Origin of the sequence: Corallococcus silvisoli, assembly GCF_009909145.1 — a bacterium.
In the GTDB taxonomy this organism is placed as follows: Bacteria; Myxococcota; Myxococcia; order Myxococcales; family Myxococcaceae; genus Corallococcus; species Corallococcus silvisoli.
Map to the genome: position 1 here is coordinate 337,501 of NZ_JAAAPJ010000006.1, position 56,595 is coordinate 394,095.

At 68.1% G+C, this 56,595-nt stretch carries 52 protein-coding genes and 1 pseudogene (2 of these 53 cut by a window edge); 22 read left to right on the forward strand and 31 right to left on the reverse strand.

The features are described from left to right. The 6 genes from agmC to GTY96_RS13080 form a co-directional block, all read left to right on the forward strand. Nucleotides 1–614, forward strand: partial view of an adventurous gliding motility protein AgmC gene (agmC, locus tag GTY96_RS13055; protein ID WP_161664890.1) — the 3' portion only. Its footprint begins 1,741 nt before the window's first position; the window shows 614 of its 2,355 coding nt (coding positions 1,742–2,355); its start codon lies beyond the left edge, outside the window; its stop codon occupies nt 612–614. Between the two features lie 306 nt (nt 615–920). Further along, a complete protein-coding gene (locus GTY96_RS13060) occupies nt 921–2,048 on the forward strand; it encodes a metallophosphoesterase (RefSeq protein ID WP_143906598.1) in 1,128 nt (375 codons plus the stop codon). 130 nt (nt 2,049–2,178) lie between these two features. Beyond that, nucleotides 2,179–2,598 carry a hypothetical protein gene (locus GTY96_RS13065; protein ID WP_255442733.1) on the forward strand — a complete coding sequence of 140 codons (420 nt, stop codon included), beginning with the start codon at nt 2,179–2,181 and terminating at the stop codon, nt 2,596–2,598. Then, a complete protein-coding gene (locus tag GTY96_RS13070) occupies nt 2,558–3,379 on the forward strand; it encodes a hypothetical protein (RefSeq protein ID WP_235685566.1) in 822 nt (273 codons plus the stop codon). Before GTY96_RS13065 ends, GTY96_RS13070 begins: the two co-directional genes overlap by 41 nt. Nucleotides 3,380–3,436: 57 nt before the next feature. After that, nucleotides 3,437–4,045 carry a putative glycolipid-binding domain-containing protein gene (locus tag GTY96_RS13075; protein ID WP_143906109.1) on the forward strand — a complete coding sequence of 203 codons (609 nt, stop codon included), beginning with the start codon at nt 3,437–3,439 and terminating at the stop codon, nt 4,043–4,045. A gap of 341 nt (nt 4,046–4,386) precedes the next feature. After that, nucleotides 4,387–4,761, forward strand: coding sequence for a helix-turn-helix transcriptional regulator (locus GTY96_RS13080; protein WP_167497754.1), 375 nt, complete (start codon nt 4,387–4,389; stop codon nt 4,759–4,761). 22 nt (nt 4,762–4,783) lie between these two features. Here GTY96_RS13080 and GTY96_RS13085 read toward each other — a convergent pair whose 3' ends face one another. Next, on the reverse strand, nt 4,784–5,200 hold the full coding sequence (locus GTY96_RS13085) for a hypothetical protein (RefSeq protein ID WP_143906104.1): 417 nt from the start codon (nt 5,198–5,200) through the stop codon (nt 4,784–4,786). 355 nt (nt 5,201–5,555) lie between these two features. On the opposite strand from GTY96_RS13085, the gene GTY96_RS13090 reads away from it, so the two are divergent. The 3 genes from GTY96_RS13090 to GTY96_RS13100 all read left to right on the forward strand — a co-directional run bounded on the left by GTY96_RS13090 (nt 5,556) and on the right by GTY96_RS13100 (nt 11,499). Then, nucleotides 5,556–8,588, forward strand: a complete 3,033-nt coding sequence (locus GTY96_RS13090) for a TonB family protein (RefSeq protein WP_235685567.1) — start codon at nt 5,556–5,558, stop codon at nt 8,586–8,588. A gap of 206 nt (nt 8,589–8,794) precedes the next feature. Next, nucleotides 8,795–10,363 carry an ATP-binding protein gene (locus tag GTY96_RS13095; protein WP_235685568.1) on the forward strand — a complete coding sequence of 523 codons (1,569 nt, stop codon included), beginning with the start codon at nt 8,795–8,797 and terminating at the stop codon, nt 10,361–10,363. A gap of 194 nt (nt 10,364–10,557) precedes the next feature. Then, nucleotides 10,558–11,499, forward strand: coding sequence for a hypothetical protein (locus GTY96_RS13100; RefSeq protein WP_161664891.1), 942 nt, complete (start codon nt 10,558–10,560; stop codon nt 11,497–11,499). Between the two features lie 108 nt (nt 11,500–11,607). Here GTY96_RS13100 and GTY96_RS13105 read toward each other — a convergent pair whose 3' ends face one another. The 17 genes from GTY96_RS13105 to GTY96_RS13185 all read right to left on the reverse strand — a co-directional run bounded on the left by GTY96_RS13105 (nt 11,608) and on the right by GTY96_RS13185 (nt 27,062). Further along, complete coding sequence (locus GTY96_RS13105; protein ID WP_235685569.1) at nt 11,608–12,936, reverse strand: hypothetical protein; 1,329 nt, start codon at nt 12,934–12,936, stop codon at nt 11,608–11,610. Nucleotides 12,937–12,940: 4 nt separating this feature from the next. After that, nucleotides 12,941–13,681 (reverse strand): outer membrane lipoprotein-sorting protein, encoded by a 741-nt coding sequence (locus tag GTY96_RS13110; RefSeq protein WP_161664892.1) that lies wholly within the window; start codon nt 13,679–13,681, stop codon nt 12,941–12,943. A 19-nt stretch (nt 13,682–13,700) separates the two neighbouring features. Then, the gene (locus GTY96_RS13115; protein ID WP_143906098.1) at nt 13,701–14,927 is read right to left on the reverse strand and encodes an ABC transporter permease; all 1,227 of its coding nucleotides are present in this window, start codon (nt 14,925–14,927) and stop codon (nt 13,701–13,703) included. After that, nucleotides 14,924–15,670: an ABC transporter ATP-binding protein gene (locus GTY96_RS13120; RefSeq protein ID WP_235685570.1), complete on the reverse strand. Its 747-nt coding sequence runs from the start codon at nt 15,668–15,670 to the stop codon at nt 14,924–14,926. Before GTY96_RS13120 ends, GTY96_RS13115 begins: the two co-directional genes overlap by 4 nt. Then, entirely contained in the window at nt 15,667–16,932 is a 1,266-nt protein-coding gene (locus GTY96_RS13125) for a beta-ketoacyl-[acyl-carrier-protein] synthase family protein (RefSeq protein WP_235685571.1), read from the reverse strand. The genes GTY96_RS13120 and GTY96_RS13125 overlap by 4 nt, the downstream gene beginning before the upstream one ends. 40 nt (nt 16,933–16,972) lie before the next feature. Beyond that, nucleotides 16,973–18,208: a beta-ketoacyl-[acyl-carrier-protein] synthase family protein gene (locus GTY96_RS13130; RefSeq protein WP_143906095.1), complete on the reverse strand. Its 1,236-nt coding sequence runs from the start codon at nt 18,206–18,208 to the stop codon at nt 16,973–16,975. Nucleotides 18,209–18,275: 67 nt separating this feature from the next. After that, nucleotides 18,276–19,052, reverse strand: a complete 777-nt coding sequence (locus GTY96_RS13135) for an SDR family NAD(P)-dependent oxidoreductase (RefSeq protein ID WP_161664893.1) — start codon at nt 19,050–19,052, stop codon at nt 18,276–18,278. Next, a complete protein-coding gene (locus GTY96_RS13140; RefSeq protein WP_161664894.1) occupies nt 19,046–19,795 on the reverse strand; it encodes an SDR family NAD(P)-dependent oxidoreductase in 750 nt (249 codons plus the stop codon). Before GTY96_RS13140 ends, GTY96_RS13135 begins: the two co-directional genes overlap by 7 nt. Further along, nucleotides 19,788–20,231, reverse strand: a complete 444-nt coding sequence (locus tag GTY96_RS13145) for a 3-hydroxyacyl-ACP dehydratase FabZ family protein (RefSeq protein ID WP_161664895.1) — start codon at nt 20,229–20,231, stop codon at nt 19,788–19,790. The genes GTY96_RS13140 and GTY96_RS13145 overlap by 8 nt, the downstream gene beginning before the upstream one ends. After that, nucleotides 20,228–21,400, reverse strand: coding sequence for a beta-ketoacyl synthase N-terminal-like domain-containing protein (locus tag GTY96_RS13150; protein WP_161664896.1), 1,173 nt, complete (start codon nt 21,398–21,400; stop codon nt 20,228–20,230). The genes GTY96_RS13145 and GTY96_RS13150 overlap by 4 nt, the downstream gene beginning before the upstream one ends. Beyond that, complete coding sequence (locus GTY96_RS13155) at nt 21,397–22,602, reverse strand: beta-ketoacyl-[acyl-carrier-protein] synthase family protein (protein WP_161664897.1); 1,206 nt, start codon at nt 22,600–22,602, stop codon at nt 21,397–21,399. Before GTY96_RS13155 ends, GTY96_RS13150 begins: the two co-directional genes overlap by 4 nt. After that, a complete protein-coding gene (locus tag GTY96_RS13160; protein ID WP_161664898.1) occupies nt 22,599–23,342 on the reverse strand; it encodes an MBL fold metallo-hydrolase in 744 nt (247 codons plus the stop codon). The genes GTY96_RS13155 and GTY96_RS13160 overlap by 4 nt, the downstream gene beginning before the upstream one ends. Before the next feature lie 19 nt (nt 23,343–23,361). Then, nucleotides 23,362–23,829: a 3-hydroxyacyl-ACP dehydratase FabZ gene (gene fabZ / locus GTY96_RS13165; protein WP_161664899.1), complete on the reverse strand. Its 468-nt coding sequence runs from the start codon at nt 23,827–23,829 to the stop codon at nt 23,362–23,364. Continuing rightward, nucleotides 23,822–24,433 carry an acyl carrier protein gene (locus GTY96_RS37600; protein WP_235685572.1) on the reverse strand — a complete coding sequence of 204 codons (612 nt, stop codon included), beginning with the start codon at nt 24,431–24,433 and terminating at the stop codon, nt 23,822–23,824. The genes fabZ and GTY96_RS37600 overlap by 8 nt, the downstream gene beginning before the upstream one ends. Nucleotides 24,434–24,674: 241 nt before the next feature. Next, entirely contained in the window at nt 24,675–25,037 is a 363-nt protein-coding gene (locus tag GTY96_RS13175) for an ArsR/SmtB family transcription factor (protein WP_161664900.1), read from the reverse strand. A gap of 9 nt (nt 25,038–25,046) precedes the next feature. Continuing rightward, on the reverse strand, nt 25,047–25,478 hold the full coding sequence (locus GTY96_RS13180; protein ID WP_161664901.1) for a VOC family protein: 432 nt from the start codon (nt 25,476–25,478) through the stop codon (nt 25,047–25,049). A 78-nt stretch (nt 25,479–25,556) separates the two neighbouring features. Then, entirely contained in the window at nt 25,557–27,062 is a 1,506-nt protein-coding gene (locus GTY96_RS13185; RefSeq protein ID WP_186002220.1) for a hypothetical protein, read from the reverse strand. Nucleotides 27,063–27,271: 209 nt separating this feature from the next. Between GTY96_RS13185 and GTY96_RS13190 the strand changes: the two genes are divergently transcribed. The 3 genes from GTY96_RS13190 (at nt 27,272) to GTY96_RS13200 (ending at nt 30,039) form a co-directional block, all read left to right on the forward strand. Beyond that, entirely contained in the window at nt 27,272–27,988 is a 717-nt protein-coding gene (locus tag GTY96_RS13190) for a class I SAM-dependent methyltransferase (RefSeq protein WP_161664902.1), read from the forward strand. Between the two features lie 190 nt (nt 27,989–28,178). Then, nucleotides 28,179–28,763 carry a hypothetical protein gene (locus GTY96_RS13195; protein ID WP_161664903.1) on the forward strand — a complete coding sequence of 195 codons (585 nt, stop codon included), beginning with the start codon at nt 28,179–28,181 and terminating at the stop codon, nt 28,761–28,763. A gap of 22 nt (nt 28,764–28,785) precedes the next feature. Continuing rightward, nucleotides 28,786–30,039, forward strand: coding sequence for a c-type cytochrome (locus GTY96_RS13200; protein ID WP_143909507.1), 1,254 nt, complete (start codon nt 28,786–28,788; stop codon nt 30,037–30,039). 31 nt (nt 30,040–30,070) lie between these two features. Here GTY96_RS13200 and GTY96_RS13205 read toward each other — a convergent pair whose 3' ends face one another. After that, nucleotides 30,071–30,250 (reverse strand): hypothetical protein, encoded by a 180-nt coding sequence (locus tag GTY96_RS13205; RefSeq protein ID WP_161664904.1) that lies wholly within the window; start codon nt 30,248–30,250, stop codon nt 30,071–30,073. A gap of 345 nt (nt 30,251–30,595) precedes the next feature. Beyond that, a complete protein-coding gene (locus GTY96_RS38245) occupies nt 30,596–30,727 on the reverse strand; it encodes a hypothetical protein (RefSeq protein ID WP_268903940.1) in 132 nt (43 codons plus the stop codon). Nucleotides 30,728–31,413: 686 nt separating this feature from the next. On the opposite strand from GTY96_RS38245, the gene GTY96_RS13210 reads away from it, so the two are divergent. The 5 genes from GTY96_RS13210 (at nt 31,414) to GTY96_RS13235 (ending at nt 44,132) form a co-directional block, all read left to right on the forward strand. Beyond that, nucleotides 31,414–40,692, forward strand: a complete 9,279-nt coding sequence (locus GTY96_RS13210; protein ID WP_235685573.1) for an RHS repeat-associated core domain-containing protein — start codon at nt 31,414–31,416, stop codon at nt 40,690–40,692. Between the two features lie 605 nt (nt 40,693–41,297). Next, nucleotides 41,298–41,612, forward strand: a complete 315-nt coding sequence (gene tnpA, locus GTY96_RS13220; RefSeq protein ID WP_161664907.1) for an IS66 family insertion sequence element accessory protein TnpA — start codon at nt 41,298–41,300, stop codon at nt 41,610–41,612. 3 nt (nt 41,613–41,615) lie between these two features. Further along, nucleotides 41,616–41,981: an IS66 family insertion sequence element accessory protein TnpB gene (tnpB, locus tag GTY96_RS13225; protein ID WP_161664908.1), complete on the forward strand. Its 366-nt coding sequence runs from the start codon at nt 41,616–41,618 to the stop codon at nt 41,979–41,981. A 46-nt stretch (nt 41,982–42,027) separates the two neighbouring features. Then, nucleotides 42,028–43,527, forward strand: a complete 1,500-nt coding sequence (tnpC, locus tag GTY96_RS13230; RefSeq protein WP_328700861.1) for an IS66 family transposase — start codon at nt 42,028–42,030, stop codon at nt 43,525–43,527. Nucleotides 43,528–43,634: 107 nt separating this feature from the next. Further along, nucleotides 43,635–44,132 (forward strand): hypothetical protein, encoded by a 498-nt coding sequence (locus GTY96_RS13235; protein ID WP_161664909.1) that lies wholly within the window; start codon nt 43,635–43,637, stop codon nt 44,130–44,132. Nucleotides 44,133–44,951: 819 nt separating this feature from the next. Here GTY96_RS13235 and GTY96_RS37605 read toward each other — a convergent pair. From GTY96_RS37605 to GTY96_RS13245, 3 genes and pseudogenes are all read right to left on the reverse strand, one after another. After that, nucleotides 44,952–45,191, reverse strand: coding sequence for a transposase domain-containing protein (locus GTY96_RS37605; RefSeq protein ID WP_235685608.1), 240 nt, complete (start codon nt 45,189–45,191; stop codon nt 44,952–44,954). After that, nucleotides 45,157–45,713, reverse strand: a pseudogene (locus GTY96_RS37610) (IS66 family transposase). Before GTY96_RS37610 ends, GTY96_RS37605 begins: the two are co-directional and overlap by 35 nt. A gap of 32 nt (nt 45,714–45,745) precedes the next feature. After that, nucleotides 45,746–46,568, reverse strand: a protein-coding gene (locus GTY96_RS13245; protein ID WP_407926975.1) for an IS5 family transposase whose coding sequence is annotated in 2 segments (ribosomal slippage) — nt 45,746–46,219 and nt 46,221–46,568 — 822 coding nt in all. Because the reading frame shifts where the segments join, the coding sequence is not laid out codon by codon here. 871 nt (nt 46,569–47,439) lie between these two features. Between GTY96_RS13245 and GTY96_RS13250 the strand changes: the two genes are divergently transcribed. From GTY96_RS13250 to GTY96_RS13260, 3 genes are all read left to right on the forward strand, one after another. Next, entirely contained in the window at nt 47,440–47,754 is a 315-nt protein-coding gene (locus tag GTY96_RS13250; protein ID WP_161664911.1) for a hypothetical protein, read from the forward strand. A 372-nt stretch (nt 47,755–48,126) separates the two neighbouring features. Then, the gene (locus tag GTY96_RS13255) at nt 48,127–48,741 is read left to right on the forward strand and encodes an Imm5 family immunity protein (protein ID WP_161664912.1); all 615 of its coding nucleotides are present in this window, start codon (nt 48,127–48,129) and stop codon (nt 48,739–48,741) included. A gap of 174 nt (nt 48,742–48,915) precedes the next feature. Beyond that, nucleotides 48,916–49,332 (forward strand): toxin-antitoxin system YwqK family antitoxin, encoded by a 417-nt coding sequence (locus GTY96_RS13260; protein ID WP_161664913.1) that lies wholly within the window; start codon nt 48,916–48,918, stop codon nt 49,330–49,332. Between the two features lie 336 nt (nt 49,333–49,668). Here GTY96_RS13260 and GTY96_RS13265 read toward each other — a convergent pair whose 3' ends face one another. Next, nucleotides 49,669–50,049 carry a hypothetical protein gene (locus tag GTY96_RS13265; protein ID WP_161664914.1) on the reverse strand — a complete coding sequence of 127 codons (381 nt, stop codon included), beginning with the start codon at nt 50,047–50,049 and terminating at the stop codon, nt 49,669–49,671. Nucleotides 50,050–50,913: 864 nt separating this feature from the next. Here GTY96_RS13265 and GTY96_RS13270 point away from each other — a divergent pair. Continuing rightward, complete coding sequence (locus tag GTY96_RS13270) at nt 50,914–51,231, forward strand: hypothetical protein (protein WP_143909180.1); 318 nt, start codon at nt 50,914–50,916, stop codon at nt 51,229–51,231. Nucleotides 51,232–51,310: 79 nt separating this feature from the next. On the opposite strand, the gene GTY96_RS13275 is transcribed toward GTY96_RS13270, so the two are convergent. Next, nucleotides 51,311–51,589 carry a tetratricopeptide repeat protein gene (locus GTY96_RS13275; protein ID WP_161664915.1) on the reverse strand — a complete coding sequence of 93 codons (279 nt, stop codon included), beginning with the start codon at nt 51,587–51,589 and terminating at the stop codon, nt 51,311–51,313. A 62-nt stretch (nt 51,590–51,651) separates the two neighbouring features. Here GTY96_RS13275 and GTY96_RS13280 point away from each other — a divergent pair, with 62 nt between their 5' ends. Continuing rightward, nucleotides 51,652–51,846, forward strand: a complete 195-nt coding sequence (locus GTY96_RS13280; RefSeq protein WP_186002202.1) for a hypothetical protein — start codon at nt 51,652–51,654, stop codon at nt 51,844–51,846. An 89-nt stretch (nt 51,847–51,935) separates the two neighbouring features. Here GTY96_RS13280 and GTY96_RS37185 read toward each other — a convergent pair whose 3' ends face one another. From GTY96_RS37185 to GTY96_RS13310, 6 genes are all read right to left on the reverse strand, one after another. Next, nucleotides 51,936–53,195: a hypothetical protein gene (locus GTY96_RS37185; protein WP_201756030.1), complete on the reverse strand. Its 1,260-nt coding sequence runs from the start codon at nt 53,193–53,195 to the stop codon at nt 51,936–51,938. Between the two features lie 92 nt (nt 53,196–53,287). Beyond that, nucleotides 53,288–53,689: a tetratricopeptide repeat protein gene (locus GTY96_RS13290; protein ID WP_161664917.1), complete on the reverse strand. Its 402-nt coding sequence runs from the start codon at nt 53,687–53,689 to the stop codon at nt 53,288–53,290. Nucleotides 53,690–53,782: 93 nt separating this feature from the next. Beyond that, nucleotides 53,783–54,340, reverse strand: coding sequence for a response regulator transcription factor (locus GTY96_RS13295; RefSeq protein WP_143909176.1), 558 nt, complete (start codon nt 54,338–54,340; stop codon nt 53,783–53,785). Then, nucleotides 54,337–55,641: an ATP-binding protein gene (locus GTY96_RS13300; RefSeq protein WP_143909174.1), complete on the reverse strand. Its 1,305-nt coding sequence runs from the start codon at nt 55,639–55,641 to the stop codon at nt 54,337–54,339. Before GTY96_RS13300 ends, GTY96_RS13295 begins: the two co-directional genes overlap by 4 nt. After that, complete coding sequence (locus tag GTY96_RS13305; protein ID WP_161664918.1) at nt 55,638–56,372, reverse strand: hypothetical protein; 735 nt, start codon at nt 56,370–56,372, stop codon at nt 55,638–55,640. Before GTY96_RS13305 ends, GTY96_RS13300 begins: the two co-directional genes overlap by 4 nt. Further along, nucleotides 56,372–56,595, reverse strand: partial view of a transporter gene (locus GTY96_RS13310; protein WP_328700862.1) — the end only. Its footprint extends 667 nt past the window's final position; the window shows 224 of its 891 coding nt (coding positions 668–891); its start codon lies beyond the right edge, outside the window; the stop codon is at nt 56,372–56,374. The genes GTY96_RS13305 and GTY96_RS13310 overlap by 1 nt, the downstream gene beginning before the upstream one ends.

Genomic DNA, 56,595 nt, shown 5'->3' on the forward strand with positions numbered 1-56,595 from the left:
TCATCGACGATGGGCCGGATCGCGTCGTGCCGGTGGACCTGCTGGGACGCTTCCGCTACCAGGTGCCGGCGTCGGCGCCGCTGGCGGTGGGCGTGCACAAGGTCACCGTGCACGCGCACAACGAGAAGGGTGAGGACGGGCTGTACTCCGACGCCGTGGGCTTCGAGGTGGTGGTGCCCGGCGCGGACGGTGGGACGGAGGGCGGCAGCGACGCGGGCTCGGTGGATCCCGCGGTGCCCCTGATGGTGGTGCCCGCGCAGGACGCGAGCGTGGATCCGACGTTCACGTTCGTGGGCGTGGCGCTGCCCGGCACGTCCGTCCGGGTGGTGCTGGATGGCACCGCGCTGGCCACCGTCACCGCGGACGACGAGGGCGTCTTCCGCCACGAGGTGGGCGCGGACAAGGCGCTCGCGTCCGGCGCGCACCAGGTCGTCGCGCAGGTCGTGACGGCCGAGGGCGAGGCGGGCCTGCGCTCACCGGAGGTGGGCTTCCAGGTGCGCGGTCCCACCAACCTGGACGTGGGGTGCGGCTGTGGCACGGCGCCCGCGGGGATGCTGGCCCTGTGGGCCCTGGTGGGACTCGCGGTCCTGACGCGCCGCCGCGCCCGGGGCTGATCCTCGGAAGGCCCGGCGCCCGGGCCGCTGCCCCCCAGGCCGCCCTGGCGCGTCCTCGGCCCGGGCCTGGGGGGCACGCCGTGGAGCCCGCGAGCCGCGGGGCCTCCGGAGGGGTTGCCGGGCGCGGCCCGAGGGGCCCCGTTATCTTCCCGCGCTCGAAGGCGTCCCGGTTCCCGGGGCGACAGGGTGGTGCGCGTGACGACGGATGTGTCCTCGGGTGAAGCCCCCTCGCGGCGGGCGCGGCGTTCCTCCGGTGCTCCACGCTCGCGGTGGGGGCTGGCCCTGCTCCTGGGGCTGGGCCTGCCCATGGCCCTGCACGTCTACATCGGCCTGCGCCTCTTCACCGCCCCGGCGTGGCCCGCCCCCTGGGCCGCCCTGGGGTGGGGACTCCTGGGCGCCTGCTACCTCGTCCTGCTGGCCGGCTTTCGCGCCTCGCGCCGCGAGGCCACCGGCTTCACCCGCGTCATTCAGTGGGCCGCCTACCTCTGGCTGGGCACCTTCGGCATGCTCCTGACCGCCGTGCTGGCGTCGGACGTCGTGGGCGCGGTGCTGTCCGTCTCCGGCGCCGTCACCGACATGCACGCCCTGGCCCGCGGTCGCGCGGCGGCCGTGCTGGGCACCGTCGCGCCCGCGGTGGCCTTCGCCTTCGTCACCGCGCGCGGCAGGGCCCGCGTGGAGCGCACCACCGTGCCCATCCGGGACCTGGGCCCGGGCCTGGAGGGCCTCCGCGTCGTGCAGCTGTCCGACGTCCACGTGGGCCCCACCCTGGACGGCGTCTGGCTGCGCCGCGTGGTGGAGCAGGTGAACGCGCTGAAGCCAGACGTCGTCGCCATCACCGGCGACCTGGTGGACGGCGCCGTGGAGCAGCTGCGCGACCAGATGACGCCGCTCTCGGAGCTCCGGGCCCCGCTGGGCGTCTACTACGTCACCGGAAACCACGAGTTCTATCACGGCGCCCGCGCCTGGATGGCGGAGGTCGCCCGGCTGGGCATCACCGTCCTCACCAACGAGCACCGCGTGGTGGAGCGCGGCGGCGCGCGGCTCGTCGTCGCGGGCGTCACCGACCACGACGCGGGCCACATCGATCCTCCGCTGGAGAGCCGCCCCGACCTGGCGCTCGCCGGCGCCCCCGCGGACGTGCCCCGCCTGCTGCTGGCCCACCAGCCGCGCACCGCCCTGTCCCTGGAGGGCCTGCGCGTGGACCTCCAGCTGTCCGGCCACACCCACGGCGGGCAGATCTTCCCCTTCATGTTCTTCGTGAAGCTCCAGCAGCCCGTCGTGAAGGGCCTGGCCACCGTCGCGGGCACCCGGGTCTATACGCACCGGGGCACCGGCTACTGGGGCCCCCCGCTGCGCCTGGGGCCCGCCCCGGAGATCGCCGCCCTCACCCTCGTGGCCGCTCCCCGGGCTGGCGGTGATTCAAGCCAAGATTGATATTTCCGTTCTAGCTGCTTATTATGGGCACGTGGCCATTGCACCGTCTTCCCTCCTAGTCCCGGAATTCGCCTTCAGCCGTCCCACGGCGCCCGCGGTGACGGGTGCGCGGCGCGGAGGGGTCACTCCGGTGGCGGCGGTCCGGACCCCCGCTTCGGCGCCGGCGCTGCTGGTGGTCTCCGAGTCGCCCGTGGTGCGGTTGGCGGTGGCTCGGGAGGTGGGGCTGAGGTGCCGGGTGGTGACGGCGCTGGGCGCGACGTCGGCGGACCGGCGGTTGGACCTGGGCGTGGCGGTGGACGGGCTGGTGCTGGACCTCGACGCGGATCGCCGCGTCGTGAGCGACTTCCTCTGCCGTCTGGTGGACCGGGGCTTCCACGGTCCGCGCATCCTCCTGTCCTCCGGTTTCCGTCCCGAAGCGAGCGCCACGTTCCGGACCGCGAGCCACACCCACTTCGCACTTGGCCGGCCCTGGCGCTCCGGTGAGTTGCGATCGCTCCTGGAGAGGGTCCTTGGGGTCTCCCACCTCGCTGAATCCGCAAGCCGTCCGTGACACCCGCCGTGAGGGCCGGCTCGCGCCGCTGACCGAGCGGGTCGCGGACGCCGGCCACGGGCTGTTCACCGGCATCGCCGGGGCGTCCGCGGGCGCCGCGCGCGGTGCGTACCTGGCGCTGATGCTGCTGGCGGGCGGCATGGCCCGCTGCGCGAAGGGGCGTTCCCGCGAAGGGCTGCCGCAGCTCAAGCGCGGCCTGTTCCGCGTGGCGCAGGTGCCGGTGGACCTGGTGCTGATGTTGGGCGGGCGCGTGCTCAGCGCCGTGCAGGTGGTGGCCGGCCTGGAGCCGGTGGGCCGCGTGCTGACGGACGCGGAGGTGGCGCGGCTGCGCCCCATCTTCGGCGACAGCGTGGACTACGGCTGCGTGCGCGTGAAGGAGGGGGCGCTGGGCGTGCTGGGCCTGCCGGGCCGCGCGTTCGCCCACGGCGACATCCTCTACGTGCCCCCCGGCTACGGCGCGGTGGGCTTCCGGCTGCTGGTGCACGAGCTGACGCACGTGTGGCAGCACCAGCACGGCGGCACGGGCTACCTGAGCGGCGCGCTCGCGGCGCAGTACCTGGGCGACGGCTACGACTGGCGCAAGGCCGTGGGCCACCGGCGGTGGGCGGAGCTGAACCCGGAGCAGCAGGCGCAGTTCATCGAGGACGCCGCCGACGCGCAGCTCATCCCCCACGTGGGCCGCCCCACGCCCCAGCAGCGGCTGCGCGGCTGGAGCGACGCCGCCCTGTGCCTGCTGGACGAGGCGCTGGACAGCCTCTACGCCGGACGGGGCGCGCCGTGAGGGAGGCCGCGCGGTGACGGCGGGCCCCCGGAGGCCCCTCCCGCGGGGGTCCCCGCGATGACGGCGCCCGCCTCCCGGTCCGGCGGCACGCCCGAGGGTCGCTGCGTCCAGGTCGTGACCTGGCGGCGCCTGGAGTCCCCCGGCACCGAGCACTGCGAGCTGTGGGAGTCCGCCGAAGGCCCGCTGCTCGCGGGCACGGTGGTGCTGGTGAGCGAGGGCCTGCCGCTGCTCGTGCGCTACACGGTGGCGTGCGACCCGGACTGGAACACGCGCGAGGCGCGCCTGTCCCTGCACCAGGGCGGCACGCGGCGCACGCTGGTGCTCCAGGTGGACGACCACCAGCGCTGGTGGCGCGACGGACGCGAGCTGCCCGAGCTGCGCGGCTGCGTGGACGTGGACCTGAGCGTCACGCCCGCCACCAACACCCTGCCGGTGCGCCGGCTGGGGCTGGAGGTGGGGCAGGCCCGCGACGTGACGGCCGCGTGGGTGCGCCTGCCGGCCCTGTCCCTGGAGCGGCTGGAGCAGCGCTACACCCGGCTGTCCACCACCCGCTACCGCTACGAGAGCGCGGGCGGCGCCTTCGTCGCGGAGGTGGACACCGACGCCCTGGGGTTGGTCACGCACTACCCGGATGGCTGGGAGCGCGTCGCCGCCTCGGAGGGTTGAGCCCGGCGCAACCCCAGGCCTCCGCGCGCGGACAATCCCTCACGGACCCCCGCGGCAATTCATGTCGTTTCATGTAGGACCCGGGGGCCTGGAGAGGAACCCTCCGGTGCCCGGGGCATCGCAAGACAACCTGTCATATAGGGATGGGCCCGAGTGACGTGGCGGGTTATAACGACCCGCGAACCGTTCCGGCGGTGGAGGGGCCGTGGGCCACCCCACCGGACGTCACGTGCAAGGTTGATGTGGTGAAAACCCACCCCCGAGGTCCTCTTGCTCCCGGCCGCGTCCGGAAGAAGCGCCGTGTGGCGCCCGCGTCGGCGGCCGCGCTGTCGCGGCGGCAGTTGGAGCGCAAGCTGGCGGTCAGCGTGGGCGCGGCGGCCCGGGCCGCGCGGCTGCGGGCCGGGTTGACGCAGGCGGACGTTGCGGACCGCGTCGGCATCGCGTCGGAGGTCTACGGCCGGCTGGAGCGCGGCAAGATGATGCCCAGCGTCCCCACGCTGTTCCGGCTGTGCCTGGCGTTGCAGCTGTCCGCGGACGCGTCGCTGGGGCTGGCCGTGGCCGCTGCGGCGGGCGCGGGGCTGTGGGAGGAGGACTCCACGGACAAGGATGACCTGCCGGAGATGCGCCGCCTGCTGCGCGCCGTGCGCCGGCTGCCGCGCCCCCAGCTCAAGCTGATGAGCCTGGTGGCCAGCGCCATCCTGCCCACGCGCCGGTAGGCCGCCCGGGCGCCCCGGCCTTTCAGGGGGGCGCGGAGGCGGGAGTCCGGGGCGTGTCCTGGCGGCGCTCCGTCACCCGCCACACCCAGCCGGAAGGGGTGGGGTCTCGGCGCGCGGTGTTCACGTCCACCGCGTACACGTCCAAGGTGTGCTCGCCGGGGGACAGGTCCTTGAGGCGCCACGGGGACTCGCAGGGGATGAAGAGGCTGCTGTCCAGCGAGCACCAGAACACGGGCTTCAGCGTCGTGGCGGTGAAGACGAAGGTGGCCTCCCGCGACGGCGTGGCGCCCGGCGGCCCCTCGTCGATGAACGTGTCCGGCCCTTCGCTCCCCGCCCGCGCCAGCGAGGGCGGGAACAGCAGCGGCATCAACACCATGCCCAGCAGCAGGGACGCGAACAGGCCATGGGGAAGGTAGCGCAGGGACGGCGGGGGAATCATGAGCGGGCTCGCGGAGCATGGAGGAACCCCGCGCGCACCCGGTCCACGGTGCTGGCGCAGGGCAGCGGCGTGGAGTGGCAGGGGCGTTCCATGGCGTCCGGGAAATGGGAAAGGGCGACTTCCTGGAAGGTGGGGATGGATCTGAAATGGGGCGCCCTGTCCCGGGGACGGGGAGGGGCATCCACGGCCCGACGGCACCGGGGAGGGGAGTGTCCGGCAGCGGAAAAGGCGCGCGGTCCGGGTGGCGTGCGGGCGGCGGTGTCGCCACGACGCCACGGGGGGTGCTTGTCAGGGCGGACATCCCCTGGCCTCATGGATGCTGGCTGGGACCCGCCTTGGACGAACGCCACCGCCCATGACCGTCGCGACGAGGAGCACGACCTGGCGCCGTGCCGCGCTGGCGGTGGGGTGGGGGCTGGGGGTCCTGCTGGGGCCTCCGCTCCCCGCGCGCGCGCAGGCGCCGGAGGCCCGCGCGGCGGCCCCTGTCGGCGAGCTGCCGGGCGACGCGGGCCTGCCCGTCACCCGGGAGGACGTCACTCCGGACTCCGCCCCCAGGGGGACGGACGCGCCGTGGACGCAGGGGGACCCCGCGTGGGACGGGGGCGTGGGCGGCACCGCCACCGAGGCGGACCTCCAGCGCACCGACGCGGGCTGGGCGGTGGAGGCCGGCGCATCCCCGGACGGCGGGCCCGCGACGGCCGCCTTCGCGCCGCCCGCGCTGGTGCGGGACTCGCCCGCGCCGTACCCGCCCCGGCTCGTGGGCGAGGGCGTGGCGGGCACGGTGAAGCTGGAGCTGCTGGTGGACGAGGCGGGCGAGGTGGACACCGCCACGCTGGTGGAGGGCGTGCACCCGCTGCTCGACGAGGCCGCGCTGCACGCGGCGCCCTCGCTGCGCTTCTCCCCGGCGCGGATGGAGGGCCGGCCCGTCGCGGTGCGCCTGTTCTTCGAGTACCGCTTCGAGGCGCCCGTCCCGGTGGCCACCGGCGCGGACGGGGGCACGCCCGCGCCCCAGGGGCCCATCACGCTCCAGGGGCTGGTGCGCGAGAAGGGCAACCGCAAGCCGCTCATCGGCGCCACGCTGGTGTCGGACGCGGCGCCGGACTCGCCGGTGCAGACGGATGAGCAGGGCCGCTTCGTGGCGCGCTTCCCCACGGGCGGCCAGGCGGTGCGGGTGTTCGCCCAGGGCCACAAGCCCGGCCTGTTCCGCGAGGCCTTGAAGGGCACCGAGTCGCTGGAGGTCGTCTACGGCCTGGAGCCGCTCGTGGTGAACCCCTACGAGACGGTGGTGCGGGGCGACCGGGAGCGCACGGAGGTCAGCCGCATCACGCTGCATGACGCGGAGCTGCGGGAGGTGCCCGGCACCATGGGCGACCCCTTCCGCGTGGTGATGCTGCTGCCGGGCGTGGGCAGCATGCTGTCCGGCGTGGCCTACCCGGTGGTGCGCGGCAGCCAGCCCGCGTCCACGGGCTACTTCCTGGACGGCATCCGCATCCCCATCCTCTTCCACCTGTTCCTGGGGCCCGCGGTCATCCACCCGGACTTCCTGGACGCCATCGACTTCTATCCGGGCTCCCCGCCGCCGCAGTACGGCCGGCTGATGGGCGGCGCCATCGACGGGCGCCTCACCCGGCCGCGCGACGACCGCGTGCACGGCAGCGCGTACGCGGACTTCATCAACGCGGGCTTCTTCGTCGAAACGCCTTTCAAGTCCACCGGCACCAACGTCAGCCTCGCGGGCCGCTATTCCTATACACCGTGGCTCATCGCGCTGGCGGCCAACCAGCTCCAGGACCCGGCGCCGCCCGGGCGCACCAATCCAAAGGTGGTGCTCGACTTCTGGGATTACCAGGGCCGCGTGGAGCAGGACGTGGGCCAGGGCAAGCTGCGGTTGTTTGCCTTTGGCTCGTCGGACACCTTCGGCTCCCAGGCGCAGGACGCGCTGGGGGACACCGCGCTCCAGTCCATCCTCTTCCACCGCGTGGACCTGCGCGGCCGGCATCCGCTGGGGAAGGGTGAAGTCGAGGTCGGCGGCACGTGGGGCCTGGACCGCTTCTCCGTGGTGTCGCGCGGGCCGGACAGCGGGAACGAGATCCACATCGACCAGGGCACCTTCTCCGGGCGCGTGGGCTACAGCGTGCCATTGGATGCGCGGCTGCTCCTGCGCGCGGGCGCGGACGTGGACCACAAGCGCGCCATCGTGGACGTGCTCCGGGTGGAGAACGGCCAGGAGGTGCCGGAGGACTCCGTCCGCGTGCCGGTGGCGCTGGCCACCTTCGCCGGCGTGTACGCGGAGGGTGTGTGGACGCCCGATGACCGGTGGACGGTGGTGCCCGGGCTGCGCCTGGACAGCTACCACCTGTCCGGCGGGTTCGACCACAAGGTCATCGAGCCGCGCCTCACCGTGCGCCGCAGGCTCACCGACACCGTGACGCTCAAGGGCGGCGCCGGCATCTTCCACCAGCCACCCACCACCCTCATCAGCCTGCCGGTGGTGGACGTGGGCAGTCTGATGTTGGGCCTCCAGGAGGGCGTGCAGCTGTCCACGGGCGTGGAGTGGAAGGCCTTCGACAAGTGGGAGGTGGGGCTGGATGTCTATGTGAACCCCATGCTGCGCACCATCGAGCTCACGCCCTTCTCCGACGAGGGCCTGGGCGACGACCTGGGCACCGGCGGCGGCCCGGACACGCCGCCGACCCAACCTGGAGAAGCCCCCACCGGCAGCGGCTTCCGCCGGGTGGGCGCGCGGCGGATCAGCGTGGACACCCCGTCCGGCAACCGCGACGGCTGGGACCTGCCGGACTTCCAGAGCCATGGGCTGGCGTATGGGTTGGAATTGCTCATCCGCTACCCGCTGGGGAACAACTGGTTCGGCTGGCTCTCCTACAGCCTCCAGCGCAGCACCCGGCGCACCACCTTCTACCGCCATGACTCCTTGGGGCGGGTCTCCTCCGAGGCCCAGGCCGACCTGCCCTTCGCCTTCGACCAGACACACATCCTGAACCTGGTGGTCAGCCACAAGTTCTCCAACAACGTCACCCTGGGGGGCGTGCTCCACTTCAACACCGGACGCCCCGAATACGGCAGCCTGGGAAGCCAGACGCACCGCGAGGGCACCGACACCGACGGCCGCCCCACCTGGGTGCAGGTGGACAGGGATCGCGTGGACCGCCTGCCCCCCTTCTTCCGCTTCGACGTGCGCGTGTCCAAGGCCTGGGCCTACGAGACCTTCAGCCTGGAGGCGTACCTGGACATGCTCAACGTCACCCTCAACACGGAGACCCTGGGCTTCGAATACCAGGGCGGCGGCTACAGCCGCCAACCCCTCTCCAAGAGCCCCGTGGGGCTGCCCATCGCCCTGCCCATCATTGGCATCAAGGGCAGGTACTGACCCCTCCCCCAGGGACAACCGGAGTGCTCAGCGCTGAGCAGTTTTTCGTGCTCCCTGCCCTGGGGGGCCGATCCACCCGGGGTCAATTGTGTCAGTATTCCTGGAGACGCGGGTTTTTCCAGCCTGCCCGCCACCGAGTTGAAAGGTGGGGGACAGGCCGAAGCGTCGGGGGGAGCACGATGATGGGTTTGTCTTGGGGCCCGGGCATGGCCCCCGCGTGGGAACTGCCCGCCGACAATGAGACTCCCTGCATCCTCCTCGAGCCATTGCACGGGGAGACGGGTGAGGTGCTCGACTTTCGCTGGACGTCCATGAACGTCCCCGCGGAGGGGTGGGTGCGTTCGCTGGAGTTGGGCCGTCACCTGTCCCTGTGGATGCGGGAGGGCACCGCGCTGTTCGACGTGGCGGCGTTCGCGCGGGTGCTGATGCGCGGCGTGCCGCACGTGGGGCTGTTGCCGGGGGACGCGGCGCGGCGGCAGGCGGTGGTGGTGCGCCACGGTGACGGGCTGGTGTTGTGGCTGCTCCCGCGCGACGAAGGCCAGGCGGCGGACGCGCAGCAGGCGGAGCGTGAGCGGGCGGCGCGGCACGAGGTGGAGCAGGCGCTGGCGCGGGCGGAGCAGACGGTGGGGGCGCTGCGCGAGGCGGAGGAGCGCTACCGGCTGGCGACGCGGGCCACGCACGACGTGCTGTGGGACTGGCACTTCGCCACGGACCGCGTGCGGTGGGACCCGGGCACGGGGGATGCGTTCGGTCACGCCACGTCCGTGCTGGAGCACAACCTGGGCTGGTGGGGCGAGCGGGTGCACGAGGACGACCGCTACCGGGTCGTGGACCAGCTGATGGAGTTCGTCGCGTCCACCGGCGACGTGTGGAACGAGGAGTACCGCTTCCAGCGCGCGGACGGCAGCTGGGCGCACGTGCTGGACCGGGGCGTGCTGGCGCGCGACGACGAGGGGCGGCCGGTGCGGATGATTGGCTCGATGATGGATGTCACCGAGCGCACCCGGCAGATGGAGACGATGGTGGAGGAGGCGCGCTTCCGCGAGCGCTTCATCGGCATCCTGGGCCATGACCTGCGCAACCCGCTCAACGCCATCGTGCTGTCGGCGCGGGCGCAGAAGCGCCGGGGGCCGCTGGAGTGCACCACCGAGCAGCACCGCCAGCACGCGCAGCGCATCGAGTCCTCCGCGACGCGCATGGGGAACATGATCGCGGACCTGCTGGATTTGACGCGCGCCCGGCTGGCCGGCGGCATTCCGCTGCGCAAGGGCCCCACGGACCTGGGGGCGGTGTGCAAGCAGGTGGTGGACGAGCTCTCGGCCGCGTACCCGGACCGCGCCATCGCGGTGGACGTGGACGGCAAGGCGGAGGGTGAGTGGGACGCGGAGCGGCTGGCGCAGGTGTTGTCCAACCTGGTGGGCAACGCGCTGGAGCACGGCAGCGCGGAGGCGCCGGTGTTCCTGCGCTGCTTCGCGAAGGGAGACCATCAGGTGGTGGAGGTGCAGAACCCCGGCACGCCCATCCCGGAGGAGCTGCGCGAACGCCTGTTCGACCCGTTCCGCCAGGGCGAGGGTGAGCGCGAGCACGGGCGCCGCCGCAACGGCGGGCTGGGGCTGGGATTGTTCATCGTGAAGGAGATCGTCCAGTCGCACGGCGGGCTGGTGGAGGTGACGTCATCGGAGAAGGACGGCACGACGTTCACGGTGCTGCTGCCTCGTCCGCCGCGTCCGAAGGCGAAGGTGAAGTCAGGCAGGGGTCGCACTCGAACCGCCTGATCTTTTGGAAGGGGTGACCGTTCGCCGCCATGCGGTGAACGAGGGAGCGTCCGCCGCCACACGCCGCGCGTGTTGTGCGAACGACCGAAGGGGATGGGCCGCGGGGGCAGGAGACCTGCTCGTCTCGTTGGAGTGCGTTTACCGATTGATCAGGCCGTGCGGCTCGCGCGGCCACCCACGCGGAGGCAGTCCTCATGCACCTCATTCCCCCACGTATCTCCTTGTTTCGTTCTCCTTCCTGGGCGGCGCTGTGGCTCGCCGCGGCGCTGGTGGGTTGTGGCGCGCCAGCAACAGAGGAGGACGTCTCCCTGGGGCGGTCCGCGGAGGGGTTGGTCTCCACCAATGGCCTGTCGACGAATGGCCTGTCGACGAATGGCTTGTCGACGAATGGCCTGTCGACGAATGGCCTGTCGACGAATGGCCTGTCGACGAATGGCTTGTCGACGAATGGCTTCCAGACATGGTTCACGCAGGACCCCGCTTTGGCGGACATGGTGATGCGCTACGTGGTGCAGTGTTCGATGGCGGCGGGGGCCACGCTGTCGTACCAATCGCCGGCCGGCACGAACTACACGTGGCACGGGAGTCTGGGATTGGCGCCAGGGTGGGCAGGAGGGCAGCCCGCGACGCTGGCGGAGCAGCAGGTGGTGAGCGCCTGCCTGGCGGCGCACGCGAACAAGTACGGCGTGCACGTGAACATCTCCGTCCTGGGACGCGACGCGGTGGGCGGGGAGATGCCGTATTCGACGGACGAGCTGAACACCTACGCGGAGCGCGAGGCGTGTTTCTTTGGCAATCTCTTCACGGGCGAGGGCACGTTCGCGGCCAATGACGGCGCGTACCTGAGCTACGACGAGAGCACGGTGCGCACGTGCGGCCTGTCGTCCTGGAGTGAGACGACGACGTGCGCGCCGATGAAGCACGTGGGCGCGTGCCGGTACTACTGCACGCTGGACGCCACGCGGACGTACTACACGCGCTGCACGTACAACGGCGTGAACTACCGCCCCATCACCACGCGCATGCTGCCCCAGGACATCTACCGCTGCGGCGACGGCGTGTGCCAGCTGACGGAGAAGTGCGGCACGGGCAACACGCCCGACAGCTGCGCGGCGGACTGCGGCGCCTGCAATTAGGGGCTGTCCCTGCGCTCCAGACCGGAGATCGACCTGGCGGGTCGCTTCCTCGACCCGCCCGGGCCCTCGGGCAGCTCGCGGTCGCCGACGAGCAGGACGGCCCATGCCCTAGAAGACGTAGCCCTTGGCTCCCACCAGGAGGGACTGGCTCAGCAGGGAGTGGAACTCGGTGCGGTTGCTGCCGTGGTTGATGACGCCCACCCCGAAGAGCGCCAGTCGGGGCAGCACGCTCCACTCGACATACGCGGACGCCTGTCCGCTGCCATCCACCAGGTTGAGGGAGTAGCGCAGCTGCCAGGTGGGCCCGCTGTCGGTCGGGTTGTTCTGCACCTGGAGGAACAGGTAGTGGCGCCCCTGAAGCGCCAGCCCGTTGCCGAGCGCGGCCCCCAACGTCTGGCCCGCGAGCGCCGAGTCAGGGGAATGGGAGGCCAGTGAATCCGAAGCGCTGGCGGCGATGTCGAAGTACCGCACGCCGTCCGCCCACCGGTAGCCTTCGTTGTTGGTCAGGTACTCCAGATAGACGGTGTGGCCCGAGTCCAGCGTGTAGCCTCCACCGACGAGCGCGGAATAGAACAGCCGCGGGTCTCCGGCATGTCGGGGCACGAACGCCCCTCCCACCGGGGTCGGCAGCGTCTCCGGGTACAGCGCGGACGTCCCCTGCCGCAGCCCGGCCTCCACATAGACGAGCAGCGCCTCGCTGACGGTGGCCTGTCCGAACGCTCCGAAACGCGGATGCTCGTCGGACCACCGCTTCGAGGCATTCACGCTCGCGACATAGACATCCGCGGTGAAGTCCACCTTCAGCAGCGACAGCGCCTGGAAGCCCTCGTCCTTCTCCCACTGCCAGTCGCCCCGCCCGTCGCCGAAGACGTGCATCAGCGTCAGGGACAGCTCCGGCGCGGGGGACCAGGCCACCTGGGCCACGTCCACTCCGAGCAACTCCCGGATGGGGTTGTTCCGCCCGTTCTCGAAGTAGATGGGGTTGCTGGGAGAGCGGAAGTTGGAGGGCCCCCAGGTGAGGAGGTCCCTGCCCACCGACACGGCGAGCTCCTGGTGCGGGTAGGCCGTCAGGGACCACTGGTTCACCCAGGCATCGAGCCGCGTCTCCGGCCCGTCGTCTTCAAAGCGCCGCCACTCGAAGCGGGCCCGCGGCTTCACGCTCAGCACCACCGCCTCCGTGGTGAGCTTCAAATCCAACCGGGGCTCCACCTCCGTCTGCCCCCCAGGAAGACGGGCGATGCGGTTCCCCGGGTTGAGGAGGCTGTCCTCCTGGAGTCCTCGCTCGGTGTCATGGGCGAGGACCTGGAGGCTGTAGGTGGTCTTCTCCTGAAGGGACTGGAAGCCGCCGGCTGCGGCCGGTGCCCCCCATCCCGCCAGCAAGGCCGCCAGCAGCGGCAGGCCCGACGTGGCGGTCTCCGCGATTCGCCGCGCTCGCATCGGCTCAGTTCCCCAGGCGGTTGACGTCGAACTCGGCGCGGGCCAGCTCCGTCACCTGCACGTCCGAGTACACCAGCGTCGTCTCGGCGGACGTGAGCGCGTCCTTGAGGGTCATCTTGCTCACGAAGGGGAACGTCTTCCCTTCGTGGGAGAGCTGATTGCCATACTCGAAGGTGGCGGACTTCAGCCGCTTGCCGGAGAGCGAGATGAAGTCCGCCTTCACCCCCACCATCCGTTCCTTGGAGACCCAGTAGGTGATGCGGTCATAGGTGCAGAACTTGTTGATGGCCGTCAGCTCCAACACATACGTGGCTTCGCCGAGCACCTCCTCCTCGCGCAGCAGCTTCCCCTGATAGTCGACGGCGTAGTGGGTGGAGGCGATGTCGCCCTGCGAGGCCTGCCCGGAGAGCTTCTGGCGGGGGGAGATGGGAATGGGCTTGCGGAGGCCCGGCCGGCTCATCCACATGTTCCGGTCCACCTGCAACAGCTTGGAGCCCTTGAACCGCACCGGCTCGCGGGTCTCCGCGAGGCTCGAGGTGGCGGTGGCCTTCAGCGTGAGCACCCGCTCGGGCTCCGCGTCCGAGCCGCTGACCGACACGATTCGGACCGTCCAGCGGATGCCAGGGAGGCCGCCTCCCCGCGCCCGGTCCGAGGCCTTGAGGATGTCCATGGCATCCGGCGTCGCCGCCCGCGCGGACCCCGCCGACAGCACCAGCCCGACGATGAGAAACAAGGTGTTCTTCATGATGGCCTCCCTCGTGCGCTCAGACATGGCCCAACGTGTCGATGATGGGCTTGCGGGAGGCCTTGCGCGCCGGGAAGAAGGCCGCGGTGACTCCCAGGACCGAGAGCATGAGGAACGCCCTCACCATCCGGGGCACGTCGAGGTCGACCATGAGCTTGACCACGTTGGAGGAGTTCGGAGGCGTATAGGTGATGCCCGCGCTGTTGATGACCAGGCGCACCAGCAACGTGAAGAGCACTCCCGCGGTGCAGCCAATCACCACCAGGACGAAGGCCTCCGTGGTGAAGAGCCGGAGGATGCCCGAGCCGCGCAGGCCCATCGACCGCAAGGTGCCGATCTCCCGCGTCCGCTCCACCACCGTCATGGTCATGGAGTTCACGATGCTCATGATGACCACGATGAAGACGTTGCTGAAGATGAAGGCGAAGATCATGTCGAACATCCGCTTCACCTGGGAGTAGAAGCTCGAAAGCTCCAGCCACGTCTTGATCTCCACGTCGAAGCCCGCTTGCTTGAGCCGGGCCGTGAGGTCCGTCCGGGCCTGCTCCGTGAGCTCCTTGTCGTTCAACAGGACGATGAGTCGCTCGGCGCCATCGAAGTCATACAGCGACTTCGCCAGGTCGAAGGGCAGGTACACGAACTTGTCATTGGTGCCGGCGTTGCCCGTGTTGAACGAATCCACGATGTCCACGTCCAGCGCGTTGGCCTGACCCGTCACGGTGCTGACCAGCAGGGAGGCCGAGTCCCCCGGTTTCAGGTCGAGGATCTTCCCGAGGTCCTCCGCCGTCGCCACGCCGATGGGGTTGTCCGCCTTGAGGTCCCCCGCGAGCTTGCGCTGGAAGTCCCCCTGGAGCTTCTTCACGTCCTCGGGCACCAGTCCCTCGCCGACGAAGATGGTGGACGCCGTGCCGTTGGACACGATGCCGCTGAGGGACATGCGGGGCGTGACGAGCACCGTGTGCGGGTATTGCTGGAGGATGGGCACCGCCCGCGCCAGGTCCTCCTTCGTGAACATGTATCGGGCCGGGTGGAGCCTGCCCTCGGTGCGCAGGCCGCTCTTCATCACGGTCAGGTGCCCCAGCAGCTCTCCCTGGATGGCCTGCCGGGCCAGCCCCGCATACACGTTGTGGATGTATCCCGCGAAGAGGCTGATGGAGGCGAAGCCGAACCCCACGGAGATGAGGGTGGCGAGGCTCCGACGGCGGTTCTTCAGGAGGTTTCGGAAGCCGATGGTGAAGTAGTTCATCGAAGACCCTCGTCCGTGCGGAGCAGGCCGTCCTTGAGCAGGAGCTTGCGGTCGACCAGCTCCAGCAGACGCGGGTCGTGGGTGGTGAAGATGAAGGTGACGCGCCGGGTGCGGTTGAGCTCGCGCATGAGCTCGACCACCATGACGCTGTTCTCGGAGTCCAGGTTGGCCGTGGGCTCATCCGCCACGACGATGGAGGGCGAGGTGACCAGCGCGCGGGCAATCGCCACGCGCTGGCGCTGGCCGCCGCTCATCTTGTCGGGGCGCGCGTGGAGCTGGCCCTCCAGCCCCACGTCCTTGAGCGCCTGGGTGGCCCGCTCGCGCGCCTTCGGGTCGGCCACGCCCTGGATTTGCAGCGGCACCATGACGTTCTCCAGCGCGCTGAGCACGGGGATGAGGTTGAAGCTCTGGAAGACGAAGCCAATCTTCCGGCTGCGCAGGTCCGCCAGCGCGTCGTCCGACAGGTGGCTGACGGGAAGACCCTCCAGCGTCACCTCCCCGGAGGAGGGCGCGTCCACCAGCCCCAGGATGTTCATCAGGCTGGACTTGCCGCTGCCGGAGGGGCCCCAGATGGCCACGAACTCGCCCCGGTGGATGCGCAGGGACACGCCCTTCAACGCCTGGACCTTCGTCTCTCCCAGCACGTAGTCCCGTTTGATGTCGCTCAAGGACAGGAGCACCTCCGCCCCCGCCGTGCTCGTCGCCATGCCCGCGGTGTCCGCGGCCTGATTCGAGTGGCTCATGTCAGTTCTTCCATCGGCTGGATGGCCCGGATCAACGCCGCGCCGGCGTTGCCTCCGAACGAATAGGAATGCGCCAGTGCCGCACGGACCGGCGGGTGTGCCTGGGGCTGTCGCACCAGGTTCAGCTCGAACTCCGGCTGGTCGGTGCCCGCCTGGACGGGCAACCCACCGCCCCGGACCGCGCCGACGCAGGCCAGCAGGTTGAACATGTCGCTGGCGGACTCCGCCTCGCCGGTGAGCGCCTTGAGGCTGCTGATGGGGATGGTGCTCGCCGCCGGGCCCAGCACCGTCCGGAGCGCGGCCACCTCCGCCCGGTCCAGCGACTGCGTGGAGTTGCTCGCGGCGGCGATATAGCCCACGTCCCCGGGGGATGAGGCCGCTTCCCGGAGCGCCTGCTCCATCGCGGAGGCGAGCCCCCGGCCCTCGGGGTGGTGGTGGGCGAAGGCATGCCCGTCATGCGCCACGCCCAGCCCCGCCAGCTCCGCGAGGACGGTGGCTCCTCGCGCCCTCGCGGACGCGAGCGTCTCGAGCACCACCACCCCGGCTCCTTCGCCCAGGATGTGGCCATCCCTCCGCGAGTCGAACGGGCGGCTCACGTTGGCGTCGCTCAACATGCCGATGTCGTCCATGTCGTAGTGGGTGGCCTCGGTGAAGAGGTCGAACGTGCCCGCGATGATGGCGTCGGCCCTCCCGCTCCTCAGCGCGCGCGCCGCCAGGGCGAGCACCTGGAACCCGCACGCGCTTCCCGCGCTGATGGCGTAGTTGGTGCCGTGCCAGCCCCAGCGGATGCTGAGGGCGCTCGCCACCGCGTTCGTCACCGTCTCCTGGAACAGCAGCGGTTGGACGAAGCGGGGCTCGCTCGTGATGATGCGATGCCAGATGTCCTGGCTGACCTCGGTCATCGCCCGGTACGTGCCCAGGAACACGCCCACCCGCTCCGAGTCCCACGTGGACGGGCCGTACCCCGCGCCCTGGAGCGCCTCCTCGGTGGCGAGCATCGTGAACTGCGTGGCCCGGGGCGCGCGCCGGAGGTTGTTGGAGCCTGTCAGCGCCGCGAGGCTCCCCTGGGGCACCCGCGCCCCCTGCTTGCACGCGCACCCGGACGCATCGAAGTCCTCGATGGGGCGGATGGCGCCGCGCCCCTCCGCGAGCGCGCTCAGCAGGGCCGGGGCACCCGCTCCGTAGGGCGACACCGCCCCCATGCCCGTGATGACAATCCGCGTCTGCCCTGCGTCCCCCATCCTCCGCGTGGAGCCATTCATCGTCTTCCTCTCCGTTCCGTCTTCGAGCTCTCGAGACACCTCAGGCCTCCCAGCGCCGGAAGACCATGGCCGCGTTGTTTCCGCCGAAACCAAAGGCATTGGCGAGGACGGCCTCCACCCGCGCCGGCCGGCTGCGATGGGGTACGTAGTCCAGGTCGCACTCGGGGTCGGGCGTCTCCAGATGCAGCGTGGGGGGCAGGAAGCCCTCGTTGAGCGCCACCACCGCCGCCGCGGCCTCCACGGCTCCGCTCGAACCCAGGCTGTGGCCAATCATCGCCTTGATGGAGCTGACGGGGACCTGGCACCGCTCACCGAAGACCTGCTTGATGGCGCGGGTCTCGATGATGTCGTTGGCCGGTGTGCCCGTGCCGTGCGCCTTGATGTAGCCGATCTGCTCGGGCCGCATGCCGGCATCCGCCAGCGCGGCCCGCATGGCTCGCGCGGGACCGCGCCCCGTCTCGTCCGGGCGGGTCATGTGGTAGGCGTCCGTGGAGCCGCCATGGCCGGCGAGCTCCGCCAGGATGCGCGCCCCCCGTCGGGTCGCATGCGCTTCGCTCTCCAACACCCAGAACGAGGCGGACTCACCCAGCAGTGTCCCGTCGCGGTCCTTGCTGAAGGGCCGCAGCTTGTCGCTCGCCAGCGAGCGGAGGACGCCGAAGCCGGCCTGGGGCATCTCGCTGAGCGGGTCCACGCCTCCGGAGAACATCACCTCGGTCTGACCCGACCGGATCGCATCCACCGCGACGCCGAGCGCGTGCAGGCCCGCGCTGCACGCGGTGGACATGACCAGACTGAGCCCTCCCAGCCCATGATGGCGGGCCACCTGGTCGCTCATGGCGCAGATGAAGCTGTCGAGCACCAGCGAGCGCCAGGGCTCGTCCTCGCGCGCGCGGCCCTTGCGGTAGGGGTGATGGAGCGCGGCGTAGCCCTCCTTCGCCGCCGGCATTCCGCCCAGGTTGGTTCCGAGCACCACCCCGGCGCGCTCCCGCTCCGCGTCGGTCAACGTCAGTCCCGAGGCCGCGAGCCCCTGGGCCGCCGCCACGCGGATCATCTGGGTGCCCCGGCTGAGGTGGGGCAATTCCCCGGCGCTGAAGTGCGCCGAGAAGTCGATGTTCTTCAATTCCCCGGCTGACTGACAGCGATGCTTGCTGGCGTCGAAGCGGGTGACGGGGGCAATGCCATCCCTCCCCGCACGCAGGCCCTCCGTGAACTCCTTCAGGTTGTTTCCGATGGGCGTGAGAACGCCAATTCCCGTGACGACGACCCTGGTGCTCATCCTGTTCCTCTCGAATGTGATTGCGCGTCTCCGCGGAGCCGCTCCGGTCCCGTGCCGACGGCGCGCGCTACATCGTCAAACCGCCATTCACGAGCAGCACTTCTCCGACCACGTAGGCGCTCTCCGACGAGGCGAGGAAGAGCGTGGCCTGGGCGATGTCCTCCACCGCGCCGAGCCGGCGGATGGGCGTGGCCTGGATGAATCCCTCGCGGACTCCCGGGCGATTCATCAGCCCCGACACCATCTCCGTGTCCACGAAGCCGGGCGCCACGCAGTTGACCCGGATGCCCTGGGGGCCCAGCTCCCCCGCCAGCGTCTTGGTCAGGCCGATCAACGCGCCCTTGGTGGCCGCATAGGGCACCTGGCCCGCGCGTCCCCGAACCCCCGCGGTGGAGGACATGTTGATGATGGAGCCACGGCCCTGCTCCACCATGGGCCCGATGACCGCCTGACAGCAGGCGATGGCGCCATGGAGGTTGACGTCCACCGTCTCCCGCCAGGACGGCACGGGCATCATCATCAAGTGCCCATCCCGGCTGATGCCGGCGTTGTTCACCAGCACGTCGATGCGCCCGAAGCTGGAGAGGGCCGCCTCCCGAAGCCGCCCTGGGACGTCGGGGCTCGCCACGGAGCCGGGCACCAGCACGCAGCGCCGTCCCGTCGCCTCGACCTCCGCGGCGGCCTGACGCGCGGCCTCCGCGTTGCTGCCGTAGTTGAGGACGACGTCCGCCCCCTCGGAGGCGAACGCGATGGCGATGGCCTTGCCGATGCCTCGCGAGGCGCCGGTGACGATGACCGCCTGTCCCTGGAATCGCTGTCTTGTCGTCTCGCTGTGACTCACCATGAACCTCCGGTCGCCGACAGGCGCTGTCCCGTCGTGAGATTCGCCGCGCTGGTGACGAGGAAGAGCGCCGCCTCGGCGATCTCCTCCGCGCTTCCTGGCCGCCCCAGGGGACCGAGCTCTCCGCCGAGGCGTTCGCGCTGCGCCGGGGGCAGCTGCTCGGCCTCCTCCGGTAGGAGGTGGACCGCCAGCGTGTTCACGGAGATGCCCTGGCGCGACACCTCGTTCGCCAGCGAGCGGGTCATGGCGGCGATGCCCTCGGCGGCCACCCTGTTCGCGCCTCCCGAGGCGACGTCCAGGAGGCTGAGAATCCTCCCCGCGCGTTTGCGCATCATCGGGCGGATGACCTCCTTGCAGAACCAGGCCGTGCCGCTGAGCTGGCGTTCGATGGTGAGTCGCCAATGGTCGGCGGCCTGTTCACTCAACCGGCCCGGTGCACGACCCAGGTAGGCATTGGCGAGCACGTCGACGCCTCCCAACTCCGTGGCGACGCGGCGGACCGCCGCGCTCACCGCCTGGGCGTCCGACAGCTCGCAAGCCAGGGCCAGCCCGGCGCCGAGGTGGGTCGCGAGCCGCGCCGCCGCGTCCTCGTGCTCCGGCAGGAACACCAGGGCAACCTTCGCGCCCGCCCGGGCGTAGCGCCGTGCGATGGCATCGGCGATGGGTTGCCCGGCGCCTGTCACGAGCGCCACCTTCTGGTGGAGCAGGCCCTCGACGAATGGTGTGTGGATTTCCGCGCTAGTCATTGCGTCCAGCCCCTCCCTGAGAAAGCACCATGAATCCGCTGGCGACGGGCTCCGCGCCGAGCCAGGCCTTGACCTCGAGCCGGGCGGTGGCCCGCCAGCGTTTGAGGACGGTCGCCTCCATCCGCAGCTCGCTGCCGGCCGGGATGGGGGCGTGAAAGGTCATGGCCTCGATGCCGCCGAGGTACCAGACCGAGGCCGCCGTGGCGTCGCTCCCGCGCAGGAGCATGATGGCCACCTGCCCCAAGGCATCCACCAGCAGCGCGGAGGGCAGGGCGGGAGGTGCGTCTCCAAAGCGCTCGAACAGCACCTCGTTGACGCTGACGAGCTTGCGCGCGCGGCCATGCCCTGGGGCGAGCTCCTCCACGGCATCGACCAGGAGCATGGGAAACCGGTGGGGCGTCCCCCCGAGGATGGGGGCCATGGGGTGGTCGCTCATGGGCGACTCCGACGCAGCACCACGGCCACGGCGCTGCCCTCCGCGCCCAGGGCGGTGACGAGCACCCACTCTGGGGTGAGTCGCCGCGCCGCGCCTGTCACGAGCCGGAGCTCGGATCCGGGACCCGGTCGAGGGCTCCCGGGAATGCCCGGGACCCAGCCGGTGTCCAGGGCGAGCGCGGCCAGCAGCACGGCCAGCGTGCCCGAGGCGCTGAATGTCTCGCCCAGGACCGCCTTGGGGCAGGTCACCGGCACCCGCGCCGCGTGCTCACCGAGCGCCTCGTGGAGCGCGCGGTACTCCCATGCGTCGAAGTCCCGCCGGCCATTCGCGCTGGAGAACACGGCGCCCAGCCGTTCGGGTTCAATCTCCGCCAGGGACAGCGCGTCCCTCACGGCGTGGGCCAGCGTCCGCGCCTGCGCTTGGGGCGGGCCTCCGCGCTGCCCGGTGCCGGCGACCTCCGCGTAGACGCGCGCCCCCCGCGCCCGGGCCCGCGACTGCTCCTCCAGCACGAGGGTGCACGCCGCCTCGCTGACCCGCATGCCATTGGATTCCTCGGCGTACGGACGCGTCATTCCCGGGGTGCCGAGCCATCCCTGGAGCGACAGCCCCTCCAGGAGCCTCGGGCTGACCGTGTCCGCGCTTCCCACGACCATCCGCTCGGCCCTGCCCTCGTCGATCTGCTGCCCGCCGAAGCGCAGCGCCTCCAGGCCCGCTGCCCAGCCGGAGCACAACGTCGCGGTGGGGCCGCGAAGGTCGTGCACCATGGAGAGGTAGCCGGTGGCCGCGTTGGTGACCGTGTTCTGGAACACCACCGGATTGCCGTAGCGGGGACCCCGTTCGAGGATGCCCTCCAGGTACTCCTCGTTGGTGGGCAGGCAGCCATGGCCCGAGGCGAAGACGACGCCCGTCTGTCGTGGATCCCCAGGCGACGTCGCCAGTCTGGAGTCCTCGATGGCGAGGGTGGTGGCGGCGAGCGAGATGCGCCCGAGCCGGTCCATGTGCCGCAGCTGCGCGGGCTGGTTGTCGAATACCGCGTCCGGAATCCGCTCTGGGGCGACGGTGCTGACGGGCTCGTGGCCGTCTCGCGGGAAGAGCTCCCACAAGGCCTCGTGACCCGCGGCCGCCGGGCACACCGCTCCGAGCCCACTGATGACGATGGTCCGGGTCATCGTCCCTCCCTCCCGGCTTCCGGGAGACGCCGGGCGATGAGGGCGACGTTCGCCCCACCGAAGGCGGACTTGGTGCTCATCAGAACGTCGATGTGGCGCTTGCGCCCCTCGCCCCGGACCACGTCGACGTCGCACTTCGCGTCCAATTCCTCGCAGTGGAGCGTGGGCGGGATGAAGTCGCGCTCCATGCCCAGCAACGAGCCGATGAGCTCCAGCGCGCCCGAGGCGCCCAGGGTGTGACCGAAGTAGGGCTTGAGGGAGTTGACCGGCAGCGACGCGGTCCGCGCGCCGAAGACCTGGCGCAGGGCATGACATTCCGCCGGGTCATTGGCCGGCGTCCCGGTGCCATGGAGGTTGACGAAGTCGATCTCCTCCGTCGTCAGTCCGGACTGGGCCAGGGCGCTGGCCATCGCCTGCTGGAGGCCGCGCCCCTCCGGGTGGGGGCTGGTGGGGTGGTGCGCGTCGCCGGCCGTCCCCCAGCCGCACAGCTCCGCGTGGATCTTCGCGCCCCGCTGGCGCGCGTGCTCCAGCGCCTCGAGGACGAGGATCCCCGCGCCTTCTCCCAGGACCATCCCATTGCGGCGGTGGTCGAAGGGGCGGCACACCGTGGGCGTCATCGCCCGCAGCACGGAGAAGCCGCTGAAGCTGAGCTGGGTCAGCGCGTCCGCGCCCCCTGCCACCATCAGCGACGCCCGACCCCGGCGGATCTCATCCACGGCCCGCCCGATGGCGAGGCTGCTGGAGACGCAGGCCATCGTCACGGTGGACAGGACGCCGCCCAGCCCGAACCGGGTCGCGATGTTGCGGGCGATGGACGAGAAGGGGACCTCCGCGAAGAGCTTGCGTCGTGCCTCCGCATCCCCGGAGCGCATGAAGCGTTCGAGCGACAGCGCCGGCCCTCGGCTGGTGCCGATCATCACCCCCGTGTCCTCGCTCCAGCGTCCACCCGGCGCGAGGCCGCTGTCCTGGAGGGCCTGCTCGGCGGCATGGAGGGCCAGTCGTGACACCCGGTCCTCTGCGTCGAGGGGGGGGCCGGGCAGGTCGACCTCGCCGGCCGTCCGCGCCCGTCCCTCCGTCCCGAAGGCCGCCGTCTCCCGGATTCCGCTGCGCCGCTCCTCCAGGGCCCGCGCGAGCGCGCCTGTCGACAGCGCGTTGGCGGCGGTCACTCCCATCCCCGTGATGACGACCCGATGCGCGGTCATGGGGCCTCCACCAGTCCGTCGTGGCCCGGGATGATGTGGCGGTACTCGCTCAGCAGCCTCCTGCGCGTGTGGCTGTACAGCGCGGTGTCCTGGGCGAGCTGGAGCTCCCGCTCCGCGTCCTCCAGCAGCGTCTTGCGCGTGAAGAGCGCATCCCCGGCGATGAGGATCTTCCTCGGCGCCTCCTCGCTGTCGGTCCGGGCGCCATGGGCGACGATGGAGATGTGGCCGTGGGTATGGCCCGGCGTGGGCAATACCTCGACCTCCTCGGTGAGCCAATGACTGCCCTCGATGGGGACGAAGCGCGCGTCCCGCTCGAGGACCCGGTTGTAGAACTCGATGTTTCGAGACACCTCGCGCACGATGGAGCGGACGTAGAAGTCCTTCACCGTCTGGTAGTGCTCGCGCAGCAGGTCGGAGGTGGCTGTCTTTCCAGGCGTGGCATCCTGGTGGTAGGCCTCGATGAACCTCGCGTTCTCGATGAAGTCCTTGGCCCCCACGATGTAGCGGGCGTTGCGGAACAGCAGGTGGTTGCCGCAGTGGTCGTAGTGCAGGTGCGTGGCGACGACGACGTCGACATCGTCCGGGGTCAACCCCCGTTCCTTGAGCGCGAGCACCAGCCGTCCCGCATCGTCGCTCAGGCCGCTGTCCACCAGGATGTTCCGCTTCTGTGATTGGAGGAGGGTGACCGTGGAGCGCAGCCGCGGGAACCCACTTCCCTGAATCAAGACATTCAAGAGCATGGAGGTGTATTCCCCGAGACTAGGAGCCGAGCATCAGCTCGCCGTCGGCGACGAGTTCTTCGCCCACGAGTGCTTCGACCTTCACTTGATGGATGGTGCCCAGGCTCTTCAGGTGCGTGGCCCGCACGCGGAGCTGGTCACCCGGGACCACCGGACGCCGGAAGCGCATCCGCTGGATGCTCGCCATCACCCCCGGGCGCGCCGGCTTCGAGCCTGCCTCCGGGGCGGGGAGGCTCCGCGCGCGCAGCATGACGCCCGCGACCTGGGCCATGGACTCGACGATCAGCACCCCCGGCATGATGGGGTGTTCGGGGAAGTGACCCTGGAAGAAGGGCTCGTTCGCCGTGACGCACTTGATGCCTTCGGCGAACTCGCCGGGCCTCAGCTCGTCGATCCGGTCGACCATGAGCATCGGATAGCGGTGCGGAAGGATTTGGAGGAGCTCCAGGACGCCCAGCCTGGAGGACTCCGTCGGCGTGTCACGCACTGGCGGCCTTCTTGCCGCCCTCGGCGAGCAACCGGCTGACCAGCGCCGCGAGCGTGTCGATGGAGTAGAACTCCTTGGACACGCTGTCGTCCGCGATGACGACGCCCCACTTCTCCTCGATGCCGACGACGATCTCCAGCGCCTCGACGCTGTCGAGCGCCAGGCCCGCGAACTCGGCGGTGCCGCTTCCGAACAACGGCGCGCCGTCTGGGATGCTCGCGGGAGCGATGCTCAGCCGCAGGCGATCCACAATCATCGACTTCAATCCGGCCTTCAGTTCGTTGATGTCTACCTGCATCGACTGCTCCTTGCGTTGAAGAGTCAACGTATCGAGCACGTCTGACATCACCGTTGGCGATGCGATGTCGCGCCAGGACCTGTTCAGTCCATTTTTCTCAAGACGCGAGTATTTGCGCCCGCGCAGGTCTCCAGCGAGGTCGGAGTTGCCTGAAGGACCCACTCCAGGGACTGGAATGACCCGTACGGTGTCCGCCTTGAACTCGGCGACCGTCGCGGTGTCTGGCGTGAAGCCCAGGGTGTCCGCCCCCGCGCCCGCGTTGGTCTCCGCGAAGGAGGGACTCAGCGCAGCGCAGCGCTGGCTCAATCAGGCGGAGGTGGAGATTTCCCTGCGCTCCCGTCAGTGATTGGGGACGCGGCGCATCTCCACGCGTGACACAAGCCTCGCCGCGAAACACAGGCATGGCGGAAGTGTGCCAACCGCCACCGGCTCCAGAGTCGAAGGCGTCTTCCTCGAAGGTCTCCAGCAGGTGGCCGCCGGGGCCGGGCGGGTCGAAGCGCGGGGTGCCGTTGGGGTGCTGGCGGGCGGGGTCCGCGGGGAGGGGCCGTCAGGACTTGCGGCCTCGCGGTGGCTTCGTGCCCCGCGTGCGCTCCGCATGGGCCTTGAAGCCGTCCAGCGGCTCCGCCCAACAGGACTCCACCTCGTCCAGCCAGCCGCGCAGGGCGGAGAAGGGCTCCGGGCGCAGGCTGTAGACGCGCACGCGGGCGTCGTCCGCGTCGGCGTGCTCCTCCACCAGCCCCGTCTGACGGAGCACGCGCAGGTGGCGGGACATGGCCGGCGGGCTCATGTCGAACGCGGCGGCCAGCTCACCGGCGGGGTGGGGCCGCCGCCGCAGCCGGTCCACCACGCCCCGGCGCGTGGGGTCCGCGAGGGCGGCCAGGGTGCGGTCGAGCGCGGAGGGGGCGGGCATCGCCTGGGGCTACGCCGGACCGGCGACGCGCTGGGTGAACCACCAGCGGTGGCCTTCGGAGTCCGTGGCGCCATAGGTGCGGTTGGTGCCCCAGTCGTCGCCGTAGTTCTTGGTCTCGGGCTCCTGGATGATGACGGCGCCGGCCGCGCGCGCGTGGGCGCAGTGGGCGTCCACGTCGTCCACGTAGACCATCAGCGTCTGGGTGTTGAGGCCGCCGTGAGGACGGGGGCTGTGATGGGCGTCGTGCTGCCGGGCGGAGCTCACCATGATGACGCCGTCGCCGTAGACCAGCTCCGAGTGCTTCACGGTGTTGCCCGGGCCCTCTACCTTGAGCCGTGTCTGGAAGCCGAAGGCGCGCTCCAGCCAGTCGATGGCGGCGGAGGCGTCCTCGTAGAAGAGGCTGGAGGAGATGCGCGGCCAGCCCTTGGGCGTCTGCTTCATGGTGGTGGCTCCTGGGATGAGTCGTTAACGTCAGGGTGAATGATTGACCCCGACGTTAACGTTCTTCAACCGGGGCCGCTAGAACACGCTGGGCTTGGACGGCCCGCTGTGACTGGGGGGCGGGGAGAAGGACGGGGGCGCGGAGGAGGGAGGCGCGGCCCGGGGCCCGAGGATGGCGGGCATGGAGGGCGTGAGCTCTCCGACATACAGCAGTCCCTGGAAGCCTTCCTCGGCGGACGACCCGGTCATCTGGATGTACGGGCTCAGCCCGGGGAGGGCCGCGACGCGGGGAGCGGGCGTGGCGCCGACGATGCCGCAGACCAGGCGGGCGTCACGGTCCAGGTCGCAGCCCCAGCGCGTGCCCTGGGCGAAGCTCATCTCCAGCACGAAGAGGGCGGGGTCCTGCTGGTGCAGCACGTGGGCCATGGGAGTGAAGGCCGGGTCCCACTGCGTGCCCTTCTCGATGCGCGTATGGGTGTTGCCCGCGAGCACGATGTGGATCTCCTCTGGCTTGTTGGCGCGGCGCTTCGTCCACACGCTGGCCTGGGCCGCGTCGCGTTCACTGCCGCGGAGCACGTCCGTGTCATAGGCCACCAGGTTCACGCGCAGGCCCGCGGTGCGCAGGGCGCGCACCCGATCGATGAGGTCCAGCACGGCGCGGCTGCTGCGCCCGTCCTGGTACGGCCGCGACCAGAAGCGGCCCTCCAGCAGCGTGTCCTGGTCCGCCGGAGCGCCGGGGCTCGACAGGTAGGCGTCCACGCGCGCCTGCTCCGAGGCGGGGAGGGACAGGCCGAGCACCACGGCGAGGCCCGTCTGGGCCGCCTGACACACGACGTGGCCCACCACCGCCGGTGCTTCGTTGGAGCCCAGCTGTTCGCCGATGAGCAGAGTCAGCCCCGGGTGGAGCAGCCCCTCCAGGCCCCGCACGGGCGTGGGGCACGGGCTCTCCGCGACCGCCTCCTCCTTCCAGCGCGACAGGTAGAACTCCGGCGTCCGCACGGCGGTGGGGCGCTTCTCCTCGATCACGTTGCCGCGGTTGACCTCGATGGAGGGTCCGGACTCCAGCCGCAGGGTGAGGGCCTTCTCCAGCTCCAGGTCCCGCGAGCCGTGCTGTGCGCCGCGCAGCATGGACAGGCGCTTGGTCTCCGTGTCGTCGAGGCTGAAGTTCACCTTCTTGGCGAAGGGGTTGGAGACCTGCTCACGGCGCTCCTCGAGCACCTTCCACCACTGATTGCGCCATTCGACGTCGTTGCCTATCGCCTGCTGCGACATCCGGAAGATGCGCACGACGGACTGGCGCGGGCTCACGGTGATGCCTGTCACCAGATAGCGGGTGAAGTCGAGGTTGCGCGTGCCGTTCCGGTCCGGGCGGGCCCATTGGGTGACCAGCTGGTTCGGGTCTTCCGTCTCCTCGAAGGTGTGTCCCTGCTCCTCCAGCAGCTGGCGCGTCGCAGCGAGCGCCTCCGCCAGGGGCTTCTGGAAGACGTGCTCGTACCGGGGCAGCTCCGCTTCGGGTCCTCTCTGGGAGTGGGCACAACCGATGGTCATCAAGGTCAGCGTGAAGACGAACCCGCGAAAGGACATCCAGCCTCCAGGCGTGAGCGGCGTTGGGTTTCCCGCAGGAGAACACATCCGATGTGCGGGAACTAAGGGGCCGTGCCGTGTGGCAAAAGGAGCTGTGCGTGGAGGGGCCGGCCGAAACTTCCGCCGATCCCATCTGAATTCTCGCCCTCCCCTTCATCGTGGGACTGGCGCATCGTGGGATTCCACTACTGGCCCCCGAGGCTCACGTCATGGCTCACGAACACTCCGTCCACCTGCATGGCTTTGGCGCGGATCGCGCCGCCCACTACGACCAGCAGGCGTCGGTCAGCCTGGCGGGTGTCCACGCGGCGTACGAGCTTGGTGTCAGCGCGCTGACCGCATGTCTCGACGGACAGGAGGCGGCGTCGTTGCTGTACGTGGGGTTGGGCACGGGCGCGGAGTTGATGCCCTATGCGCGCTTCGGCGTGCCGGGATGGCGCTTCACGGGAGTGGAGCCGTCCGACGCCATGCTCGAGGTCGCCCGCAAGCGCCTGGAGGCGGAGGGGATGCTGTCGCGCACGCACCTGCATCAGGGAGCGCTGGGCACGCTGCCCGAGGGCCCCTTGTTCGACGGCGCGCAGGTGATGGGGGTCCTTCACCACGTGGAGGGCGAGGAGGCCCGGGTGGAGCTGCTGCGGGAGGTGGCGCGGCGGCTCAAGCCCGGGGCGCCCCTGGTCCTGGGCTGCCGGATTGGCATGGACCCCGAGCTGATGAACGTGGAGCTGCGGCGGCTGCGGGCCTATGGAATCCCTCCGGAGACGCTGGAGCAGCGGCGCAAGCAATTCGCGCTGATGCGGCCCATCGAATCCGATGCGGCCCTGTTCGCGATGTTCGCGAAGGTCGGGCTGGTGACGCCGCGCCCGATTTTCGTCGCGCTTCAGTACAAGGTCTTCCTCGCGCGCTTCGACCCTGGCGCCGCGCGCTGAGCGTCGCCCTGGCGCCGCGCGCTGAGCGTCGCCCTGGCGCCGCGCGCTGAGCGTCGCCCTGGCGCCGCGCTTCATCCTGGCGGAGCTGCCGTCCATCGCCCCGAGCCGCGTCGCGCGCCGAGGTCGCACCTGAGGCCCGCCATGAGGACGTCACTCCCACTCCGGGTGTGGTACCTGCTAGCGTCGCTGGATGACCTCCCGTGCCCTGGTCTCCCTCGTGTTCTGCGCCTCGGTCTTCTGGCCGCTCCAGGTGCTCGCGTGCGGCAACTCGGTGGACCCCGCCGAGGTGCTCTTCACGCCGGTGTTCTGGGTGGAGATGGTCGTCTGGATCGTGGCCGCGGCGTTCTTCAACCGCGTCGTCCTCGTCAACGTCCAGGGGGCGACCGCGATGGGACAGCCCGGTCTGTCTGGCTTCCGGCGGACCTACTTCGTGCTCGTCGGTGCCGCGGTCGTCTTTCTGCTGGCCGCGGGTTCGACGATCGTGCCGTTCCTCAACGTGCATGGCAACGATATCGCCTACTGCTCGATACGCGGTGTCGTGCTGCTGAGCCTGGCGGTCACACCGGTGGCGCTCTTCGCGCTGCAGGCCGCGTTCCTCCACGGTCTGGGCAAGCGGCGGTCCGGCGGCACGGGACTGAGGCCCACGCTCCTGGGCGTGGCGCTTTCGTCAGTCGTGTTTGTGGGGGGGTTCGGGCTCTTCCGTGAGGAGCTCATCCTCCCGTTGATCTGCAGGGGGTCGAACCCGTTCGTATTCAGGGCCTCTCCCTACGACTGAGTCGCCCCGGGCTCTTCTTCTCGTGAACCTGCGCTCTCTTCCTCTCGCCTATCTGGCGGGTGCCGCGGTCCTGCTGGCCACGGCCGGCGGCGGCTTCGTGCTGTTCCGCGATGCCGATGTGTTGGCGGTGCGCTTCTCTCCGCCCGGAGTCCTGGCCCCCACGAAGCGCTCGCTGGAGACTCCGCGAGACGCCGTGGAGCATTTCCAGTGCAATCGGTGTCACGTGGTGCCCGGCGTCGAGCCGGCATCCGCGCGATTGGGCGAGAACTGCGTGACCTGCCATCAGGCCATCTCCGCCGGTCGGCTCGACTTCTGGTACAAGGAAGAAGAAGTCCAGCGGTGGAAGCAGCACCTGCTGCACCTGGTGCGGACTCCGGACCTGGGTTCGTTGAGCCAGCGGGTCAAGCGCGGCTGGCTCATCGGCTGGCTCCAGGCGCCGCACGTGGTGAGGCCGCTCTACGGTGCCACCATGCCGAGGATGAAGATCGGTCCGAGGGACGCCGAGCTCATCGCCGACTTCTTCGCGGTGACAGAGGAGGAGACGGGAGAGCGCGCGAGCGGTGACGTGGCCGCGGGCCGGGCGCTCTATGCGAAGAACGCCTGCGCGAGCTGTCACTTCCACGGAGATTCCCCGCTCGGGTCCCTGCGCTTCGGCGCGTCCGACTTCCGCGCCCCGTCGGCCCGGAGGCGGGCCCCGGACTTGCGTTACGTGCCCAGCCGCATGTCGCTCGCGCAGCTGCGGAGCTGGCTGAAGGATCCGCACCGCATCCTCCCCGACACGGAGATGCCCGCCTTCGAGTTCACCCCGAAGGAGATCGAGGACCTGGCGACCTTCCTGCGCGAACCGCTGCCCGAGGTGGCGGCCGTGCCGCGCCCTCGGTACCGGCCCCGCCAGTTGGAGCGAGAGGTGCACTACCCGGAGGTCGCGGAGAAGCTCTCGCGCCACCTCTGCTTCCACTGTCATTCCGACAGTGCGCGGCCAGGAGACCGGGGGCCGGGGAACAGCGGTGGTTTTGGCTACGACGGCGCCTCGCTGGACCTGGCGACGCGGGGGGGCATCATCCGAGGCGTCAAGCGGGACGGCCAGTTCCGAGGGCTCCCGGACCGGCTGGAGGATGGGACGCCAAGGCTGGTGGCCAGCCTGCTCGCCCGTCACGCGGAGATGGATGGGCAGACCCATCCGGAGGTGATGGGCATGCCCCTGGGCTTCCCGCCCATTTCCGAAGAGGAGATCGATCTCGTCTCCACGTGGATCGAGCAGGGCGCTCCGGAATAGGAGGGCGCTCTCGATGGTGTGTCCTGCGTGCTCAGGCGCCGGTTCGGGGCTTTCTGGCGTGGGCGAAGACCTGGGCGGGGGTGACGGTCGCGGCGACTGGTTCGGTGCCGGGCACGCCGAAGTGGAGCCAGCCTGCGTTGAACCCGTCCTCCATCTCGTCGAAGGGACCGGTGGTGCCAGGGGGCATGCACTGGGCGATGAGGGTGGCCATCCACTGCTCGCGAGGAATGGCCCGTGCTTGATGGGACGGCTGAACGTTTCGCTCATCGCGCGGGCGAGGTCCTCCGGGCTCATGGGCGAACCGAGCTCCACTACCTTCCTGCCGCTCCAGTTGCCCAGGAGCAGGCAGGTGATCTCCCGGTCGATGTCCTCCGTGGCGACGATTGGCACGGGGTGGTCTGTCGGCGTCAGGTATGTGCCGAACCACCCGGTGAAGGCCGCTGCCGCGAGGCTGAAGGTGTAGTTCTTGAGGAAGGAGCCTGCCTGGACGAAGGCGGTCGGGAAGGGCAGGTCGCGCAGTGCTTCTGCCAGCAGGTGGGGCGCGGTGGCCGCTTCGCTACTGCGACCCAATCGAGGACAGCACCACCATTCGCGGCGGAGGCGACTGGCGCAGCGCCTCGCGGAGGCTGGCGATGAGGGCCTTTGCCTCCGGGAAACTGGCCGTCGAAGTCAGCACAGAGGGCATCATCAAGATGGCTCCCTTGATTCTCGCCAGTGCTCCGGCGACAGCCGAGGTGTCGTTGAAGTCGCCCTGGCGGACGTCAACGCCGAGGCGAGGCCACTCGGTGGCCTTGCGTGGAGCCCGGGGCAGCGTGCGCAAATTATGTCCATCGCCCAGCAGGTGCCGCCCACCTGGCAAGTCATTCCCGAAACAAAAACCAGGGTCGGCTTCTCCGCGCACGTTGGCGGCGCTGGGGGTCCCAAGCCCGCCGCGCGAGTCTGTCCATGCGCCTGGATGGGCGCACAGACTGCTCAGCGGCTTTCACCGGTGTATCGATCTGTAGATGTTGAATTTCTGGTTTTGCGAGACATTTGGGGGGCTGGCGGAAGCGATTTTTGCCGTGGGCGCAAGAGCAAATTTCGACGAGGTAATTGCTCTTTGGAGGTATTTGCTTTTTGGAGGTTTGTTGGTTCGCGTGGCAGCGAATTCCGGGGATGGATGGAGCCAGATGGCGAGGGGGGTGGAAAGTTCGAGTGATAGCAATTTGGATTGACGGCTGTTGAGATGTGAGGGTACTGACATGGTGCCTGAGATTATTTGAAGTGCAGAGGGGGAGTCTGATGCAGATGGTCCGCTGGGTGGTTGTGCTGATGGTGTTGGGTGGGGCATTGGCGGGGACGGCGGAGGGGGGTGTCTCGGAGTGGAGGGGCCGGATGGCACCCCACGAGAGACCTGCCCAGCAGGATGCAGCTCGCCAGTCGCGGAGTCAGACCGCTGCGGTGCCAGTCGACCAGACGCGAGCCTTTGAGTTGGCCAGGACCGAATGGGAGGCGAAGCGGGAGCAAGCTCAGGAGCAGTTGTCGGAGACGTTGTCGCGGGCCCGCGGCATTCTCGGTCCCCAGTCGGCGTGGTGGGTACGATTCTGGCATTCGCCATTCGCCAGTGCGTCTGAGCGAGACGCGCTCAATCAATCCATTGATGAGCTGCGGCGGGCCGAGACGCTGCTGAGGAAGCTCAAGCTCAAGGATGAGGCGTCCCAGGGACGCAGGCAGCGGATGCTGCTGGAACTTGAGCAGCAAGTGGAGGCGCTGGGGGCCCTGGCGGGGGATGGCTTCTCCCGCGCATGGGAGATGGCTTGGGGACGGCCACCACAAGAGGGAGTCGCGCGGCTTCAGGAGAGGTATTTCCTGCTGGAAACCGGCCTCGCGGTGGAGGACGTGACGCTGGTCGCCCGCATCGAGAAGGTGGCGACGACGGATCTGCAAGAAGGAGTCGTCGGGCAGCCCCTGCCTCAGCCTCTGAAGGTGCGGGTGACGACCGCCAACGGAGAGCCGGTGCTTGGGGCGGTCGTGACCTTCAAGCGAGCGGGTTTCTCCCAACCCGGTTTCTTGCCCGTCAATGGAACGGGGCAAGCCCAGGCCCAGTTGCAGGCGATCACGGATGAGAATGGACAGGCAGCGGTCAAGATGCTGCCCGACACCATCATCTCGCGCGAGTCCTTCTTGAGGCAGGGAACCCCCTCCGCCCAGCGGCTGGGGTACAACGCGGTGACGGCGGAGACCACCAATGGAACCCAGTCCTTTGGACTGAGTTCGCCCTTTGTCGAAGTGGGGCTGCCGGATGTGCCTGCCCAGATTGCAGTGCCAGGAAGCGTTCCCGCGACGACCGAAGCAGGGTTGCAGATGATCGCCCCCTTCGCGGGGCGGGTGCTGGATCGCTACGGAAATGCCCTGGCCAATCAGCAGGTGACGTGGACGCAGTCTCCGGCAACCGGTCGATTCTTCCGCTACCAGGATTCGGCGACTCCGCAGGTGCTTGATCCCACCAATCCCATGCAGTTGCTGGTGATGCAGGAATGGTCGGACGTCGACGGGTGGCTGAGCGCGGGGTACATCCCAGGGACGACGGCGGGGTACTACGTCGTGACGGCCTCGGTGGGAACCCTGGCGCGTCAGTTCGGCGTGTCGGCCTTCATTCCCAGCGCTCGATACACATTGCGGACGACGTACAACGGCGACTTCAACGGCGTCTACCAGACGGCTGGCCCCCAGGTGTTGGTTGCGCAGATCCTGAGGTGGCCCGTGGGCGCGCCGGGCTGGGTGCCGGTGAGAGGTGACGAGCCAGGGTTGGAGGACGTCGCGGTCGGCATCTGGACGCTCGCGGAAGATGGAACCGAGCTTGATTTCACGATGGCCGCTCCGGTCGAGACAGGGCCTGAGCCCCTGGACGATGAGACCTCGGTGGCCTTCCGTCCCAGGTATCTGGTGAATGAAGGAGGGCAGTGGATCTACTTCGCAGGCCAAGCCTTCGAGCGCCGCGCGAATGGACAACTCGTGGAGGTGTGCTGCGGACAGGAACTCTATACCTGGCAATACTCAACCGTCCCCACTTTGCAGGCCCTCCGGCAGTTGCCGGGCGGTGGGGTGGTCCAACCTGGGGGGCAGGCGTCGACGTCGGACTCGGGTTTGGGATTCCGGGTGGTCAACAAGAGCTCTGACAACCTGTATGTCCGGGTGACGATTCAGCACAACGTGCCTGGGGATGATGTTCTTGTCCTGTCCTCCAGCCTGCCCCGCGACGTGGGTGGGGACATCGTGCTGCCAGCGTCCTCCAACGTCCAGAGGGTGCTCCCGTTGGTCGCTGGAACCCAGGGTGGGCGGGTCCGCTTCGAGTTGTATGCGAAGGATTACGCTACGTCGCCCGCCGTGAAGGTGTTGCAGGCGACCGAGAACGTGGACGTGCGCCCGCCGGACCCCGGCCTGTTCGTGGCCGGACTTCCCTTGCGCGCGCGCTGGGTATTGCCGGCCTGGGACTTCGTCTCCGCTCAGAAGCCCATTCCGGGGCAGCCCACGCCGGACGATGCTCAGTCGCCCATCGCCTATGGCGCTCCTCTTGGCGTGAAGGTCTTGTCGAATGGGCGATTGGTGATCCACCGGGGGGGCACGGAGTTCGCCAGCGCGCAGGTGCAGGCGGATGACCTGGGCATCACGCAAGTCTCACCCCTGGGCGGTGCTCCCATCATCCTGGGACAGCAGGGCTTCGCGGTGGTGGAGCTCCCGCCCGGCGCTGTGGGGACGGAGACGGTTCGCGTCACGCTGGTGCCCGCGAATCCCAATCAGGCGTCCCTGAACAGGGAGGTCCCGCTCACGACCACGGTGGGGACGGTGGGGAAGCTGCCGGTGGGCCACACCTTCGTGAAGGGGGTCAGCGTGGTGGACGGCCACCTGGTGAAGCAGGCGGTGGACGTGGAGGCGCCGAGCCGGGGGCTGGGTCTCTCGTGGCAGCGCGCCTACGCCAGCGGCGACTCCGAAGAGGGCGTGTTGGGCCTGGGGTGGACGCACGCATACGAGGGCGTCGTGCAGCCGCTGTTGGGCGGCTTCCGCTACGCGGTCACCAGCGGTGAGGGCGGCGGGCAGGTGTTCACCTGCACGGGGGATGGCACGGGGTGTGTGGCCCAACGCGGATACCACGGCACTCTGCGCGCGGAGGGGGCGGGGGCCGCGCGGGAGTATGTCTTTCGCGCGAAGGATGGAACGGAGTACCGCCACGGACGGCTCGACAGCGCGAGCTTCCCGGTGAAGTACCGCCTCACCTCCGTCGTGGCGCCCGCGGGACACCGGGTGTTGCTGCGCTATGGCGATGCCTCGGTCGAGGGGGCGCTGACTCGGGTGTTCGACGAAGCGAGCGGGCGACTGCTGCAACTGGGCTATGTGCGCGAGGCAGGCCATCTGCGAATGCGCACGATGGAGCTGCACCACGCCAGCGCGGCGGATGCGACGTCCACGACCTTCCTCGGCGTTTGTGTCCGGTACGACTACGACAGCCAGCAGCGCCTGGCTTCCGTGGCGCGCTACGACGGCACGTGTGGGAGTGGAAGTCCCCTGCGGACGGAGTCCTACGCGTACGAGGACGGGTCCTCGGAGGCGGGAAGGACGCGGCTGGCCCGGTACACGGGGCCAGGTGGCGAGGTGACTCGCTACACCTACTACGGCAGCGCGGAGTCGATGCCCGGGGAGGATGACTTCCTGCTGCTGATGGACAAGGACGAGCGGGTGAAGCAGGTGGTGGAGGTTCTGGAGAGCCTCCCCGTGAGGGAGGCCACCACCGCGTTCACCTATTCCATCGCGCCGGAGCAGCGCAGCGTGCTGGGGCAGTCCCTCACCACGTACCGCACAGCGGTGAAGGGCCCCCGGGCCGAGGTTCCCGAAACCCTCTATTGGATGACAGCGACGGGGGCCGTGGCGGAGACGGAGAGGCCCCTGTCGGCCGGCGTGGTGGCGCGCAGCGGGGCGCTCTGGGATGAAGTCCACCGGGTGCGTGAGATGGAAAAGGACGCGCGTGGACGCGTCACGCACTTCGCATACGACGCTCGAGGCAATCTGGTTGAGCGCCGCATCGAGGGGGCGGCACTCCCCGCCTTGGACGTGGCGACGGCCACGCTGCCAGTTCTGGATGCACAGGGGCAGCCTGTCGCGGAGGTGGTGGAGAAGTGGGGCTACGAAGCGGGCTTCAACGCGCAGGTCTGCCACGTGGACGCGGAGGGGTACGCGACCGTCACTCGGGTGGACTCCTCCGGGGATGCGCCCGAGGACGTGCTGCCGGTGGGGACCGGCCGAGTGCTGGAGACCCGGCGCTACGGGAGCCGGGTGCCACGCACGGTGCTGACCTCCTCATCGAGCTGTGAGGCGGCGGTGGCCTCCTTGCAGGAGTCTCCCCAGGATGTCGTGCTGAGCTGGCGTTACTGCGGCGTCGAAGGCGCGGCGTGCCCGCCGCTGGCTGTCACCGGAGACTGGGTGGAGAGCGTGGGGGCGGATGGGCACCGGGAGAGGGCCACGGCCTACGACGTTTACGGCCAGCTGCGGACCAAGACGCTCCAGGTGAGCGGCGCAGCCACGGTGACGGTGCAGACCGCCTACGACGTCCGCGGGCGACTGGAGGACGAGCAGGATGGCCTGGGACGTCATCGACTTCAGCAGTGGGATGGGCTGGACCGGGTGAAGCGTGAGGAGTGGGCGAATCCGCAGGGAGAGGGAAGTGTGCGCACGGCGCAGTACTACCCGGGCGGTCAGCTCCACACCGAGACCCTGGGGGCGGACTTCGTCCGCGAGCACTGGCTGGATGCCGCGGGGCGGCGGGTTCGGACGGTCGAGTCCGGAGGAGGTCTCGCTGCCGCGTTGGAGACCCGCTATGGCTATGACGACGCGGGCAACCGTACGTCCGTCGTGGACCGTCGCGGTGTCCGCACGACCACTGTGTATGACTTCGCGGATCGCCCGGTGGAGGCCCAGGTGTCCGTGGCGGATGGCGCTCGGTTCACGTCCCAGGGAGGAAGCAGCGACGAGGTGAGCCAAAGCTACACGCTCTCCCGCGTCACGTACGATGCCGTGGGCAACAAGGTGGCGGACAAGGATGTGTATGGCTTCGACCGGAACTACCGGCTGGACTCGCTGTACCGCGTCGTCCAGGAGCAGAGCCCCGAGGTGCAGGGGGCGAGTCATGATGCGCCTTTCGTTCGCTATACACAGACGTCCAGGTACGACCTGACGGGCCACCGGGTGCGGCAGGTGGATGGGAACGGCAACGCCCAGACCATGGAGTACGACCTGCTGGGCCGCGCCACGGTCCAGACGGACGCCGTCGGCCGGGTGGAGCGGCGCGCCTATGATGGACGAGGCAACGTCACGGAAGTGCGCTGGGAGGCGGGAGGCGTCCAGCATCGGAGGCGCATCACGGCGTATGACGGCTTGAGCCGCGTGCTGTCCGTAACGGAGCGGGTGGCGACAGATGCAGGGGAGGCTGTCTACACGACGCAGACCGTCCACGACGACGTGGCGCAGGTCGAGTGGACGCGTGACGCGCGGGGCTTTCTCCATGCTCGGCATCTGGATGGACTGGGGCGTGTCTTCAAGGAGGTGGACGACGCTGCCTCGGGGCCACTGTCACGCCAGCCGGACGATGCACGGGTGGGCGCGGCACTCGGGTTGACCCGTACCGTGGAGTACGACCGCTACGGCCATGAGTCCGCGCGGGTGGATGCGCTGGGCCGGCGGACGGAGACGGTACACGACGCACTGGGCCGGCTCCTGGAAGTGCACCGCCCCATGGAGGTCTCCGAGAGTCAGTCGCATGACGGCGAAGGCCATGTTGTCCGCTCCATCGAAGGGCGCGGTGTGGAGCGGTTCTTCACCTACGACGCGTTGGGACGGCCGCGAAGCGAGACCTTGATGGAGAGTCTGTCCCAGGGCGGGCAGTCCCTGACGGTGAGCGAGCGGACGTATGTGGATGCACCGGACGTCGAGGCCCTGACGCGCGAGCAGATCCGGGACGCGCGGGGGCAGCTCACAGTGACGTACCGCGACGGACTCCGGCGTGTCGTCCGCCACACGGATGCGGCGGGACATGCTTCGGACACCTGGTTCGATGCTCTCTACAAGCGCGAGGAGAAGAACGCGAAGGGGCACCTCACTCGCTTCGTCTACGACGCAGTGGGCCGGATGCTGAGCCAGTCCGAAGCCGCATCGGTGAGCGGCTCGGTGGCCTATGGTCAGAGTTGGCAGTACGGAGATGCGACCCGCGAGCGGACGTACCGGGACCGGCGCCAGGTGGCTACGGTGCACCGGGAGGACGGCCTGGGGCGCAAGGTGTACTCCTCGCGGGGGCAGGGCCAGGAGGTGGCGGAGGAGTCCTGGACCTATAACGCCGCGGGGCAGGCGGTGCGGGTGGTGGATGCGAATGGCTACGCGACCACCCGGCTCTACGATGGAGCGGCGCGTCTGGTGGAGGAGACCCAGGGCGCCGGAACGGCGGAAGCGGCGACAACTGCGTTCCAATACGACGCCGCCGGTCAGTTGACGCAGAAGAAGGGCCCCCGCGCCACGGGCGTTCTCTTCGATGCGCGCTACACCTACGACGACCTGGGTCGGCGCGTGCGCGAGGAGAATGCGCTCGGGCAGGTCACGGAGTGGGCCCATGACGCAGCGGGCAACCGTGTGTGTATGAAGCAGCCGCTCGGCGCTCCCTCGCTTTCGCATGGTGGTGCGGTCGGGCTGACGCTGGCGCAGGTGGAGGATCAGGTCTGCGCGGGCACGTACGTGACGAGCTACGCCTATGACGAGCAGAGCAAGCTGCTGTTCGTCACGGATGCCGCCGGTGGGCTCACGTCATATGTTTACGACGCGAATCGCAACCTGGTGGCGAAGCAGGACGCGAACGGGAACCTCACGACCTATGAGTACGACGTGCGCAACCTGCGCACGGCCGAGCATCAGCACCTGGACTCGCATGCGCGGGTGACGGCGGCTCAGCGGAGCCAGGTGCCGCTGTTCGAAGCGGGCGCGACGCCGTCGGGCAGCGTGGGCACGCTGACGTGGCGCCACACGTATGACGCGAACGGGAATCCAGTCTCCATGACCGACCCGAAGGGGCAGGTGTCGGTGTCTGGGTATGGGCTCCTCGACCGGCTGGAGTCACGCGTTTATTCGCAGCATGCGCAACCGCGAGAACTGCCGTCGGTGAACGCGGAGGGTTTCGCGTATGACGGTAACGGGAACCTCCTGCGTGAGTCGCTGCTCAAGCAGACGCCGAGCGGCGCGGTGGAGGATGCGACGACGTACACGTATGACGCACTCGATCGCGTGAAGACGCGGCTGAGGGAGCAGGACGGAAAGCAACTCTCCTTCGAGTACGACGCCATGGGGCACCGCACGCGCGTGACGGACTCGGACGGAGTTGTAACGGGGTATGCGTACGATGCGTTGGGACGCCTGCGGCAGGCGACACTTCCGGTCGGCGTCGTGGAGTACCGGTCCTGGCCGGACTCCTTGCCCAAGGGTGTGGTGTGGCCCAACGGCTTGTCAGAAGGACGCTGCTATGACGCGGCCGGGCAGTTGCTGGAGTTGGTCACTGTCCGGGGCTCGGTCAGCGATACGTGTCAAGCGAATGGGCCGGTGGTGAGCCAGTTCGCCTACACCTACGATGCTAACGGGAACCGGCTGACGCAGGTGGAGTCCCGCACATCCCCCTCAACGCAGGTCCTGGGAGCCAGTGAGACGACCCAGTACGGCTATGACGTCTTGAACCGGCTCACAGGAGTGGCCTCGTCTGACAAACAAGCCACGTTGTATCGGCTGGATGCCGTAGGCAATCGCACGGGCGAGCGGCGGGCTTCGATTCGATTTGTAAAGGGACTCGGACCCGAGGCCTACAGCGTGCAACCCAAGGCGCTCACGCGCGATGTCACCGCGACTTTCAACCAGGTGAACTGGCTGAGCGGGTTCGTGGACGCGAAGGACGCCTCGCGGAACACGGTGCTGAACTACGACCTCATGGGCAACCTGGTGGAGAAGGTGACACAAGAGGGGACCCGAACCTTCGCCTGGGACATCCGCAACACCCTCACCGCCGTGTATGACAACGGGCAGGAGGTGGGGAGGTACGACTACGACAACAACCTCCAGCGGACGAAGCGGAAAGCGGCGTCTGAAGATGTTGCGTATGTGCTTGATGATGGCTTCGTCCTGCAGGAGTTGGATGGAGCCCAGGCCACGCACCCGTCGAAGCGGCGCTATCACTATGGCGGGGGCCCGTTGGCCGTCAGCGAAGTGACTTCCGCGGCAACGAACTTCCTGGGAACGGATGCGCTGGGGAGCGTGACGGACGCGCTGTCCACGAGTGGTGCTGTCACTGCGGCCCGGCAGTACGACGCGTGGGGTAACCCCCGCAGCGGCACCGCGCCGACTGTCAGTGACTTCAAGCTGGGCTACACGGGGCACCAGTACGACGTGGAGACGGGGCTCACGTATGCGCGGGCCCGGTACTACGACAGCGAGCTGGGGCGGTTCCTTTCGAGAGATAGTCATGAGGGAATGCTGGATGTCGCTCAAAGCCTGCATCGATATGTCTATGCGGCAAGCAATCCGCTTCGGTATTCGGATTTCAGTGGACATTGCTTCTGGGATGACAAGTGTCTTGAGTACATCAAGGAGGATTGGGGTGACACGCTAGTGGCATTGGGTTTGCGGGAAGCTCCAGTGGATGAGCGTGCTTACAGGCCTGTTTCTCGAACTGGGGCTGGTCAAGGCATTGCTCGAAAGCAAGTTGCGCTGAAAGAGTTTGTATCCGCTGAGGGGCGAAGTGGTCCAGGGGTGACGGTTGTTCATGAGAAGCGGATTAAGGGATACGACCCTCAGAGGGTGTTTAAGGGGGAGTTCGATAGGTTCCATGAACAGCGGATTGCGAGAGAGGAGTTTGAACGCAAAGTGCTGCTGGTGGGCGCAGGTGTTGCCATTTCAGTTGTTGTTCCAGAGGCAGCGCCCCTCTTGATTGAAGGTGGTGTGATATCTGCGCCTGCGGTAACCGGGCTGGTTGCTGTGTCGGATTTGGGTGCAAACACGCTGGTAGAGTATGGGCTGACTGATGAAGTGTCGCCAATGGGATTTCCCCTCGGTATGGTTGGGGCTTGGTCAGGAGCGGCGTCGAGAGCGGAAAGACTATTGAGTGTGTCGCGCCCTCAGGTCGATGAGGCGGTGTGGTATGTTGCTTCAGGTGGGATGCGAAATGAGCTTTCGCTCACACCCGAACAGATTGCTGCAGCCCGGGGCTATGCTATGGAGCTTGGGGTGCCTGCGGAAAATATCCATTATTATGAAAATATGAATACGGCATGGGGTGATATGTTTGGGCAGGAGCGCCTTCATATTGGTACGGATGTGCTGCCATCTGCTCGGACGAAAGTCTCGCTGTCCCCGAACGAGCGAGTAAGTATGCGAGGGGCTATTGCTCATGAAGTGGTGGGGCACCGTGAAGCTGCCCTTGCAGGACGCACTCAGAACGAGGTTTGGGCAGAGGAGGCGCAGGCTAGTCTTCGGGCTGCGAAGTTTGCTCCTGGATTAAGCAATAAGGAGCGAAAGGTCTTGTATTTGGATGCAATGGACCGTTTGCGGAAGGCGGATAAGAGTCTGAAGGATGCGTCGCTTTTTCTGGAAATCAGGTGAACTGGAGGGGTGACAGTCAAATGCGTGACTATCCACCAGAATATTTCGAGCAAGTGGAGAGGGCCGCCTTGAATGGGGACTCGTCTGCAATGCTGCAAATGGGAGTATGGTTGCTCGGTGTCCCTGGGAGCAGGCTAAAGCGCGATCCCGTGGGAGCATTGCGGTGGCTCCGACGGGCAGCTGAAGAGGGAGGTCATGCCTATGCCATGGAATTGCTGGCAATGGAGGCTGATTCCAGATTGGGGAGTAGTCCGGATGCTGCTGCTGAGGCGGCAAGATGGTATGAACGAGCGCTTGGTGCGTATGAACTTGAGGTTCAGCGAGGTGTGCCTGGGGCTCGTGAGAATGCTGAGGGTCTGCGTCGGAAGCTGGAGTCGCGCCTTGGGTGATGTTGGGTTGTGTTGAGTGTTGGGGTGGGTGATGTGGAGATTTAGTCCTACGGTTGTAGCTCGGAAGAGGCCGCAGTCGCCCTCCTGTTGAGGGAACAGGAGGGGGAGGAACCAGACTTCCCATGCAGCAGTCATCCACCGTCGAAGGTATCCGTCCGGCCAACGACGTGCTGAGAGGCGTTGAGTGAGGCGTCGGGGCGGTGGACCCTGGGGTACATGTCGAAGCCAGTGGAGAAGCCGGAGTGGGCGCGCGTCGCGGAAGCGTTCGAGGCGAGCGGGCTGACGCAGAAGGCGTTCTCAGCGCAGCGAGGCGTGCGGCTGAGCACGTTGCAGTCGTGGGTGTACCGGGCACGACGTGCCGCGACGACACGAGTCGAGCCGGTGAGACTCTTGCCGGTACAGGTGGCGAGGAGTCCCGCGGCGACGGAGTCCCTGCTGGAGGTGGTGGCCGAGGGCGGAGCGCGGGTGCGCTTCGCCGTGGGCGCGGACGTGGCGTACGTGGCCCGGCTCGTCGCGGCGCTGGGGCGGTAGGCCGTGTTCGCCCTGCCTGCGTCGGTGCGCGTGGTGCTGGCGGTGGAGCCGGTGGACATGCGCAAGTCGATTGATGGCCTCATGGCGCTGGTGCGCACGGCGTGGGGCGAGGACGTCTACTCGGGCCACCTCTTCGCCTTTGTCTCCAGGCGGGGCGACCGAATCAAGGTGCTGACATGGAACCGGGGCGGCTTCGTGCTGCTGTACAAGCGGCTGGAGGCGGGGAGATTCCGGCTGCCACCGGTGGATGAGGGCGCGCAGGCGGTGACGCTGGATGCCACGCAGTTGGCCATGCTGCTGGACGTCATCGACGTGGCCCAGGTGCGTCGCCAGCCCGCCTGGACGCCTCCCGGGCGCACGGGCACCTGACGCACCCGGTCCGGGACGCTGAACGGCGGTGGCGTGTTGAGGCCAGGTGCCCCGAGAGCTGCCTCAGGACCACTTCTGCCCCTGGCGCGAGGAGGCGGAGGAACTCAAGGAGCGCCTGACGTCGCTGGAGGCGAAGATGGCGACGCTGGAGCGCCACGTCTTCGGCAAGAGGACGGAGAAGCTGCCCCCGGTGGCGACGGAGCTGCGCGGGGACGCGGACTCGACGGCGGCCCTGGCCGAGGCCGCGAAGCAGAAGCGGCGCGAGCGGGCCGCCCGCGGGGCCGAGGAGGCCCCGGCGCGGGAGATTCGCCACGCGGTGCCGGCCGAGGAGCGCCACTGCCCGGCGTGCGGCAGCGAGGACTTGAAGCCGCTGGGCCAGGGCCGCACCTCGGTGGTGTACGAGTACATGCCGGCCCGCTTCGAGAAGCAGGTTCACGTGCAGGAAGTCCTCGCGTGCGCGTGCGGCCGGGGCGTCATCACCGCTCCGCCTCCAGCCCGGGTGGTGGACCGGGGCGAGTACGGCCCCGGCTTCCTCTCCCACGTGGTGACGTCGAAGTGCGCGGACGCCATGCCCCTGCACCGACTGGCCCAGCGGATTGAGCGCGGTGGGGTGCCCATGAGTCGCAGCACGCTGACGGACCTCTTCCACCAGGCCGCCTCGGTGCTGATGCCTCTCTCCCAGCACCTCTTGCAATGCATTGCGTCCGCGGACGTGGTGTGGGCCGACGAGACACCCGTGCGCGTGCTGGACGTGAAGAAGACTCGCCAGGGCTACCTCTGGACTTTCCTCACCCAGACGCCCGAAGGGCAGTGGCTCATCGGCTACCGCTTCAGCCTGGGCCGCGCCAGCACGACGCCCAAGGACGTGCTGGGCGACACGAGGGGCGCCCTCGTGGTGGATGCCTATACCGGCTACAACGCGGTGACGCTGCCCGAAGGGCGCGTGCGCGTCGGGTGCTGGGCTCACGTGCGTCGCCGCTTCTTCGAGGCGCTCCCCACTGCGCCCGAGGCCCGCGAGGCCCTGGACTTCATTCTCGCCCTCTACCGCGTGGAAGCCCTGGCGCGCGACGCGGGCGTCATGCGCACCGACGCGCACCGAGAGCTGCGCCAGCAGCAGAGTCTCCCCATCCTCCTGGCACTACGTGGCTGGCTGGAAGCACAGGCCCCACGCCACTTGCCCAAGGGCCCCATGGGCCAGGCCCTCTCCTACGCGCTGAAGCAGTGGGACGCCCTGACGCGCTTCGTCTTCGACGCGCGTCTTCCTCTCGACAACAATCGCTCGGAAGCAGCGCTGCGCAAGGCCGCCCTGGGCCGAAAGAACTTCCTCTTCGTCGGACATGAGGCTGCGGGGGCCAACCTCGCAGGCCTCTACGCACTGGTGGCCACCTGCGAGGCCAACGGCGTCAATCCCGAGGCCTACCTCGCTGACGTGCTGCTGCGCGTGCAGACACACCCTCACTCGCGCATCGGTGAGCTGCTACCCCACGAGTGGATGCGGCGACGCACCGCCGACCCGCCCAAGTCGCCCCTCCAGCCCAGTCCCTGAACAGCTCGCGCATCGCGGCGCCCGCCGAGCACGATCGTGGTCCGTCTTCAATCCCTCCGGCACGTCGTTGGCCGGACGGTTACGGAGAGCGGACCGCTGCAGGTGTGATGCTCGATGATGCTGAAATTGGTCGGCTCAAGCGGGAAGTGCTTGAGCTGGAAGCGGACCCGGAGATGTTTCACTTCAATGCTGGTAGGAATACTGGGTATGTGCAGCCCAAGGAGGGGGATTCCGGGCCTGGCCGGATCCATGTTCGTGGTGATGTGCTCCCAATGGAGGGGGCGGTTCATCCCCGCTCCTCAATGAGTACAAAGGCCGTGCTCGCTCACGAGTACTGGGGCCACGCTCAGTATCCGAGGACAAAGCTGGAGCCGAGGGAGTGGAACGATGAGTTCCGTGCGAGCTACACTGCTGCTGCAGAAGCGCCGAACCTGACTTTCCGGGAACGTCAAGATCTTATGCGGGATGCGGTCAAGCGAGCAGAAGAGGCGAATCGTTCCATTAAGCCGAATGCACTGATGCGGTACTTCTTTAGTGATGGCTATTCGGATCCACCGACTTGGTGGACTCCCCCGAAGGGGTTCAAGCCGCCAGGCGAGGAGTAGTTGACTGTGGACGTCCTTCCGGAGGGCCTTTATGGTGAATGATTTGGCGACCTCTCTTTCCCCGAATGGGCGACACGTTGTCGCCCGAGAGCCTACGAGAGAGGAGTCACTTGGACGTCCGTTGTTTCGGCTTTGGCTGAATGGCGCTGTGCTGGATTCACGGCGAAGTATTGGCAAGTGGCTCTTTGGTGAGGAGGTGGTTTGGTCCACTGACTCTCGCTACCTCGCGGCCCAACGATGGGATCTCCCGGACCGTGGTCCACAGACGTCGATCTTGCTGATCGACCTTGAAGAGAGACTATGGCAAGTCGTCGGGCCGGGTTATCGAGCAGTCATGAGGCCTGTCTCGTTCCATGGAACTGAACTCGACTTCGAAACATTGGATTTGCGCACGGGCGAGACGACTCGAGGGCGTGCCGAGTGCGCATCTGCCTTGACTCGATGGGGGGATCTACAGGACGTGATGTTGTCGGTGGGCGATTCGGCCTGAAAGAGGTGTCGGGTACGATGATTGAGGGCGGCGTCTCTCCCCGTGAGAACGTCTCGTGTTTCTAGTCCTGAGCCTGAATGAAGTCTGTGGGTTGGTGGTGGAACTTTGCTCAGGTCTTCGGCACGGTGAATCGCCAGCGAATCCGGATTCGCTGGCGGTTGGCCCACGTCTGCAATGCCTATGTTTCCCAGTGGAGCTTGCCAGGCGTGGGGATGTGCCGCGTCCCCGCGCACTGACGGGAGATCTGTAACCGTCCGGTGGACGTCGTGCCGGAAGGCTTGATGACAGACGCAGACCGTGCTCGGCGAGCGCCGCGAGGAGCGAGTTGTTCAGGGACCGGGCTGGAGGGGCGACGCGGGCGGGTTGGCGGTACGTCGGTGCATCCACTCGTGGGGGAGCAGCTCACCGATGCGCAAGCGGGGATGCATCTGTACACGCAGCAGCATGTCGGCTAGGTACTCCTCGGGATTGACCCCATTGGCCTCGCAGGTGGCGACAAGGGCGTAGAGGCCAGCGAGATTTTCCCCCGCGGCCTCATGGCCGCCGAAAAGGAAGTTCCTCCGGCCCAGGGCCCCTTGCGCAGCGCGGCTTCGGAACGGTTGTTGTCCAGGGGCAGGCGCGCGTCGGAGGCGAAGCGCGTGGGCGTCCCACTGTTTCAGGGCGTAGCAGAGGGCCTGGCCCGGGGCCCTTGGGCAGGTGGCGCGGAGTCTGTGATTCCATCCACGCACGCAGCGCCGTGAGGACGGGGAGACTCTGCTGCTGGCGCAGCTCGCGGTGCGCGTTGGTGCGTACGAGGCCCGCCTCAAGGGCCAGGGCCTCCAGGCGGTAGAGGGCCAGAATGAAGTCCAGGGCCTCGCGGGCCTCGGACGCGGTGGCCAGCGCGTCGAAGAAGCGGCGACGCACGTGGCCCAGCACCCGATGCGGATTCTTCCCTCCGGCGGCGTCACCGCGTTGTAGCCGGTATAGGCATCCATCACGAGGGCGCCCCGGGTGCCGCCCAGGGCGTCCTTGGGCGTCGTGCTGGCGCGGTCCAGGCTGAAGCGGTAGCAGATGAGCCACTGTCCTTCGGGTGTCTGGGCCTCAGTGGTCACCCAAAACCGGCCAATGAAGGTCCCCTTAGAGCCTATTTCGGTAGGAGCGAGTGGAACCAGGTGATGATGCCCAGCGCGAAGTGCAGCATCGCGACGTAGGTGTCCTCTCGCTTCTCCCAGCGCACCAGCAAACGTCGGAAGCGGTTGAGCCAGGAGTGGGTTCGCTCGACGACCCATCGCGGCGAAGGGCGTCGACGCCGCACGCGCTTGGAACCGAGCTGGGAGCGTCGTCTCGGTGCCTGGAGCGTGAAGCCATACTCCTGAGCCAGCTCGCGTACGGGCCTGAAGGCATAGCCCAGGTCGACGCATAGCGTCTGACGACGGCTCCGACTCGGGAGGGGCCTTCGGACTGGAATCGATTCAAGCGTGGAGCGCGCCAGCTTGAAGTCGTTCGTGTTGGCTCCAGCGACCACGAGGCCGAGGGGGACGCCGCGCGAGTCCGTCAGCAGACTGCGCTTGGTGCCCCGCTTCGCTCTGTCGGTGGGATTGGGGCCGGTTTTTTCCCCCACCCAGCGGCGCTTTGCCCTGGGTGCCGTCCAGCGCCAGCCAGCGCCAATCAATCTTCGCCAAGCCATCATAGGCCAGCAGCCCCTGACGCCAGAACTCACGGAAGACGCCCGCGGACAACCACTCCCGGAAGCGTCGGTAGGCAGAGGACGGATGGCACAGGGCCGTGGCTTTCAACGCGCCCCACTGCATCCCCGTGCGCAGCACCAAGAGGATTCCATCCAAGGCCTGTCGGTCAGGCACTCGCGGGTTATGGCACCCCAGCGGGTGCTCCGGACGTGCCGGCAGCAGCGGCTCGATACGGCGCCACAGCTCGTCCGGCACCCGCCAGCCGTCGTCCTTCTTCACTACCCCATGGCCGCACCCTCCTACCGCTTCAACACGGCTGGAGGCCGACCTTCTTCCCTACCGAAATAGGTTCTAAGGGGTCGGAATGACAGTCGATTTTGGAGTGGCGACACAGGATGGTCCGCAGATGATTCGCCTGGAGGCTACGTTGCCGGTGCTAGTGTGGGTTCGACGGCTGTGTATCCGGATTTTCGATGGTGAAGGTGGAATTGCCGGCAGAGTTATTGAAGGGGTGGACGTCATTCGGCAATACCTCAAGAGGTAACAGATATGGGAACTCGATACGGAGTCCGTGATGGTCCTGATATGCACAGTCTCGTTGGTTGCGCGAGAAGAGTAGCCGGGGCGGTGTCGGTGTCTGGTGTAGCTGACGAAGACCTGCTGCAGAGGCTTCGTGATATATTGTATGGCGAGAAGGATGCATGGGGCATTGCAGGTGATGCGTTGATGACTAGTAGGCTGTTGAAAAACTCTTCGACAGCCACAGCGACCCACTACGGGATGGATATGACTTTGGGCGTTCGCCCCATAGGTTGTAGGCCGAGAGAGGTCCCGATCCTTTTTCAATAGCCTGCTAGGTCCGAGGCAGCACGGTTGGTGCTTGCGAATCTGGAGTCGTGGCTGATTGAGCGATCTGGCCGGGCTTGGCCCTCTCAGGTGGAGTGGGACCTGGAGTTCCTTGTGCTTGATGTGGAGGATGCACTGTTTGGCTCGCAAGGGCACTCATAGGTGTTATGTGGTTTGTATTGGCAGAACAGCCCCCTGGTCCACAGTGGTGGCGCGTACTTCACCCCAGTCCGGGCGCGGCAGGCGGCTATAGTGAGTGGGCCATCTCCGCTGGTGCGCCACCTGATTGACCAAGAGGACCGACGTGTCGGAAATCTCGCGCCAAATTCTAATCTGGATGTTGGATTGCTATATCCTGTGGTTTGTCGGCCACCTCAATGCTGCAGACGAAGCGAGGCGTGAAGCAGTCAGTCCGAAGCTGCGAGCGATATTCCACGCCGAGGGTACTTGGCAGGAGGTACTCCGGGCTGCGATGCGGTGGGAGCGAGATCCAGCCGCAGAGATCGTTGTGATCTGGAAGAAGAGCGAGGACCAAGCACGTCAGTGGGGTGAAGTGATTGACCCAGACGACTTCGCCAAGAGATTTGTGGGCATGAACTTCATTCCAGAACCACCTTGAGTCGCCAGGATAGCCGAGCATGTGCGTGTCACGGAGTGGTTGATGTGTTCTGCCAGGGGAGCCGATGGCGAATTCACCTACTGCTACCCAGTCTCTTGAGTCCAAGAAGTATTCATGCGCTACAGTTGGGACGACGCCGTCCTCCTTGCACGAGTCTCCCCAGGACGTCGTTCCGAGCGTAAACGCGGTGTGGAAGGTGCGGCTTGCCGTCCGCTGGCTGTCCCCGGAGACTGGGTGGATGTTCATGGCACTTACGAAAAGTCGCCAAGCTGAGCAGGTTGTGCGCGACTCAATCTGCACTGGGGTGGTCACGTCTGATGGCAGGGTGATGAAATGGCAAGGTAGAATTGGCGGAGAGTGAAGATGAGTGACATGGGTGTGTTGAAGTCGCTGGTTCAGCGGGCGACTACTGTGGTGCGAGCTGACCCCGTGTGCGATCTTTCACTGGGTTTGCGACAACAGATTTGGATGTCGATGGGGCATGAGCGAGGCCTTGGGCCAGGGCATGCTCGGCGTATGGTGCTCGCGCTCGAGACTGCGCGGCATGTGCTTCCTCTGTGGGAGTCGAAGTACTTGCAGGATCGAACGCCGCACACGGCGCTGGACTTCGCGGAAGAGATGAGAGTGGCAAGATGTGAGAAGAGTGAAGGCCAGGACCTCTGGCAGCAGGCCTGGAATCACATGGTTGAGTTGTCGTGCTCAGATGAGGAGGATCAGCGAGGGATAGCGGCGGGATTTTCTGCTGTACAGGCTTTGCGCACCTGTATTGAGGACGAGTTGTTCCCGCTGGCTGAGGTGGATGAGAAGCTACGCGACAACCAAGTCGATGCCGAAGACATGGATGCTTCGGCGTTTGCATCGGCTGCCTGCGCAGGCGGACCCGTTTGGGACGTATTGTCCGACTCTGCGCGTCGGCTTCAATTCTGGGAATGGTGGCTGTCAGAAGCCGTGCCCAATGCGTATCGCCTGGAGCGCACTCCGAGATGATCGCGTTGGACAAGGCGCTTCATGCTCGGGAGGACGGTGACTGCTGATGCCCTTGTGGACTCGCTCTTCCACAATGGGTCACTGCGGCGCAGCCAAGGTGCTCGGTGTTCCTCCGCCCTGCAGTAACTGCAGGGCGATTCTTCCTCCGGCTATTGCAGTGCTGGGAGGTCCGTGATGCAGCGAGTGCAGTTCGACGACCTGATGGTGGGCGACGACCAGTTGATGTTCTGGGGAGACCGCCCGTTCTCAGGCGTGGCCTTCGAGCTCTTCCCCAATGGCCGCCTCGCAATTGAAACAGGCTACGCGGAAGGTTTGATGGAGGGGGGAAGTCGCACGTGGAGTGAGTTGGGTGTGGTGGTCGAGGAAGTTCAGCACTGGGGCGGCGTCCGCCATGGGCCGTCTCGGTCGTGGGATGAGGAGGGGAGACTCCGCGTTGAAGCGGTTTATGAGTATGGAATTCTGGTTGCGGAGCAGCGATGGAGTGAGAGTGGCGAGAAGGAAGGGGGATGGCGCATGGGACCCGATGACAAGCTCTTCAGGATGCTAGAGCTCAATCGGGACAGATTCGGCGGACGTGCACCGCCTGTGTGAATTGGCTTCGGTGCGAGAACAGCATGAGCTGCTTGTTGGAAGCCGATCTTCTCCCTCGCCGCATTGAGTATGTCAGAGATCGGGTATGCGGACCGTGTCGGGTCGGCTGAACGGATCTCATTCGCTGAGCCATCAGGCTGGCCGTTGGCGGCCGTTTGCCCTGTGTCCGCACGCGGAGAGAGGGTCAAGGGCTCAGAATCGTTCAGGTTTTGGCGAAGCCCACCCCTGACGCTCCAAGCACGCGGACTCCTTGCTCTGAGCGAAACCGCGATCCGCGTGGGTGACCCGCGAGCGACCCGATAGGACGGTCCATGACAGCTCCATCCAACTCGTGAATCAGGCCTGCTCGTACCGGCACGCGAGCGCGCTGCCAAGCTGTTGGCGGACGAGCCGTACGATGTCGCGTGTGGCCAGCTCGGAGCTCGCGGCGAGCGCTGGAAGGGTGCGGTCGACCGCGCCCAACAACTTCGCCAAGCGCGTCTTCTGTGCGTCTACGTCACTGATGGCATCTGACAGATGCTCGTTGAGATCCAGCGCCAAGAGCAGCGCGTCGACCGCGCTCCGTCCAATGCCTTCACGCAGGCGTCGCCCGAGGAACGCCGCCTCCGAACCTGCCACGGCCGGCTTGCGCGCGGCGGCTGACAGCGCCGGAAACGGCTCGGCGAAGAGGGGATGCTTGCGATCATGCGGATCGTACATGTCCTTGGCCAAGAGCATGCCCGGGAGCGCCTCGCTCTCCTCTCTGCCTCCTTCGTCGCATGCAGCAGTTCGAGATAGGTCGGTTGCGGAGCCCCTTCGCTGCGGAGCAGGGCCAGCACCTTATCCGCCGGGCCCGTCGACTGTGTGTACACGCGCTCCGTGGCCGCGACATCGAGCTCCATGAACACGCCTGTGAGCAACGAGAGGGGCGCGGACACCCTACTTCGCAGCATGCGAGGCTCGCGCGGCAGGCGGAGTTCGAGCGTGCCCTTGGTGAGGGTGATCTTGCCAAGCTTGGGATCGGCCGCTGGCAGATGCAGGACCATCGCCTGCATCCATTCCAGGAATGCGTCGATCATCGCCTTCTTGCTACCTCGGGGTGTGGCCACGTTCTCTCCGTTGTGATGTCTCGTATCGTCTGGCGCCCGGTCGCTGAGACCTCTGGTGGGGCGCGCTCGGTTCGCTGACTTCCCCAGGGACTCCCGCCGGAACGGACTCGACGATGGAGCTTCGTCGGGAACTCGGTGGCCGAAGATAAGAGTGAGCGTCGTCTTCGCTTGCGCGCGTCGCTCAGGGCTCGGCGACTCCTTTCAGAGCTGGAGACTGTGGGGGCGCGGTCGCAGCCCCACGTTCGCAGGTGCTCTTGACTTGGACTCATGTGCGCGAGGCGCGGTCCCTTGCCTTGTCACTCCGCGGTGACAAGCTCCTCCGGGTTCCAGGACACCCAGGACCACCGTGAGGTTGCTCTTTTCCATGCCTGACATTTCGCGGCCAGCCAACGCACGACGTCGTGCGCTGCATGACGCGCTGAGTATCGCGCCAGCGCTTTGAATGGCTACACTTTCAAGGCCGTGCGAATCCCATCATTTCATGGAGAGAGAAATGCAAGCAATTCGCTTCATGGGCTGTGCGCTGCTCGTGGCCGGATTCCTCTCGGGGTGTGGAGGGAATGAGGCCGACGCGACCATTCCGCCGGAGGAGATGCGTGAGCAGGGGCAGCGTGCCGCGCAATGCGCTCCGGGATATACCGGGTATTATGAGATGGTATGCACCTACGCGCCCAGGTTCACGCCTCCCTGCTACAATCACTTCAACGGCAGTGACTTTATCGAGCACCTCTACTGCCGCTCCGATACGAATCCGGCGGATGTCTATGATGCCGGAGAGACGAGCTACAGGTTCTGCGGCGAGTGTTTCTGAGGAGAGGACCGGGTGCCGCGCTCCTTGCGTGGCACCCAGCACCCCCAGGCCCACCCTCGACGCCAGGGCGGCAATCCCATCAACTGTCGTCGCTCGCCCACTTCGAGCGAATGTTGGCGATCATCTTCAAGACATCGGCATCGGAGGACGACTGGGCCATGGCTTCGGCGCTTGCCAGGCACGAACGTGCGCTGTCTGCCTGTCCTGACCGCCAGCGAACGTCCGCCAAGGCGAGCAGCAGGAGCGGGTCGTGCTCCGGGGGCGCGACTGCTTCTTCGTAGTAGAGCGCTGCCTGCGATAGCCTCCCGGCTTCGTCGCAGAGGAGTCCCGCAGTTCTTGCTAGCAGGGTGTTGAGCAACCCCTCCGAGGGAGCGACACCCCGCACCGTGACGTGGTGTCCTCCGCGCATTGGAAGCAGGGATGCGCGGACGGCCCAAGCAGCAGACGACGCTGTTCGGCTTGAGGACGCCGGGAGACCGGGTGCCCGCGGGCCATCCGCTGCGCAGGGTGAAGGACATGGCGGACGCCGCGCTGGCGGCGCTTTCGCCGACGTTCGATGAGATGAGATGTACAGCGGCACCGGCCGGCCGAGCATCCCACCAGAGCAGTTGCTGAAGTCCTGCCTCCTCATGGCGCTCTACCAGGCGGAGCACTGGTCTCCGGATGCGCTTCTGGCAGGACCCCAGGAACCGCGCGCCGTCGCGCTACCATTCAGACTTGAAGCTGTTGCGGGTGCGCGTGACGTAGTGTCGGTCTTCGGAGTCGATGCAATCGTGCCGATACCGGCCGATCCATTCGAACGTCACGTTTCCCCACACATCCCAGGTCCCCGTCCCCGGCTCGAGGGACCCGCTATCTCCAATGAAGAACTGCCACTCGCAATCCTCCCCGCCGGAATAGGGAGCGAACGTAGACGCGGGCATTTCAAACGTGCCGTCCTCGAAGACGTCCACGAAGATGCCGGGCCAGGAGTCGATGGTAGGCGGAGGGGAGCTGACTTTTCGGACCCGCATCTGGGTGTCATCCACCCTCTCCATGTAGAGGGACATGGGCACATCCCAGAGCTTGGTGGTCGGCGAATGGCCAGGCACCGTCTTCTCCTCCAGGCCGACGTACTTCCCCGGATGATGCCCGACGAGGAAGTCCACGGCGGAAGCTGGAGGGGCGTCAGGCATTCGGACGCCCGTCAATTCATACGTGGTGCGCCATTCAGACGACCAATGCTGGCCCCAGGGAGGCCCGTTGCACTCCTGTGCCAGGCGTTCCACCCAGGACAAGGACAGATTGCCCTCCTCATCCCAGGTTCCCGCTCCCGCGACGGGGGAGGCCGCGTCGCCCAGGAGGTACTGCCGGATGCAGTACTCGTCATAGGGGGTGCGAGCGGAGGCAATCGCCGGAAGGGTGAGTGTCCCATCCTCTCCGACGTCCACCAGGACCCCCGCGGAGAAGCCGCTCACGGGTGTGAGTCGGACCTGGGTGTCGCTCACCACCGCTAGCGTGTACGGCCAGGGCTGGGATGAACCGGAAGGACCGCCGGGGGATGTGACGGAGGAGAGGACCGAGTCATAGATGCCCGCCATCCGCCTCGCGGCGGGGGCCCGGCTCACGGTGAAGGTGAATACGCCGACCTTCGACGAATCCGCCTGGGACACCGCCTGGACGGTCACCCGCGTGTCCTCTCGGACGAAGGGGGCTGTGTATGCGACAGACGAACCTCCGACGGAGGAAAGCCTGCCCGGGCCCGACATGATGCTCCACGTCACGTCGGCGGAGAACGTCCCGGTCCCCTCCACGACTGCCCTGAGCACCGTCCGGGCCTTGAAGGCGATAGGGTCCGCCCCGGTCACGGAGACGCCGGTGACCGCGTCCAGGCCGACGCCCGCATCAGCAGGCCCGGACGCTCCACCTCCGCCACACCCCGACAACGAGACCAGGAACAGCAACAACGCGCACAGGGGTTTCATGGGCGATTCCGGCAAGTCAGCGGTGGATCGTCGGGAGTGCCGAAGGTAGCACCGGACGATTCCTGTCACTTCCGTATTTTTGTGAGAGCTGATCAACCCTCGTCGCTCGCCCACTTCGAGCGGATGTTGGCGATCATCTTCAAGGCCTCGGCATCGGAGGACGACTGGGCCATGGCTTCGGCGCTTGCCAGGCACGAACGTGCGCTGTCGGCCTGTCCTGACCGCCAGCGGACGTCCGCCAAGGCGAGCAGCAGGAGTGGGTCGCACTCCGGGGTCGCGACTGCTTCTTCGTAGTAGAGCGCTGCCTGCGATAGCCTCCCGGCTTCGTCGCAGAGGAGTCCCGCCGCCCTCGCGAGGGTGGATGTGTTGGCTGGCCTTTCCTTGCTTGACCGAGTGCGCGCCAGCGCGGACTCCAGGCAGGCGATGGCCTCGGCGGTCCTGCCTGCTTGGGCGAGGTTCGACGCGGTACGCAGGGGATTCTCGTCATTCGCCATGACATTCCCTGGCGAGGGGATGCGCTCCGCCTGGCTTCCACCGCTGCAATCAGCGCGCTGGTGGCTTGCCGGTGATGTGGCCGCGAAGTCGGATCAACGCGACGGCGGATACTTCTGCAGCTTGCGCTGGAGCGACCTCCGGTGGATGCCCAGCTTGCGCGCGGCCTCGGAGATGTTTCCGGCGCTGTCCGCGAGCACGCGGTGGATGTGTTCCCACTCCGCTCGGGCCAGGGATGGCGCCTGCAACGTCTCCGGCGCCGCCACGTTCGGCGCCTCCTCCGCTCTCGCGAACGCCGCCAGGATGTCGTCCGCGTCCGCCGGCTTCGGCAGGTAGTTCACCGCCCCCAGCCGGATGGCGTCCACCGTCGTGGAGATGCTGCCGTACCCCGTGAGCACGATGACTCGCGTGGACGCGTCCACCGCCAGCAAGTCCCTCACCAACTCCAACCCGCTGTGCCCCGGCATGCGCAGGTCCACCACCGCGTACTCCGGTGACTCGCGCCCCGCCACCACCATCGCCTCCTCGTGGTTGCCCGCAGTCGTCACGTCCCAGCCGCGCTCCCGGAACGCCCGCGCCAGCCGCTCGCGCAGCGTGTGGTCGTCGTCCACCAGCAGCAGGCTGGGCCTGTGGTCCACCGGAGTCGTGCTCACGCCGCCACCTCCCGCGCGCCCTCGCCCGGCAGGCTCAGCCGCGCCGTCGTGCCTTCTCCCGCCTTCGAGCGCAGCTCCAGCGACCCGCCCAGCTGCTCCGCCAGCGAACGCGCCAGGAACAGCCCCAACCCCATGCCCTCTCCCGGCGCCTTGGTGGTGAAGAACGGCTCCCCCGCTCGCGACAGCACCGCCTCTGGCATGCCCTGGCCCTCGTCGCGCACCTCCAACCTCGCCCCCGTCCCGTCCCCGGTCGCGCGCAGCTCCACCGGCCGGCCCACGGGCGTGGCCTGGAGCGCGTTCTTCACCAGCCCTCGCAGCACCCGGGCCAGCGCCCTCGGCGGGCCGTGCACCGGGTACGTCCTCAGCGCGTCCGGCACGTCCACCCGCACGCGCTCACGACCCGGCAGCTCCGCCAGCGTCTCCTCCACCAGCCGCTCCAGCGGAATGGCCTGGAAGGGCTCTCCCGTCGTCTGGCCCGCGTCCGCGGACATCTGCACCAGCACGTCCCGGCACCGGTCCACCTGCTGGCGGATGAGCCTCAAATCCTCCCTCACGGTCTCGGACGTCTGGGACACCGCGAGCGCCCGCTCCAGCTCCTTCGCCACCACCGCGATGGTGGACAGCGGCGTGGACAATTCATGCGCCGCGCCCGCCGCCAGCGTCGCCAGCGAGGCCACCTTCTCCTGACGCGCGTGCCGGGTCCTCGCCTGCGCCAATTCCTGCTCACGCCGCGCCAGCGCCCGGGTCACCCTTTGAATGAAATACACGATGAAGCCCGCCGCCACCGCGAACGCCACCCACATGCCGCTCAGGTGCAGCCGCATCAGCTCCGCGTGGTCCGGCCGCTCCAGCCCCGGCAACGTCACGTCCTGCAACACGAACAGCGAACCGAACGCCACCAGCGTGAAGCCCAGCATCGCCCACGTGCGGCGCGGCGGCAGCAACACCGTCCCCAGCGCCACGTTCACCAGGTACAGCGTGGTGAAGGGGTTGTGCGTCCCGCCACTCAGCGCCAGCAGCCCCGTCAGCACCAGCGTGTCCCAGAGCATCAACCCGAAGATGGCCGCCTCCGCCACCGGCCTCGCCTTCGCGAGCCCCGCGCGCACCGCCGCGTTCGTCAGCGCTTCCACCGCCAGCAGCGTGCACAGCGCCGGCACCGGCAGGTCCAGCTTGAGCCCCCAGGCCGCCACCGCCACCAACACCGCCTGACCCACCAGCACGCCCCAGCGCAGCCGCAAGAGCCACACCAGGTTGATGCGGGCCCGGAGCGAGGGTTCGGACGTCGGAGGCGGAGTCGTCATGGCGCGGCGGAGGACATCGCCACGGAGCGGGCCACCGTGTCCAGCACCGCGCCCGCCACTTCCTCGGACTCCACGTCCACCGTCGCCAGCCACGAGTCCCAGGCGAGCACGAAGGTGCGCTCGGCCGCCGGCTCGTCCTCGGAGAGCGTCAGCCCGTCCAGCACCACGTCCACCGTCGCGATGCGCGAGCTCACCAGCCGGAAGGGCTGGGGCTCCCCACCTCCCGCGGGCACCCGCGTCCCTTCCAGCCACAGCGTGCGCCCCTCCATGGCCACGCCGCTGTCCGCCGCCGGCATCCCTTCCGCGTCCCCGTCCGCCGGCTCGAAGGTGAGCCGCGCCCGGCAGTACCGCCCCGGCGGCGGGCGCAGCGTGCCCAGCGTCAGCACGTTCCCATCCGGCCGCTCCAGCCCGCTCACGTGCGGCGTGCCCAGCTTCAACGGCGACCCCGTCGAGTGCGCGTGCGCGGTCCCCACCGGCGACAGCGCCCGGAGCAGCCTCCACCCCAGCGCCTCTTCACAGGGCCTCAGCTCCACGCTGCCCAGCGTCACGTAGCCGCGCGTCAGCGTGAGCGTCTGTCCATCCGCCCGCGTGATGGTGCGCGCGCCCCCCGCCGCGACCACGCCCTCGGCGGTGGCCTTGTGCTCCAGGCCCAGCGTCACGTGCACGCCGTCCACGCGCTCGCCGCACGCGCACAGCGTGAGCACCAGCACCATCAGCGAAGGCAGGCGCATCACAGGTCGTACGCGAGCGAGAGCTGCGCGATGGGCGTGGACGACACCCGGCGCAGCTGGTTGACGAACGGGATGCGCACCCCGGCCTGCACCACCACGTCCATCCCCGGGCTGAAGAGCACGTCCGGTGACGCATACGCGATGAAGCCTCCGCCGGACTCCTCCGGCGCGCCGTGCGTGTCCGCCGCCCGCTCCGCCCGGCTGTCCACGCCCAGGCGCACCG

Coding starts and splice junctions, on each gene's coding strand:
- GTY96_RS13060 (WP_143906598.1), top strand. CDS start 921: ATGGCCCTGCACGTCTACATCGGCCTGCGCCTCTTCACCGCCCCGGCG.
- GTY96_RS13075 (WP_143906109.1), top strand. CDS start 3,437: ATGACGGCGCCCGCCTCCCGGTCCGGCGGCACGCCCGAGGGTCGCTGC.
- GTY96_RS13085 (WP_143906104.1), bottom strand. CDS start 5,200: ATGATTCCCCCGCCGTCCCTGCGCTACCTTCCCCATGGCCTGTTCGCG.
- GTY96_RS13090 (WP_235685567.1), top strand. CDS start 5,556: ATGACCGTCGCGACGAGGAGCACGACCTGGCGCCGTGCCGCGCTGGCG.
- GTY96_RS13095 (WP_235685568.1), top strand. CDS start 8,795: ATGGCCCCCGCGTGGGAACTGCCCGCCGACAATGAGACTCCCTGCATC.
- GTY96_RS13100 (WP_161664891.1), top strand. CDS start 10,558: ATGCACCTCATTCCCCCACGTATCTCCTTGTTTCGTTCTCCTTCCTGG.
- GTY96_RS13105 (WP_235685569.1), bottom strand. CDS start 12,936: ATGCGAGCGCGGCGAATCGCGGAGACCGCCACGTCGGGCCTGCCGCTG.
- GTY96_RS13110 (WP_161664892.1), bottom strand. CDS start 13,681: ATGAAGAACACCTTGTTTCTCATCGTCGGGCTGGTGCTGTCGGCGGGG.
- GTY96_RS13115 (WP_143906098.1), bottom strand. CDS start 14,927: ATGAACTACTTCACCATCGGCTTCCGAAACCTCCTGAAGAACCGCCGT.
- GTY96_RS13120 (WP_235685570.1), bottom strand. CDS start 15,670: ATGAGCCACTCGAATCAGGCCGCGGACACCGCGGGCATGGCGACGAGC.
- GTY96_RS13125 (WP_235685571.1), bottom strand. CDS start 16,932: ATGAATGGCTCCACGCGGAGGATGGGGGACGCAGGGCAGACGCGGATT.
- GTY96_RS13130 (WP_143906095.1), bottom strand. CDS start 18,208: ATGAGCACCAGGGTCGTCGTCACGGGAATTGGCGTTCTCACGCCCATC.
- GTY96_RS13135 (WP_161664893.1), bottom strand. CDS start 19,052: ATGGTGAGTCACAGCGAGACGACAAGACAGCGATTCCAGGGACAGGCG.
- GTY96_RS13140 (WP_161664894.1), bottom strand. CDS start 19,795: ATGACTAGCGCGGAAATCCACACACCATTCGTCGAGGGCCTGCTCCAC.
- GTY96_RS13145 (WP_161664895.1), bottom strand. CDS start 20,231: ATGAGCGACCACCCCATGGCCCCCATCCTCGGGGGGACGCCCCACCGG.
- GTY96_RS13150 (WP_161664896.1), bottom strand. CDS start 21,400: ATGACCCGGACCATCGTCATCAGTGGGCTCGGAGCGGTGTGCCCGGCG.
- GTY96_RS13155 (WP_161664897.1), bottom strand. CDS start 22,602: ATGACCGCGCATCGGGTCGTCATCACGGGGATGGGAGTGACCGCCGCC.
- GTY96_RS13160 (WP_161664898.1), bottom strand. CDS start 23,342: ATGCTCTTGAATGTCTTGATTCAGGGAAGTGGGTTCCCGCGGCTGCGC.
- GTY96_RS13175 (WP_161664900.1), bottom strand. CDS start 25,037: ATGCCCGCCCCCTCCGCGCTCGACCGCACCCTGGCCGCCCTCGCGGAC.
- GTY96_RS13180 (WP_161664901.1), bottom strand. CDS start 25,478: ATGAAGCAGACGCCCAAGGGCTGGCCGCGCATCTCCTCCAGCCTCTTC.
- GTY96_RS13185 (WP_186002220.1), bottom strand. CDS start 27,062: ATGTCCTTTCGCGGGTTCGTCTTCACGCTGACCTTGATGACCATCGGT.
- GTY96_RS13190 (WP_161664902.1), top strand. CDS start 27,272: ATGGCTCACGAACACTCCGTCCACCTGCATGGCTTTGGCGCGGATCGC.
- GTY96_RS13195 (WP_161664903.1), top strand. CDS start 28,179: ATGACCTCCCGTGCCCTGGTCTCCCTCGTGTTCTGCGCCTCGGTCTTC.
- GTY96_RS13205 (WP_161664904.1), bottom strand. CDS start 30,250: ATGGCCACCCTCATCGCCCAGTGCATGCCCCCTGGCACCACCGGTCCC.
- GTY96_RS38245 (WP_268903940.1), bottom strand. CDS start 30,727: ATGATGCCCTCTGTGCTGACTTCGACGGCCAGTTTCCCGGAGGCAAAG.
- GTY96_RS13210 (WP_235685573.1), top strand. CDS start 31,414: ATGGCACCCCACGAGAGACCTGCCCAGCAGGATGCAGCTCGCCAGTCG.
- tnpA (WP_161664907.1), top strand. CDS start 41,298: ATGTCGAAGCCAGTGGAGAAGCCGGAGTGGGCGCGCGTCGCGGAAGCG.
- GTY96_RS13235 (WP_161664909.1), top strand. CDS start 43,635: ATGCTCGATGATGCTGAAATTGGTCGGCTCAAGCGGGAAGTGCTTGAG.
- GTY96_RS13255 (WP_161664912.1), top strand. CDS start 48,127: ATGGGTGTGTTGAAGTCGCTGGTTCAGCGGGCGACTACTGTGGTGCGA.
- GTY96_RS13260 (WP_161664913.1), top strand. CDS start 48,916: ATGCAGCGAGTGCAGTTCGACGACCTGATGGTGGGCGACGACCAGTTG.
- GTY96_RS13265 (WP_161664914.1), bottom strand. CDS start 50,049: ATGCTCTTGGCCAAGGACATGTACGATCCGCATGATCGCAAGCATCCC.
- GTY96_RS13270 (WP_143909180.1), top strand. CDS start 50,914: ATGCAAGCAATTCGCTTCATGGGCTGTGCGCTGCTCGTGGCCGGATTC.
- GTY96_RS13280 (WP_186002202.1), top strand. CDS start 51,652: ATGCGCGGACGGCCCAAGCAGCAGACGACGCTGTTCGGCTTGAGGACG.
- GTY96_RS37185 (WP_201756030.1), bottom strand. CDS start 53,195: ATGAAACCCCTGTGCGCGTTGTTGCTGTTCCTGGTCTCGTTGTCGGGG.
- GTY96_RS13290 (WP_161664917.1), bottom strand. CDS start 53,689: ATGGCGAATGACGAGAATCCCCTGCGTACCGCGTCGAACCTCGCCCAA.
- GTY96_RS13300 (WP_143909174.1), bottom strand. CDS start 55,641: ATGACGACTCCGCCTCCGACGTCCGAACCCTCGCTCCGGGCCCGCATC.
- GTY96_RS13305 (WP_161664918.1), bottom strand. CDS start 56,372: ATGCGCCTGCCTTCGCTGATGGTGCTGGTGCTCACGCTGTGCGCGTGC.